Annotated in this window: 44 protein-coding genes and 1 pseudogene; 9 read left to right on the top strand and 36 right to left on the bottom strand. The window is 29.3% G+C overall.

From position 1 onward, the window contains the following. Window positions 1-265 precede the first annotated feature (265 nt). The 8 genes from ACQ3F0_RS24010 to ACQ3F0_RS24045 all read right to left on the bottom strand — a co-directional run bounded on the left by ACQ3F0_RS24010 (window position 266) and on the right by ACQ3F0_RS24045 (window position 9,143). Window positions 266-811, bottom strand: a complete 546-nt coding sequence (locus tag ACQ3F0_RS24010; protein ID WP_428868332.1) for a BMC domain-containing protein — start codon at window positions 809-811, stop codon at window positions 266-268. 1 nt (window position 812) lies between these two features. After that, window positions 813-2,153: a 4Fe-4S dicluster domain-containing protein gene (locus ACQ3F0_RS24015; RefSeq protein WP_428868333.1), complete on the bottom strand. Its 1,341-nt coding sequence runs from the start codon at window positions 2,151-2,153 to the stop codon at window positions 813-815. A 195-nt stretch (window positions 2,154-2,348) separates the two neighbouring features. Beyond that, window positions 2,349-3,473 (bottom strand): cysteine desulfurase family protein, encoded by a 1,125-nt coding sequence (locus ACQ3F0_RS24020; RefSeq protein ID WP_428868334.1) that lies wholly within the window; start codon window positions 3,471-3,473, stop codon window positions 2,349-2,351. A gap of 173 nt (window positions 3,474-3,646) precedes the next feature. Beyond that, window positions 3,647-4,849, bottom strand: coding sequence for an ABC transporter permease (locus tag ACQ3F0_RS24025; RefSeq protein ID WP_428868335.1), 1,203 nt, complete (start codon window positions 4,847-4,849; stop codon window positions 3,647-3,649). Between the two features lie 10 nt (window positions 4,850-4,859). Next, complete coding sequence (locus ACQ3F0_RS24030; RefSeq protein ID WP_428868336.1) at window positions 4,860-5,558, bottom strand: ABC transporter ATP-binding protein; 699 nt, start codon at window positions 5,556-5,558, stop codon at window positions 4,860-4,862. A gap of 1 nt (window position 5,559) precedes the next feature. Continuing rightward, the gene (locus ACQ3F0_RS24035; protein ID WP_428868337.1) at window positions 5,560-6,939 is read right to left on the bottom strand and encodes an efflux RND transporter periplasmic adaptor subunit; all 1,380 of its coding nucleotides are present in this window, start codon (window positions 6,937-6,939) and stop codon (window positions 5,560-5,562) included. 286 nt (window positions 6,940-7,225) lie between these two features. Further along, entirely contained in the window at window positions 7,226-8,140 is a 915-nt protein-coding gene (locus tag ACQ3F0_RS24040; protein WP_428868338.1) for a DUF4846 domain-containing protein, read from the bottom strand. Between the two features lie 190 nt (window positions 8,141-8,330). After that, complete coding sequence (locus tag ACQ3F0_RS24045; protein ID WP_428868339.1) at window positions 8,331-9,143, bottom strand: alpha/beta hydrolase; 813 nt, start codon at window positions 9,141-9,143, stop codon at window positions 8,331-8,333. A 412-nt stretch (window positions 9,144-9,555) separates the two neighbouring features. On the opposite strand from ACQ3F0_RS24045, the gene ACQ3F0_RS24050 reads away from it, so the two are divergent. Beyond that, a complete protein-coding gene (locus ACQ3F0_RS24050; protein ID WP_428868340.1) occupies window positions 9,556-10,728 on the top strand; it encodes a cation:proton antiporter in 1,173 nt (390 codons plus the stop codon). Window positions 10,729-10,741: 13 nt separating this feature from the next. After that, window positions 10,742-11,092 carry a hypothetical protein gene (locus ACQ3F0_RS24055; RefSeq protein WP_428868341.1) on the top strand — a complete coding sequence of 117 codons (351 nt, stop codon included), beginning with the start codon at window positions 10,742-10,744 and terminating at the stop codon, window positions 11,090-11,092. A gap of 162 nt (window positions 11,093-11,254) precedes the next feature. Here ACQ3F0_RS24055 and ACQ3F0_RS24060 read toward each other — a convergent pair whose 3' ends face one another. Both ACQ3F0_RS24060 and ACQ3F0_RS24065 read right to left on the bottom strand, forming a co-directional pair. Continuing rightward, window positions 11,255-12,424 (bottom strand): MFS transporter, encoded by a 1,170-nt coding sequence (locus tag ACQ3F0_RS24060; protein ID WP_428868342.1) that lies wholly within the window; start codon window positions 12,422-12,424, stop codon window positions 11,255-11,257. 128 nt (window positions 12,425-12,552) lie between these two features. After that, window positions 12,553-13,827, bottom strand: coding sequence for an ammonium transporter (locus ACQ3F0_RS24065; protein WP_428868343.1), 1,275 nt, complete (start codon window positions 13,825-13,827; stop codon window positions 12,553-12,555). 419 nt (window positions 13,828-14,246) lie between these two features. Here ACQ3F0_RS24065 and ACQ3F0_RS24070 point away from each other — a divergent pair, with 419 nt between their 5' ends. Both ACQ3F0_RS24070 and ACQ3F0_RS24075 read left to right on the top strand, forming a co-directional pair. Then, complete coding sequence (locus tag ACQ3F0_RS24070; protein ID WP_428868344.1) at window positions 14,247-14,690, top strand: cell wall hydrolase; 444 nt, start codon at window positions 14,247-14,249, stop codon at window positions 14,688-14,690. Window positions 14,691-14,757: 67 nt separating this feature from the next. Continuing rightward, complete coding sequence (locus ACQ3F0_RS24075) at window positions 14,758-15,183, top strand: hypothetical protein (protein WP_428868345.1); 426 nt, start codon at window positions 14,758-14,760, stop codon at window positions 15,181-15,183. Between the two features lie 105 nt (window positions 15,184-15,288). On the opposite strand, the gene ACQ3F0_RS24080 is transcribed toward ACQ3F0_RS24075, so the two are convergent. From ACQ3F0_RS24080 to ACQ3F0_RS24090, 3 genes are all read right to left on the bottom strand, one after another. Continuing rightward, a complete protein-coding gene (locus tag ACQ3F0_RS24080) occupies window positions 15,289-15,834 on the bottom strand; it encodes a hypothetical protein (RefSeq protein ID WP_428868346.1) in 546 nt (181 codons plus the stop codon). Window positions 15,835-15,941: 107 nt separating this feature from the next. Beyond that, window positions 15,942-16,595 carry a GNAT family N-acetyltransferase gene (locus ACQ3F0_RS24085; protein ID WP_428868347.1) on the bottom strand — a complete coding sequence of 218 codons (654 nt, stop codon included), beginning with the start codon at window positions 16,593-16,595 and terminating at the stop codon, window positions 15,942-15,944. Between the two features lie 174 nt (window positions 16,596-16,769). After that, complete coding sequence (locus ACQ3F0_RS24090) at window positions 16,770-17,969, bottom strand: DUF5667 domain-containing protein (RefSeq protein ID WP_428868348.1); 1,200 nt, start codon at window positions 17,967-17,969, stop codon at window positions 16,770-16,772. 237 nt (window positions 17,970-18,206) lie between these two features. On the opposite strand from ACQ3F0_RS24090, the gene sigI reads away from it, so the two are divergent. Continuing rightward, window positions 18,207-18,884, top strand: coding sequence for an RNA polymerase sigma-I factor (gene sigI, locus ACQ3F0_RS24095; protein WP_428868349.1), 678 nt, complete (start codon window positions 18,207-18,209; stop codon window positions 18,882-18,884). Further along, window positions 18,874-19,764 carry an anti-sigma factor domain-containing protein gene (locus tag ACQ3F0_RS24100; protein WP_428868350.1) on the top strand — a complete coding sequence of 297 codons (891 nt, stop codon included), beginning with the start codon at window positions 18,874-18,876 and terminating at the stop codon, window positions 19,762-19,764. The genes sigI and ACQ3F0_RS24100 overlap by 11 nt, the downstream gene beginning before the upstream one ends. Before the next feature lie 519 nt (window positions 19,765-20,283). Here the strand turns inward: ACQ3F0_RS24100 and ACQ3F0_RS24105 are convergent. The 5 genes from ACQ3F0_RS24105 to ACQ3F0_RS24125 all read right to left on the bottom strand — a co-directional run bounded on the left by ACQ3F0_RS24105 (window position 20,284) and on the right by ACQ3F0_RS24125 (window position 26,527). Next, complete coding sequence (locus ACQ3F0_RS24105) at window positions 20,284-21,645, bottom strand: MATE family efflux transporter (RefSeq protein ID WP_428868351.1); 1,362 nt, start codon at window positions 21,643-21,645, stop codon at window positions 20,284-20,286. A 159-nt stretch (window positions 21,646-21,804) separates the two neighbouring features. After that, window positions 21,805-23,193 carry a carbon starvation CstA family protein gene (locus ACQ3F0_RS24110; protein ID WP_428868352.1) on the bottom strand — a complete coding sequence of 463 codons (1,389 nt, stop codon included), beginning with the start codon at window positions 23,191-23,193 and terminating at the stop codon, window positions 21,805-21,807. A gap of 122 nt (window positions 23,194-23,315) precedes the next feature. Further along, on the bottom strand, window positions 23,316-24,047 hold the full coding sequence (locus ACQ3F0_RS24115; RefSeq protein ID WP_428868353.1) for a LytR/AlgR family response regulator transcription factor: 732 nt from the start codon (window positions 24,045-24,047) through the stop codon (window positions 23,316-23,318). Next, a complete protein-coding gene (locus ACQ3F0_RS24120) occupies window positions 24,044-25,723 on the bottom strand; it encodes a LytS/YhcK type 5TM receptor domain-containing protein (RefSeq protein ID WP_428868354.1) in 1,680 nt (559 codons plus the stop codon). Before ACQ3F0_RS24120 ends, ACQ3F0_RS24115 begins: the two co-directional genes overlap by 4 nt. Before the next feature lie 87 nt (window positions 25,724-25,810). Beyond that, on the bottom strand, window positions 25,811-26,527 hold the full coding sequence (locus ACQ3F0_RS24125; RefSeq protein WP_428868355.1) for an EcsC family protein: 717 nt from the start codon (window positions 26,525-26,527) through the stop codon (window positions 25,811-25,813). 208 nt (window positions 26,528-26,735) lie between these two features. Here ACQ3F0_RS24125 and ACQ3F0_RS24130 point away from each other — a divergent pair, with 208 nt between their 5' ends. From ACQ3F0_RS24130 to ACQ3F0_RS24140, 3 genes are all read left to right on the top strand, one after another. Continuing rightward, complete coding sequence (locus ACQ3F0_RS24130; RefSeq protein ID WP_428868356.1) at window positions 26,736-28,775, top strand: sigma-54 interaction domain-containing protein; 2,040 nt, start codon at window positions 26,736-26,738, stop codon at window positions 28,773-28,775. A 222-nt stretch (window positions 28,776-28,997) separates the two neighbouring features. Next, on the top strand, window positions 28,998-30,284 hold the full coding sequence (locus ACQ3F0_RS24135) for a dicarboxylate/amino acid:cation symporter (protein WP_428868357.1): 1,287 nt from the start codon (window positions 28,998-29,000) through the stop codon (window positions 30,282-30,284). A gap of 22 nt (window positions 30,285-30,306) precedes the next feature. After that, window positions 30,307-31,479, top strand: coding sequence for a MalY/PatB family protein (locus tag ACQ3F0_RS24140; RefSeq protein ID WP_428868358.1), 1,173 nt, complete (start codon window positions 30,307-30,309; stop codon window positions 31,477-31,479). A gap of 68 nt (window positions 31,480-31,547) precedes the next feature. On the opposite strand, the gene ACQ3F0_RS24145 is transcribed toward ACQ3F0_RS24140, so the two are convergent. From ACQ3F0_RS24145 to ACQ3F0_RS24230, 18 genes and pseudogenes are all read right to left on the bottom strand, one after another. Beyond that, window positions 31,548-34,313 carry a VWA domain-containing protein gene (locus tag ACQ3F0_RS24145; protein ID WP_428868359.1) on the bottom strand — a complete coding sequence of 922 codons (2,766 nt, stop codon included), beginning with the start codon at window positions 34,311-34,313 and terminating at the stop codon, window positions 31,548-31,550. A gap of 65 nt (window positions 34,314-34,378) precedes the next feature. Beyond that, window positions 34,379-36,181, bottom strand: coding sequence for a vWA domain-containing protein (locus ACQ3F0_RS24150; protein ID WP_428868360.1), 1,803 nt, complete (start codon window positions 36,179-36,181; stop codon window positions 34,379-34,381). Then, window positions 36,178-37,053, bottom strand: coding sequence for a DUF58 domain-containing protein (locus ACQ3F0_RS24155; protein ID WP_428868361.1), 876 nt, complete (start codon window positions 37,051-37,053; stop codon window positions 36,178-36,180). The genes ACQ3F0_RS24150 and ACQ3F0_RS24155 overlap by 4 nt, the downstream gene beginning before the upstream one ends. Before the next feature lie 341 nt (window positions 37,054-37,394). Then, a complete protein-coding gene (locus ACQ3F0_RS24160) occupies window positions 37,395-38,384 on the bottom strand; it encodes an AAA family ATPase (RefSeq protein WP_428868362.1) in 990 nt (329 codons plus the stop codon). A 105-nt stretch (window positions 38,385-38,489) separates the two neighbouring features. Next, window positions 38,490-38,693, bottom strand: a complete 204-nt coding sequence (locus tag ACQ3F0_RS24165; protein WP_428868363.1) for a hypothetical protein — start codon at window positions 38,691-38,693, stop codon at window positions 38,490-38,492. Between the two features lie 89 nt (window positions 38,694-38,782). Then, window positions 38,783-38,908: a hypothetical protein gene (locus ACQ3F0_RS24170; RefSeq protein ID WP_428868364.1), complete on the bottom strand. Its 126-nt coding sequence runs from the start codon at window positions 38,906-38,908 to the stop codon at window positions 38,783-38,785. A 7-nt stretch (window positions 38,909-38,915) separates the two neighbouring features. Next, window positions 38,916-40,064, bottom strand: a complete 1,149-nt coding sequence (locus tag ACQ3F0_RS24175; protein WP_428868365.1) for a hypothetical protein — start codon at window positions 40,062-40,064, stop codon at window positions 38,916-38,918. 182 nt (window positions 40,065-40,246) lie between these two features. Further along, window positions 40,247-41,131, bottom strand: a complete 885-nt coding sequence (locus ACQ3F0_RS24180) for an ABC transporter permease (RefSeq protein ID WP_428868366.1) — start codon at window positions 41,129-41,131, stop codon at window positions 40,247-40,249. After that, entirely contained in the window at window positions 41,131-42,057 is a 927-nt protein-coding gene (locus ACQ3F0_RS24185) for an ABC transporter ATP-binding protein (RefSeq protein ID WP_428868367.1), read from the bottom strand. Before ACQ3F0_RS24185 ends, ACQ3F0_RS24180 begins: the two co-directional genes overlap by 1 nt. Further along, window positions 42,057-44,486, bottom strand: a complete 2,430-nt coding sequence (locus ACQ3F0_RS24190) for a hypothetical protein (protein ID WP_428868368.1) — start codon at window positions 44,484-44,486, stop codon at window positions 42,057-42,059. Before ACQ3F0_RS24190 ends, ACQ3F0_RS24185 begins: the two co-directional genes overlap by 1 nt. Window positions 44,487-44,668: 182 nt before the next feature. Next, entirely contained in the window at window positions 44,669-46,519 is a 1,851-nt protein-coding gene (locus ACQ3F0_RS24195; RefSeq protein WP_428868369.1) for a PAS domain-containing sensor histidine kinase, read from the bottom strand. An 84-nt stretch (window positions 46,520-46,603) separates the two neighbouring features. Beyond that, a complete protein-coding gene (locus ACQ3F0_RS24200; RefSeq protein WP_428868370.1) occupies window positions 46,604-46,738 on the bottom strand; it encodes a cyclic lactone autoinducer peptide in 135 nt (44 codons plus the stop codon). Continuing rightward, entirely contained in the window at window positions 46,728-47,411 is a 684-nt protein-coding gene (locus ACQ3F0_RS24205; RefSeq protein WP_428868371.1) for an accessory gene regulator ArgB-like protein, read from the bottom strand. The genes ACQ3F0_RS24200 and ACQ3F0_RS24205 overlap by 11 nt, the downstream gene beginning before the upstream one ends. After that, complete coding sequence (locus ACQ3F0_RS24210) at window positions 47,402-47,872, bottom strand: hypothetical protein (protein WP_428868372.1); 471 nt, start codon at window positions 47,870-47,872, stop codon at window positions 47,402-47,404. The genes ACQ3F0_RS24205 and ACQ3F0_RS24210 overlap by 10 nt, the downstream gene beginning before the upstream one ends. A gap of 231 nt (window positions 47,873-48,103) precedes the next feature. Then, window positions 48,104-49,216, bottom strand: coding sequence for an ester cyclase (locus ACQ3F0_RS24215; protein ID WP_428868373.1), 1,113 nt, complete (start codon window positions 49,214-49,216; stop codon window positions 48,104-48,106). 202 nt (window positions 49,217-49,418) lie between these two features. Beyond that, window positions 49,419-50,489, bottom strand: a complete 1,071-nt coding sequence (gene buk, locus ACQ3F0_RS24220) for a butyrate kinase (RefSeq protein ID WP_428868374.1) — start codon at window positions 50,487-50,489, stop codon at window positions 49,419-49,421. Window positions 50,490-50,666: 177 nt separating this feature from the next. Further along, window positions 50,667-51,572 carry a phosphate butyryltransferase gene (gene ptb, locus ACQ3F0_RS24225; protein WP_428868375.1) on the bottom strand — a complete coding sequence of 302 codons (906 nt, stop codon included), beginning with the start codon at window positions 51,570-51,572 and terminating at the stop codon, window positions 50,667-50,669. Between the two features lie 186 nt (window positions 51,573-51,758). After that, window positions 51,759-51,885 (bottom strand): annotated as a pseudogene (locus ACQ3F0_RS24230) (pyruvate ferredoxin oxidoreductase); the annotation flags it as partial.

A 51,885-nucleotide genomic window follows, 5' to 3' on the forward strand; every position in this document is an offset into this window, starting at 1 on the left:
TTGTTTAACGTATATTTCCAAACTATTCTTTGTCCATTGTTTGTATATAAATGATGGTTTATTAAGTATACTTTTTTTTCAAAATAATTTTCTCTAAAAAAACTATTGACTTTTTATAACTGGTCTAATCAATAAAAAAAGCTTCTGAGAGAAAATATATTCTCCAGAAGCTTCATTGCTAATCATTGCACGTCATTGTACATTAGTTTATAAAATTTTTACCAGCATCATTATATTATATAAAACAAAATTTGTCAATAATTTATCAAAGTAATTTGTTAAACACTTCTTTTGTAGGGGATGGTATAACTACTTTATTAACTAATAACCCACTATCTGTTCCAACCTTTGCACCTGCATCTACAGCTGCCTTCACAGCGCTTACATCTCCACTAAGAGTAACAAAGGCTTTTCCACCTATACCAACCCCTAATCTAACTTCTATCAACTTTACTTGAGCAGCTTTTGCAGCAGCATCAGCTCCAACTACGGCAGTAGCAATACTGAAATATTCTAATACTCCTATAGCATTAACATTATCAATCTCAGTAGACATGTTTATGGCACCTATCAGTTGAGGATGTACTCTTGGTAATAATAATTTATCAACAATATACTGACCTCCAGCATCTAACCCAACTTCTACAGATGAATTAACTGCACCAACATCCCCTGAAATTAAAACTATGTACTTGCCAGGACAAATTGGCTTTGCCATAATTAATTCTACATCAGCTGCCTTCACCATATAATCAGCTGTTTCAATTCCTTTTGCTATACTATTTAACTCAATCATACCTATTGTATTCATATTATATCACCTCACTATTTTCACTCTCAATAATTATTTCACTACTAACTTCAATAACTTTTCCACTAATACTAGCATGGACATTTGAGCCTAGTGCCCCTTCTTTCATCGTTCCAATCAACTGCCCTTTTTCAACAAAATCGCCTACACTAACTATAGCCTGGGCAGGTGCACCAATATGTTGTTTTAATGGTATATTAACTTTTGATATTTCTATTGCTTTTAATCCATCTACCTTTTGATGTTCATATCTATTTAAATCCAACCTGGAAATAAGTCTTTTAGCAGGTATTTTTCTGTTTTCACGTTGTTCATGTTGACTAGGGTCCTTTTGGTTGTTATCATACTTTATTCCATTTTCTCTTAATATATTTTTTAAATATATATTTACTCTTCTTGGTGATAATCCCATAGGACAAGCATATAATTCACACACTCCACATTCACAACATATTAGTGCTTCCTTGATAATTTCACTTTTTTCAGATAAGGATACTGCTCTCATTATTTTATGCGGCTTCAAAGGATGTCCTATTAAATATCTAGGACACATTTCGGTACAATATGAACATTGGATACAAGCTGACTTTGCTCTATTTAGTATATGCTTGATAGAACTTTTACTTCTATTTATAATATAGTGATCCTTTGGAATTACAATAATTGCGCTATTTGTTTTAGTTATAAACTTGTCATCTAATTCTTCTTTGTCTATTGTTTTTCCCATCATAGGGCCGCCTAAAATAACACTATAATCATTAAGAATTGATCCCCCAGCTTCTTCGATACACTTTATAACTGAAGTTCCAATAGGCACTTTTAGAAGTATCGGATTTCTGACATCACCTAAAACTGCAACATGATGGTCAGTAACAGGATTATCATTCATAGCTTCATAAATATTAACTACCGTGGCAACATTCGATACCACTGCCCCAACCTTTAACGGAATTCCTCCAGGTGGTATTGACCTTCCTGTCACTTCACAAACAAGAATCTGTTCATCCCCTGCAGGATAAAAATTATCCATAAGATGCAATTCAACATTTGAATTTAAATTTTCTATAGACTTCCTTAAACTATCTATTTGCTCTTTATATTTCTTTTTAAGAGCAATAACTGTTCTTTTAACACCTAGTGTTTTTGACATTTCTTCAAGTGCTTTGATTATTTCATCAGCCTTTGTTTTCATGAGATATTGATCTGTTTTTAAAAGTGGTTCACATTCAGACCCATTAACAATCAAGAACTCAACTTTACAATTCAACTTAACATGAGTTGGAAAACCTGCACCTCCAGCTCCAACAACACCTGCATCAAAAATTTTTTGTAGCAAATCCATAACATCCCTCCATAGTATAATGCTAAGTTTTAATTATGTATTAATCAACATATAAAACAGAGCTAGCAATAAAAAAAGCTTGTTAAGGAATAATAGAAATTCCCTAACAAGCTTCATCGCTTTTTATTTAGCACTTCATTGTGCATTTATTTAATTTTATTACTTAATTATATCATAATATTTTTCATAAACCAATTAGAATAAAATAATTTTTTTTAATTTTTCTACAACAGTATCAATTTCATTTTTAGTTGTAAACCTTCCAAGACTAAATCGTATGGCCCCACTTCCTATTTCTTTTGAAACTCCCATAGCATCCAATACTGGAGAAATTGTAGTTAGCCCAGAATGGCATGCAGAGCCAGTTGATACTGCAACATTTTTCAATTCTCTAATTATCTCCAAAGCATTATGTTCTAAAAAACTTATATTCAATGTATTTGGCAACCTTTTTGTTGAGTGTCCATTCAATTTAATTTTTTCACCAAAGTTTTCTATTAAGCTATCATAAAAATATTTAGTTAATTCTTTTATTGCATTATTCTTTCTATTTTTGAAATCATCATTAACTATCTCACAAGCTTTACCGAGACCAACATCAAAAATTATATTTTCTGTGCCAGCTCTTTTTCCAAATTCATGTCCAGCTCCATGAATTAATGGTTCAATATTAAGACCTTCACGTATATATAAAGCTCCAACTCCTTTAGGTGCATATAGCTTATGCCCTGCAATCGTTAGAAAATCCACTCCAATTTTTTTAATATCGATTGGTATCTTGCCTATTGACTGAGAAGCATCCGTATGAAATAATATATTGTTCTTGACACAAATTTCTGCTATTTCTTCAATTGGTTGTATCGTCCCTGTTTCATTATTTGCATGCATTACTGTAATCAAAATTGTTTTGTCAGTTATAGCATTTTTTATATCTGAAACACTAACAATTCCATATTCATCAACAGGTAAATAAGTAACTTCGTATCCATTTTGCTCTAAAAATTTTAGTGGGTTAAGAATAGCAGGATGTTCAGTTCTTGTGGTAATTATATGATTTCCTTTATTCCTAAATGTATATGCAACACCCTTTATAACCATATTATTGGATTCGCTACCACCACTTGTAAATATAATTTCATCAGAAGAACAATTAAATAATGAAGCCACTTTTTTTCTGCTATCTTCAACTACTTTTTTTGTAAACTGTCCTAGCTCATGACTACTAGACGGATTCCCAAAATGTTTTGTCATAATTTCTTGCATAACATCTATTACTCTTTTATCAATAGGTGTAGTCGCATTGTAATCAAGATAAATCATAGCCAACCTCCATTCAATTATTAATGAGTATAATCAATAATTCTTACTGAATCCTCTGTTTGTAAACATCTTATTAAACCAACTTTCATTTATAGTTCCCCCTAACAATTATAGTAATATATTACCATATTTTGTAGGGAAATTCCATATAAACCCTAAGTAAGAATATTGATTTATTCATACCTTAGAGCATCTATAGGTTTAAGTCTAGCCGCTTTTCTAGCAGGATAAATACCAAAGAAAATGCCTATTGCTGAAGAAAATAATATTGTGCCTAAAACAACAGTTATTGAAACTTCTGGGTCCACTCCCATAAATCCGCCTGCAATTTCAGCTCCAATAATTCCGAGTAACATCCCAATTATTCCACCTATTAAAGATATAATAGCTGATTCTGTTAAAAACTGTACCATAATATTAGTTGTTGTTGCTCCTATAGCCTTCCTAATTCCTATTTCTCTTGTTCTTTCAGTTACAGATACAAGCATTATATTCATAACTCCTATACCACCTACTACTAGCGAAATTCCTGCAACTGCACTTATAAATGTAGTAAAAATCCCAAGTACACTGTTTATTTGCTCCAATATATCCCCTATACTCATTGTTGAATATAGATTTTTACCTCTATTATTATGTCTAGCCTCTAAAATTGATACGGTTGCATTTCCAACTTCTTCAGCTTCTTCCTGAGTAGTAGCCACAAATTTTAGTGAACTTATATCATTAGTATCTGGATATAAATATTCAAAAGTAGTAATTGGTACATAAACTTCAGCAGTGACATCCCTAGGAGGTCCCATATTGCTAGATGCTTTTTTAACCCCAATTATTGTAAACTTTTTTTCATTTCCTTCAATTCCAATTTTAAAACTTTGTCCCACTACATCTTCATAGCCAAACATTTCTATAGCAGTTGTCTCGTCTACAACAGCAACATACTTTGCGCTATTAACATCATTATTATTAAAAAACCTACCATAAACTATTTCTATATTATTTATTTCATCATAAAATTCATTTCCAGCATTTATAGTTGCGCTTAAGGTTGTTTTATCTGTTATAGCTTTACCTCGTTGAGTCAAGGTAGGTGATATGTATTTAATATTATTAACTTTTTCATTTATGGCCTCTACATCTTTTAGTGTAATGTAATCACTTGTGCTAGCAGAGCTTGCATCCACAGATACAGTAATAGATGAAGCCCCTATTTTTTCAAACTCACTTGTTATAGAGCTCTGCCCACCTGCACCAAGTGAAACAATAGCAATAACTGAGCTAATTCCAATAATAATACCTAGCATTGTTAAGAAAGAACGCATTTTATTCGAAATTATGCTTCCTACTGCCATTTTTAAATTTTCGAAAATTTTCATATTATCACCTTTATCCAGTTATTCTTAATCTATTTTTTACCTCTTGATCTTTTACAATTTCACCATCTTTAAATGTAACTATTCTTTTAGAGTATTGAGCTACATCTGGCTCATGTGTAACCATTACTACTGTTGCTCCTTCATCATTTAGTTTCTGGAAAATACTTATTATATCATTAGTAGATTTACTATCTAAGTTTCCCGTTGGCTCATCAGCCATAATTACATTTGGCTTATTCACTATTGCTCTAGCAATTGCAACCCTTTGCTTTTGACCACCAGATATCTCATTTGGTTTATGATGTACCCTATCCGAAAGTCCTACTTTATCTAAAGCTAATAATGCCTTTTCTCTTCTTTCTTTTCTAGGAACACCTGCATATACCATAGGTAATTCGACATTTTCAAGAACAGATATTCTAGGTAGCAAATTAAATGATTGAAACACAAATCCAATTTCTTTGTTTCTAATTATCGCAAGTTCATTATCACTTAGAGTAGAAACATTATTTCCATTTAGAATATATTCTCCACTATCTAGTCGATCTAAGCAACCTAGTATATTCATAAGTGTTGATTTACCAGATCCAGAAGGTCCCATTATCGAAGTAAATTCTCCTTCTTCTATTTTAAGAGAAATACTTTTTAATGCTGTAAAATCAATTGATCCAGTTACATACCTTTTTACAATATTCTTTACTTCAATCATTTTATTCTCCTCCTATAGAATCTCCATTCTTATCTACACCAGGACGTTTCCCCATATTTCCGAATAACGATTTTCCTTTTTTTGTATTAGTAAGATCAGTAGTCACCATTGTACCATTTACTATTTCTGTACTTGGATTTAATATTACTTCCTCATCTATTGATAATCCTTCAATTACTTCAGCACTATCATCAGATTGAACACCTATAGTTACATCTTTTTCTACAGCTTTATTATCCACAAGAACAAAGACGTATTCCCTACCTGTCTTATCAGTTTTTATAGCTTCAACAGGAATACTCATCACATCTGTTGCAGTATCTGTTAAAATATCAACATCAGTATCAAAATTAATTTTCAAATTTTCATCTTCATCAGCTATTAGTACTTCTAATTTCAATGTAGATGTTCCTTTTTCTGCACTTGGTGCAATAAATGTAATCTCTCCGTTATATTCTTTATTTCCATTATCAATAATAGCTTTATCACCAATTTCAATAGAACTTGCTTCATATTTATTAACGTAAACAATAGCTTTTAAATCTTTAACGTCCATTATTTCTATTGAAGGTTGCGCAACATTATCCATAGCCCCTTCAAAGGAATTCACCAATGTTATAACTCCATCTTTTTCTGCTACAATAGTGTTTACTCCCTTATCTCTTTGTTCTTTCACATTATCAAGACTGATTTTTGCAAGTTTTATTGAATTATCTGCTTGTTTTATCCTTGAATCTGAAATAAACATTACAGAATCTCTTTGTTTTTCTAATGATTCAATTTGAGTATTTAAAGAATTCATTTGGAAATTTAATTCATTTATCTGAATATTTTTCGAACCATCTTCATTAGTATTATTCAATTCATCCAATTGTGACTGTAAATCTTCTATTTGAGCGTTTAAAGCTTTAATATCACTGTTGATACTATCAACCATTTTTTGAGCCTCTTTATTTTGTTCTAGCAAATCTTGTTTAGAAATCACTGCATTTTCATACTGGATTTGATTTTGTGCAATACTACTACTATAATCTTGAGCTTCATAGGATACTAATATTTGTCCTGCTTTTACCTCATCTCCTACACTAAAAGCTACTTTCTCTACTTTTGCATTTGATGGAGCATAATACTTCTTCACATAATTTGATTGAATGTTAGCAGTTGTAGCAAAATATGATTCAATATCTCCCTTTTGAACTTTACCTGTTTTTACTTGAACAATATCCTTAGTATTACGTTTACCATTAGTTATAAAAAAGAAGGCTCCAACAACAACTATAGTTACCGCTGATAGAATTACAATTTTTCTTCTTTTTTTCTTTTTACGCGCTTCATTAATTAGATCATTATTATTTGATGTTGTAATTTCATTTTTCCCCATTACACAACCTCCTAGATTCTTTTATCCTAAGTTAAACCACCCTATGTATTCCATTGTACATTGTTATTATAAACTCTTTCTCAAGTAAATATTAAAATTCTATAAAAAAATAAAAGAAGCATATAAACTTCTTTCATTCAAACTCACCTTATTCTATTATTTAAAATAATAAACAAATATTAACTATTCTTTTTTATTTAGTTATGTTTTAATCTGTTATTATTAGAATAATTTCGCAATAATTTAGTTCGTTTTTTATTTCTATCGCAAACGATCAAGTGTTCTATTAGAATGATTTCAATTCCTCTTCATCAAATCTCCATTCTGGTGTACTTAATTCCCCGATAAAATCATTACTGTACCAGGGACTAATTTCTTCATTGTTATTGTTCACTAAAATTTGTATTTCTTGTGCTGGCATATAACTCTGTGCCAACATGAAAAGTTTCTCACCTGTATCTTCATTTACTGCCATATCTACTACTATAACTGCATGACCGGGGCTTCCACCTCTTATAAATACATCTCCTATTTTCATATCTTCTTTTTCTACAGAAACTAATTCTTTATCTAAAGACAAAGTACTTGCATATGCAAATACAACATTCAAATAATTTCTAAAAGACTTATAGCTATCATCAGGAGAATATTTTTTTACCCAACTTGTGTTATTGCCTTCTATAGCAACTCTATACCCTTGTTTCCATTTTGAATAGTTACAATTAAATCCATTAACAAAATGAAATTGAATATTATCATACATTTTATTTTGGTACAAGTATTCAGCTCTTAGTCGCATTACTGCATCTGCACATTGTTGTAAATCTCTATCACCTACATCTAAATCTACTACTCCTATATAAACATTATTTCTGTCTTTCTCTCTTCCATCAAAGTAATGTACAACAGATCCATGAGGTTTTAAAGGCAAATCTCTCAAATAATTTTGGAAAGATTTTCTATCTACAGACACTCTCTTAAATCCCTCTGGTACATTAAATCTTTCTTCCACTGTTTTTCCTTCTGGATTAATCAAATCTATTTTTTTATTATATTTTTCAATAATAGTATTGTTTTCTTTATCATTCTTTGTAGATAAACTATTATCTAGTGATTTATTAATACTGCATCCTGCTATTATTAATATCAATGGTACACATAATGCTATTGTAACAATAAATTTCTTTTTGGCTTTAATCAAATCTATCACCCTTTACATTGAATTTATAAACTCATATCTTATATAAATATTCTACATAATGAAGTTATAAATTTTAATATAATAGCTTTATTCTTTACAAAGTATTTACAAGTGGTGACTTTCATATACTACAAAAGGCAAATATAGCTAGAAAGCGGTGGACTTTCCCAGTATATTTGCCTTTTTATTACTACAGTCTATTTTCTATCCATTTGTGGATATCTTCAATTACTATATCCTTTTCTTCTTTTTCATTTAGTATTTCGTGATAACACTCATCATATATTTTAATAGTTTTATCTGAGGAATTAATATTATCATACATCCATTTTGATGATTTATTAGTTACAATTTGATCATTTCCACCGTGTAGAATATAGCATGGATACTCGTATTCTTTCATATTTTGAGTCAACCATGAGCTACCATTAACAAAAACTTCTCCTAAAAGTTTAAGATTTGTTTCTTTCAGTACTAATGGATCTTCTTCATAATCTTTCACTACTTCCTCATCTCTACAAATTAATTTTGACAAAGCATTAGGAGATTTACCTCTAGGGTTACTTTCAAATTCTCTACTTTCCTTTAAATCAGAAAATATAGGAAGGTCAATAATTGCTGCTCCTGAGAGTACTTGTCCCTTTAACTTATTTTTGTACATTACTCCATATGCAGCAGTTATGTATCCCCCCATACTATGGCCTAACATAAAAATAGGTTTATCAGGATTTTCTTTTATTGCTAAATCAACTATTTTATCAGTATCCAGCATAAAATCCTTAAAGTTATCTACATAGCCTCTATCTCCACCTGATTTCCCATGGCCTCTATTATCGAATCGGTATACTCCATAACCATATTCATTAATTTTATTAGTAACGTAATCATATCTACCTAAATGTTCACATAAACCATGAACAACTACTATAACAGCTTTTACGTTTTCTGGTACATCTTTTGTATAGAATAATTCTGTTCTGTCAAAAGATTTAATTGTTGACATAATATTCCCCCCAAAGTATTTATAATTTATATTAATGTTATTCCATAAAAAGTAATTTAGCTGAACTTCGACTATAATATATAGCGTCAGAACGCACCAATCTGCGGTAGATATTGTGGTCGATTTTAGTTCAACTTACTTTTTGTGGTTTAACCACATTAATAATTATATCACATTTCTTTTCCTTTTTATTCTATTTTTGTACTTCTATATACATATAGATTTTTTTCAAATATCATGAAACCGTTTCATAACCTAGCAATTCTTTGGCTGATATCTATTTATACATAATTTCGTTTATATCTTATTATATTTAAGAGAAAATTAGGTGTAATGGTATTTTACTTAATAAAAAAATAAGACTAATATATTATTTAGATTTTAAATTTGTAAAAATAGAGGTGTCAATTTCATGAATTCATTCATTAGTTTAGGTATTGCAATCATTTTAGGGATTATTTTAGGACAAGTTACCAATCATTTTAAAATTCCAGCTGTTGCTGGTTATATAATTACAGGTTTAATTATAGGAATATCAGGATTCAAAATCGTAAATGCTCAAATGATTGAAGAGCTCTCATTTATCAGCGATTTTGCACTTGGTATTATTGCTTTTAACATAGGAAGCGAATTGGAAGTTTCCGTTATAAAAAAATTAGGTAAACCCATTTTTATAATAGCAACTTTTGAAGCACTAGGAGCCTTTTTTCTAGTAACTTTCATAATGTTATTACTCACAAAAGACCTACCAACTTCTTTGATATTAGGAGCAGTTGCTTCTGCTACTGCTCCAGCTGCAACAATTATGGTTCTAAAAGAATGTAATGCCAAAGGACCTTTGACATCTACTCTTTTAGGCGTTGTTGCCGTTGATGATGCGATATGTTTAATGATATACTCAATAGCTTCATCTATTGCAAAAGTATTTTTAAAACACGAACCACTTACTATGTATAAGGTATTGTTTCATCCATTTGCAGAAATTATTCTATCCTTATTTTTAGGCTCCTTTTTAGGTATAGTATTAGTATATCTCTTAGCGAAATCAAAAAAGAGTGGTGAATTACTAACTTTTGTTATTGGAATAATAATAATAAATATTGGAATTTCATTAAGATATAATTTATCTCCTTTGCTATCTTCCATGACAATAGGTGTTATGGTTTCAAATATTTCTTCCTATAGCAGAAAAGCTTTTTCAAATTTAGAAAGTTTTTCTGCTCCAATTATTGCTGCTTTTTTCATATTGGCTGGTTCAAGACTAAACATATCGCTTCTTCCTCAAATCGGATTAATCGGTACTTCCTATTTATTATTTAGAATGTTAGGTAAAGTAATGGGAGCAACATTAGGAGGAATTATTTCAAATGCACCTACAGCTGTCAAAAAATATATTGGATTTGGTTTATTCTCTCAGGTAGGTGTTGCTGTAGGCTTAGCTATCATAGTAAGTAGAGAATTCCAAGGTACAAATTTAGGTTCACTTGTCATTACCATTCTATTAGGAACTACAATAATTACTGAATTAATTGGCCCAATATCAACTAAAAATGCTATAATAAAAGCAAAAGAAGCAAAAATATAAAGGAGTTATGTATATGTACGCAATTTGTTTAATTTTAAATGATGTGAGTAAACTAGATGATATTTTAGAAATTTTCTATGAAAATCACTGCGGTGCAACTACTGTGGATAGTGTTGGTATGGGAAAAATATTAATAAATAATAATGTAGATATTCCTATATTTGCTGGTTTAAGAAGAATTTTAGAAGGTACAAAACCTTATAACAAAACAATTATTAGTGTTATTCGAGAAGAACCTAAACTTAGAAAAGTTATCGACACAATTAATACTGAACTGGATTATAATAATAACCCAGGAGTTGGCTTTTTATTTGTAACACCTGTTCTTGAATGTCATGGTTTGAATTTGGAAAACATAAGCTAAAGACACTAAGTAGTTTATCTATAAACAAACCATAAGTAAGCTTAATCTATACATGTACAAAATCTATACAAGTCATCAATGAGTTAATGACTTGTATAGATTTATAGTTGATTTGTTTTGTCTGTATATATAATATGCCCTATCTCTAATCTGTCATTTAAATCAGCTTCTCTGTATAACTTTCCTTAGAAAATATCCTGAAATCACTGGTGCTAAACCAATAAACCCTAAATAAAATTTTAAAATTTCAAAGTTATCAAATTTCATTAGAAGGACAATCAAAATAATTGAACTAATTATTCTACCTGTATTTAATGCAATATCCTTATTAATTATATATTCTACTCTCATATCCTCTTCGTGGTTTCTATCAATAATATTAAACACGGAAGAATTTTGCTGAATAATAAAAAATGGTAAGAAGAATGCATCCATGACAACATAAAATAATAATGTCCAAATACTAACATTCATAATCAATCCTCCTATAGCTAAAAATGATCCTATAGTTCCTATTAGTATAGCTTTTCTTCTATTAGGAGGTTTTATTATTCTCTGCACCAAAATATATGAGCTAGACGATATTAATGAAGCTAATAATGCTAATTTTCCTAGAGTAAGCTCGTTTTGAGTTGTTTCTATAACTAATATATTGATTATAAATATAATAATAACATCCCTAAATCCCCAGCTTATTATTGATTTTCTAAGTACTCTCCACTGATTGCAGTCAGTAAAAAAAATTCTTCTAAGATTTAATTTTTGACTATAATTTTCACATTTCAATATAGCACTTATGAATATAAGAATTAAAAATAATATTAATGTTATAATAAAAACTATTTTATAACCTAGTGTTCCCTCAAATCTACTAATAATATATGCCGATGTTATAGGAGATATGGCAGCTGCTATTCCAGCTGATGCTCCATTATATCCATAAAAAGTATCTCTATTATATATACTAGTAAAATCAAAACTAAGAACATTGAATGCAAGCCAATAAAAGCCTGCTGCAACACCATATAATAGTCCTAATAAATAAATGTATTTTACTCCATCACTGCCGGCATATAGTAATAGTAAATAAAATAATGCAAATATTAAAAGACCTATTCTTAAAGACAATATACCATTCTTTTTTTTAGCAAAATATGCTGCTAAAATAAAAGCTACTGGTGTTGTTATATAATGCATTAGATTATAAACTGCTATAACAATAAAATCATTTGTCTTATTCCAAAAAAATATGTTAATAAATATATTCGATAATCCCATAGCAAAAGTAAATAAACAACTTACAACCAATAGGATTTTAGCTTCTCTGCACATTAAGTAAACTCCTTTTCTTAGTCCCTTTTTATTATGTACAAAAAATTAAATGGTTATGCTACAAAAAAATAGTTTACAGTAGAGAGTTCTCAGTTAACTGTAAACTAATAATACTTATAGTAAATTTGTTATTTTTCTAAAATCTTTTCTTGAATATTTACTTTCGCTTTAGTATAAAAACAAGGGTAAGCAGAAGTTCCATGTTCTTTAATATCTAAACCAACTTTCTCTTCCATTTCACTTACTCTTAAACCAACAGTAACATCTATAGTCTTGAATAATACAAATGCTGTACCTATTGTCCAAACTCCAACAGCAAATACACCTATAGTTTGCACACCTAATAATCCAGCACCACCACCATACATTATTCCGCCTTCAGTAGCAAATACACCTACTAAAATAGTTCCAAAAGCTCCACACAAACCGTGAACTGCCACAGCACCAACGGGGTCATCTACTTTTAATTTTCTTTCAACAATCTCAGCTCCAAATACTACTACAATTCCTGCACAGAAACCTATGGCTACTGCTCCTGCAGAACTTACAATATCACAACCAGCAGTAATTCCAACTAAACCAGCTAATGCACCATTTAATGTAAATCCAACATCGGGCTTTCCATTCTTAATCCATGTAATGGTCATTGCTACAACAGCACCCATTGAAGCAGCAAGATTTGTTGTTATAAAAATATGTCCTGTAGATATAAAGTCCATTCCTGAAAGAGTTGATCCAGGGTTAAATCCAAACCATCCGAACCATAAAATAAATACTCCTAAAGCGCCTAATGTAATGTTATGAGCTGGAATGGCATTTACTTCTCCATTTTCACCATACTTACCTATTCTAGGTCCGATAATAGCGGCACCTACTAATGCAGCCCAACCTCCAACTGAGTGAACTACAGTTGAACCCGCAAAGTCATGGAACCCAATTTTTCCTAACCATCCACCACCCCAAATCCAGTGACCTATAACAGGATAAATAATTGCACTTAAAAAGAAACTATAAAGCAAATATGATTTAAACTTTGTTCTTTCTGCCATAGCTCCTGAAACTATCGTTGCTGCAGTTGCACAGAAAACAGTTTGAAATATTAGAAATGTTGATACTGGAATACTTAATCCTAAGTGTTCAAAGCTTCCTTTAGAAAACAAACTGCCTGTTCCAATAATTCCGCCTTTATCTACGCCAAACATTATTACAAATCCTAAAACCCAATAAATCAATGACCCTACTGAAAAATCCATTAAATTCTTCATGATAATGTTTGAAGCATTTTTAGCTCTTGTAAAACCTGTCTCAACCATTGTAAAACCAGCTTGCATAAAGAATACCAATGTTGTAGCTATTAGTACCCACGTGTTATCAATTGCGATACTTACATTTGTTAAGTCCATAAATTTATCCCCCTTTTATTTTACAAATTAATAATTATAGAAATATAAAGAATAGCTTTCATCATAACTTAATTATTAATCTGATAATATACATTCTATCGTTTTATCAATTTATTAATTGATTAATATGTTTTATATTATATTATCATTTTATTCATATGTCAATTATCATTTTATCAATGAAAACCTTTAATTGATAATAATTTTATATTTTTTATATTAAATTTCTTAAAATATAAAAATCCAGAAGACTAATTAAACTCTACTGGATTTCATTTAAATTATTAACCTTTATTCCTTTTTTCCAGCCACTTTATTGGAAATTGTGCTAAATGTCTACCGTTCATAAGAATTTTATAACATATTTTTATTTTAGTAATATATTGATATTATAAGTAAAATTAAGGATGTGAAATTAATTGGCTTATAGTGCAAGAGAATTATTAGCCAGAATTATAAAATGTGAGGCCGGTGGTGAAGGCGAAAATGGAATGAAAGCTGTTGCTTCGGTCGTTATGAATAGAGTTAATGTCCCTTATGGTGAATATCAAAGAGTTGGTCAAGGCGATTTAAGAAAGATTATTTATCAAACAGGCCAATTTGACTGTGCAACTTCTGTTTTAAAAGGGATAGCTAACCCTCAGACTATCTGGGCTAGCCCACCAGATGAAATACATTATCAAATTGCAGACTGGGCATTAGCTGGTAATAGACTATATACTACTGGTGATTCATTATGGTATTTTAATCCTTTCAAACCTGTTTGCGTTCAAATTTTTCCCAAAAATGGTGTAGGTAGTTTACAAGTTAGAGTTGGTGAACACTGCTTCTATAATCCTACAGAACTTTATGCGGAAACATAAACTTAATTTTGTTGTTTATTCATATAATTTTTATAAATTATTTCCAAAAAAATCTAGGAGGTTTTTTATGTATACAAAAATGCCTAATACTTTTATGCCATTTCCAATGTTTGTCCCAATGCCTACAAGATGTTTAGAGGAAACTATACCTCAACCTGATGAAAGTTATTTTGATTCGAAAGAACCAACTTTTCCATCAAAAAAAGAGACCTTAGATTTACCAAAGGATGAAAACCGTCAATTAACACCAGTAACGGAAGGTACAGCCTACACTCAAGGTTGGTTAGCTACTAAAATTGGATTATATATTAAAGTTGAATTTTTGATTGGAACTAGTATGTTAATTGATAGAGAAGGTATATTACTTGAAGTAGGAATTAGTTATATTGTCCTTAGAGAATCTGGTTCTAATGATTTGCTAATGTGTGATATTTATTCAATAAAATTCGTAAGAGTTTATGATGATCAAGAAAAATTAAAACTTTGTAAATAATTTGATATTACATCTTTAGGAAACAAGTTTTTTAATGAAATAATTTTCAGGGACAGTAGGTAGTTTTGTTTTTACACAAATCTACCTACTGTCCCTAATCCAAATTTACTTAACACAATCTACCAATGCATCTATTCTTTTTTTTACTACATCATATACATCTTCACATTGTTCATTAATATCATATATTAAATCAATCGTATCTTTTATTTTTGATCTTTTCCTAGGGACTATTGGCGAATTAGTTAAAACACTAACTGAACCCGATAAATTTACAGAAACTCTAGATAATTCATCCAAAACAGTCAATATCGGTAAAATGCTATTGTCTATATATTCTTTTTCGCAAGGATCCAATGGTAATTTGCAAATTTCTTCTTTAATAATATTGATAGATTTTAATTTCGTTGCGGTTTTATCAATTGTAGAATCAATTATACTTTCATCATCATTATTACTTAATGACTCTTTCTTACCTATAGAATCATCTGATAAATACGGTTTACCAATAAATTGTTCAACATTCTCCACTCTATCAGTTTCAGAAAATATAACATCATGACTTTGTTCTTTATTTTTTTTATTATTAATATTATTATTTTTATATTTATTTTTATTTGTTGTGTTTTTTTTCCTCCTATAATTACTCATTAGTCCTCCTATATTTCCGCATTTTACATCCTATAAATTCTTTCTTTATAAATAATATGCTAAAAGTATGAGGTATATAATTAAAGTAAATTAATAGACTGATTTTTTCATATAGTGTAGTAATATATTAAACCATTAAGTTTATCTTTGTCTCCTTCAGTTAAACTTTCATGATAAAACTTTTTGTACAGTTTAAACCCATATTTCTCGTAGAAAGAATAAGAGCAACTTAATTCAGTCCACAAAAATATCCTGTGTAACTCATTTTCTTTACAAAACTCAATATATCGATTCATAAGTTTTATTCCATATCCCTCTCCTCGTAGTTCTGGGCTTACAATAAATAAATTTATTTCACTATCAAATTCTTTAGCATATGCCTCTCCTAATTTATCAATTGAGTTATTATCATTCTTCATATTTAGAGCTACTTCTCTATCTCCGAAGTTTCCTATAATCAAATTAAAAAACGCCCATAAATTAATTTCTAGTGTTCTAATCATGTATTTTACCATTTGTGGGTAAGTTTCATCTTCTATACTCCCGAATAGTAATCCTTTTACATTGTCATTTTCATCTACAATAATATCTAAATGTTCCGAATAGTTTATACATGACTTAAGAAAGTATTGATATATACTATCTACTTTTTTTGGATTTTTAAATCCTTCTTCTAAATCCCATGTTGTTTTTATAAGTTCTGCACAACTTCTGGAATACTTTCTATTATACTTTTTAAACTTTAGTCTTATACCAATCACCCCATCTGTATTCAAATTTTGGTAATTTAGAAATATAAATAATAATCGTATTCTCTAATAATTATCATTATTCTTTAAAATAGGAACAAATGCATATATATTTAAAAAGTCCAATAGAATATGTAAATTCTAATGGACTTTTAGCCTAGTATGCTAATTATATTAATACTTATCTTATTCTCTATTTTTTACTTTCTTCTTCTGATTATCTTTTACTTCTGGTTGCTTCTTTTCTCTTTGATTTTTGATATTTTCTTTTTTACTTTCTTCTATCTTCTTTTGTCCTTTTACTTTACTTTCCTCTTCATCTCTGTCTTCATCTTCATCTTTGTCTTCATCTTCATCTCTGTCTTCATCTTCATCTTTGTCTTCATCTTCATCTCTGTCTTCATCTTTGTCTTCATCTTCATCATCGTTTTCATCTTTATCTTCGACTTCTTCTACTGCATCATCTTCATCACTATCTTCAATTCCTTCTTCAACAACAATATCCTCTTCTTCATTATCGGCTATCTCATCAATATTCTCATTGTCTTCTTCATCTATATCATCATCTATGTCGTTTTCTTTGTCTTCTGCCTCTTTTTTACCTTTACCAGAATAATCTTTTACTACCTTTTTGTGTTGATTTTTTGCTTCTCGTAACTCTTTTTTTGCAGTATTATAATCTTTTAATTTTAATTGATATTCTTCCTCAGCATTTTGTACTGATTCTTCATCACCCTTTAGAGACGCTTTTTTTAATTCTACTTTTGCCTTATTTAGTATTTTCTTTTGTTCGTTGAATTCATGCCTTTTTTCAACCATGTTTGCAACAGCTTCTTTTTTCTCTACTTGCATTTCTAAAACTTTTTCTAATTTTGTTTTAGCTTCATCACTAACTGATTCTTGTAACTGTTCTAGAACTTCAATAGATTTTTCTTGTTGTTCCGTTATAAGTTCCATTAATTCATCAATTTTATCTTCTTGTTCTGTATCTACTACTACTTCTTCAATAACTTCTTTTTCAATATCAATTTCATCTTCTTCTTGAGATTCTTCAATAATTTTTTCTACAACTTCAGTAGCTTCATTCATCTTCTCTTCGTAACCTACAAGTGCTTCTTCAACTAAATCATCTTCCCCTTCTTCAGCCATAACTTCACTTTCCCCAAGTCTTTCTTCTGCAATTTCTGTTAAGGCTTCCACTTTCTTTTCTTCATCAAATGTTAATACTACTGATACTTCATCAATTAGTTTGTCTATAGGGTATAACATACTATCTGGAGTAATTCCTGCTTCTTCCTTAAATGATGTTTCCCCTTCTGCTAAAACCGGTGTAAAAATGTTTAAACTTACAAATAGACCTGCTAATAATATACCTAATTTTTTCATATGTATTTCCTCCCTAAGTAAATTTATCTTTTGACTATATTTACGTTAATGTTTTATAATTTAGGGGGGTAGGTTTAAAATTTATTATACTTTTTAATTTTATTTTTAATTGAGTTAAATTATATCGAATCTTTTAAAGTACCCCCATAAAAAATAAAAATTTTTCGTATATAAATATAGATAATTACTGTAACTCAAGTTTACATATGTTATCTATAAATTATGAGGTGTCCATATATGAACAGTTTAACTAACGACAAAAGAACATTATTTATTGAAGAGAACAAACCTTTTATCTATAGAGTTGCTTTTAGTATTTGTAAAAGGAATTTAGATTGGAATAACGATGATGAACTCAGTATCTCACTTATCGCTTTTAATAAGGCTTGTGATTCCTTTAATGATAAAAAAGGTAATTTTCATACCTATGCATCAGCAGTTATAAGAAATTCTCTTATTGATTATTTTCGAAAAAAGGAGAAAAATATATACCTTCTATACGAATCAAAGGATTCCACTAATTACCTAGACCACAAAAGTTCATTATCTCAATACCAAATACATATTGAAAATCAAGCCAGAGCATCAGAAATAATGTTGCTTACTTCTGAACTAAAAAAATTTAAAATCAAATTTAAAGATTTAGTAGATTCTTCTCCGAAACACAAGGATACTAGAGAGAAACTTTTAAATCTTTCATTAATCTGCATTAATGATGATTCAATCATTGATTATATGAACTCTAAATCTCTTTTACCAGTAAAAAATATACTTCTCTTAACTGGATATAAAAAGAAATTTATCGAGAAATGGAGAAGATATATAATTGCTTTGATACTCATACTTTCAAATGATGAGTACAATTATATAAAATCATATTTATCTATTAAGGTAGGTGATACCAATGAAAACTAAAACAGGAATAGTCATGGATATTAAAAATAATAAAATAACACTTATGACAGATAGCGGAGAGTTTGTTCACGTTAAAAGGAATAAATCCCTTTTAGAAATGGGTAGTATCTATACTGGTGAAATTTATACAAAACTACCTTTGAGAAAACTAATCGCTACTGCTGCTGTTTTTCTCTTCTTTATATTTGGTAGTGTAGAGGCTTACGCTTACTATACCCCAACATCAACATTTGTACTAGGTGGTGTAGCCGAAATAGAAATAAAAACTAATAAATGGGATAAAATTATTTCTGTAAATGGATTAAATAATGAGGGAAAAGCGATTATAAAAGAAACCTCTGTAAAACACAATTCTATTAATAATGGACTTCAAAAGATATTAGAAACTACTAAGAAATCATTTGAAAATGAAGATACTAGTGAAGATTTAACATTAACTATTAAAGATTCAAATAATCATAATAATGAAAAAAATTTGAAGAGCAAAATTGATTCAGCTAATTTACCAATAAATATAGAAATTGTAAATTCCAATATTGAAAAGAATAAACAAAATGAAAACTTAAATAATAATAATAATAATAATAATAATCAAAAATCAGAAAAATTAAATGGGAAACCAAATATACACGATGAAAGTGATAAAAACAACATAAAAAATCCAACAAAAGATACTGATTTTAAAAACAATGCTAAAAACAAGGACTCAAATGAATCAAAAAATAATTCTAAATCACATCCTAATGAAAACTCTAATTATAATAAAAACAAAAATAAAAATGATAATTCTAATAAAAATAATAATGGTAATTCTCATAAAAATAATAATGATATTAAAAATAATACTAATGGTAAAAAATCAGATAAATCAAAAAAATAACTCTGAATCACAGGACTATCTTTATAAATTGCGAAGAAGTTCGAAATTTATAGTGACAAGTTACAAGTGATAAGTGACAAGTTCATGATACCTTTCGTAAACGAAAGCTTTTAATTAAATGAAAGATAAAAAAATTCCTTTTGCGCAGCAAAAGCTCATTGTTTCATCATCGAAGATGGTAAAGGCTTAGTTAAAGATTTTCTGCAAGAGAATTATCCTAAGAGTCGGCTTAAGGATTAGTTCTACTTTTCATTCAAAAATATGCAATCTTCAAGAAAGAATTTTTATTACGAAACTTTATTTATACATGTACAAAATCTCAGGTACTTATGAGTTTTGGACTTGTATAAATAATTAGTTGAATTAAAAACTCTATATGTTTTTTGAATGAAATTAGTAGAAGTTATTCTTCAACGATCTCTTTCATTAACTTGTAACTTATCACTTGTCACTTTTTAAGTTCACAATTTATTTCAATTAAGAACTAGGAATTTACATTATTTAAATAATAACAAATCATCAAACACTAACTTCATCATCATTCTTTATTTTCAATTTAGTCATAAATATTAAAAACAAAGTAACTAAAACAATCCCTTTTACCATGCTACTTATACTTATTGACCACCACACTCCATTTATCCCCAGCTTTTCAAAAGAAGATAAAAATAATGCCAAAGGAATTCTAAGCCCTGTAAAAATCAAACTTACTGTTGCAGGGACGTATGTCTTTCCTATCCCACTAAAACTACCATTACTAACAATCTCAATACACATAAAAACCTGAGACAACCCGATAATTTTAAGATAATTAACTCCCATTTCAACGGCTTCTCTATCCTTGATAAAAACACCAAAAATCTCCTTTGAAAAAATGATTAAAACTGCTGTTGTAAGTAGTCCATATATAAAACTTATACTAAGAGCCTTTCTGTACCCCTCTTTTATCCTAGGTAAACTACCAGCTCCATAGTTTTGTCCAATAAACACCGAGACAGCACCATGTAAACCAGCTATTGTCATGTAGGAGATTGATTCAATCTGTACACCAATCTTTTGTACTGCAATTCCTGTAGGTCCCCATGCAGATATTATCTTCGCTATAACTATTCCTATAGCAATAAAAGTAACTCTTTGTACTGTAAATGGAGCCCCTAATTTTACTGAATCAAATGCTAACTTAAAATCAAATCCCAGCTTTAATACAAAACTTTTGAAACTCTTTTTATAATTGATTAGGAAAATTACCGTTACAATAAATCTACTCACTATTGAAGCTATGGCAGCTCCCCCAACGCCCAATCCTGTGAAATCACTTACTCCAAAAATTAATATTGGGTCTAAAATAACATTGACTATAAATCCTATAGAATTAACTTTAAAAGAGAATTTACTATTCCCCAAACTATTATAAATAGTTGAAAATAATGAATTAAAATACATAAAAACTACACCTAGCATAGAAATAAAAAGATAATTTGATGCCATTTTTTTTATTCCCTCATCAGTAAAGTCAAAAAAACCTATTATTCTATATCTGAAAAAAATAATTGTAACTGAATAAACTATTGATAATATTAATGCCATAAAAAAACCATTAACAATTATCTTCTTTGTTTTTTCATAGTCTTTTGCACCAAAACTTTGTGAAACTCTTATGCTTGTTCCTGTAACAACTAAAGTAAATATAGCAAAAGCCATATTAATAAAGAAACTAGCTGTCCCTACAGCTGCGACTGCATTACTTCCTAGCTTTCCTATCCAAATCATATCTATAAGGCTATACGCAGTCTGAATAAAATTAGTTGCAATTAATGGAATTGCTAATTTTACTAGACTAGACATAGTATTCCCCTTTGTAAGATCTTTAGATCCCACCATCTTATTTTCCTCCTTAGTTACTTCAAAAATTTTGTTATCGACTTCTATTCTACAATAATTTATCTAGTCTTATCAAATATTTTTACTATTACAATAAGAAAGACCACATTGAGCTTTCTTCAATGTGGTCTTTCTTAAAGCTAATTTATTTTATCATAATTAAGCTAATGATTTTCTTGTTTTATTCATAAATACTGCAAAAGCAATTACTGCACAAGCGATTCCTACTGGAATTCCAATATTCTCACCTAAACCAAGACCTTCACCTGCAACTAAAATATATGAAGTAATTACTGCTGTCATAAATGTTGCTGGAATTGTGGCAATCCAATGATTTTTCTTGTTCTTGTATAAATATACTGCTGATGTCCACAATACTATTGTTGCTAAAGTTTGATTTGACCAAGCGAAATATCTCCAAATGATTGTAAAATCTATGAAGCATAAAGAAACACCTATTGCAAATAAAGGAATAGCTATAACAAATCTTGATTTAATCTTATCTTGTTTCATATTAAATGCATCAGCAAGAGCTAGTCTAGCACTTCTGAATGCTGTATCTCCTGATGTAATAGGCGCTGCAACTACTCCTAAAACTGCTAGTACTCCACCAACTGTACCCATAAGAGTAGTAGAAATATCATTTACAACTACTGCTGCAGATCCTGCGCCAGCTAGTCCCTCTGTTCCACCATAGAAACTCATAGCTGCTGCTGCCCAAATAAGTGCAATAATACCTTCTGCTATCATTGAACCATAAAATACTCTTCTACCTTCTTTTTCATTCTTTATACATCTAGCCATAATAGGTGATTGAGTAGCATGGAAACCACTAATAGCACCACATGCTATAGTAATAAATAAGAATGGAAATATAGATTTTTGACTTGGATGTAAGTTAGTTAATGCAATTTCAGGTATAGTATAGCCTTTGATGAAAAGACCTCCCATTATACCAACACCCATTATAAGTAATGCTGCACCAAATATAGGATAAACTTTACCTATTAGTTTATCAACTGGAAGAACTGTTGCCAATAAATAATAAACAATTATGATTCCCAAGAATATAAATTTATTAATGCCAGTCATACTTTGTAAAAGCCCTGCTGGTCCATTAATAAATACAACACCTACAAGTATTAAAAGAACTACAGAAAATATTCTCATTAAGTTTTTAGCGCCAATACCTAAATATCTTCCAACTATTTCAGCTATAGTTTCTCCACCATGTCTTACAGATAACATACCTGCAAAGTAATCATGAACTGCTCCTGCAAATATAGAACCTAAAACAATCCATAAAAATGCAATCGGTCCCCAAAGTGCTCCTGCAATAGCTCCAAATATTGGACCAAGACCTGCAATATTTAGGAATTGAATCAAAAATACTTTTTTCCAATCCATTTCTACATAGTCAACACCATCATTGATTTCTTTTGCTGGTGTAGCTCTATTTTCGTCAGCTCCAAATATTTTTTCAACCATTTTACCATAAATAAAATAACCTAAAACTAATGCTAAAATTGATAATAAAAATGATATCATATAACCAACCTCCCTTTAAGAATGATTAAATTATATCAACTTATAGGAGTTATTATATCGTTTTCAGTTCAACTATCATAAATTCAAACTGAAATGCAATATTCTTATTATAAAATACAATTTTATATCTTCAGTTTTTCTTTAAAAGCTTTAATATTGCTTCTGCTAACGGGAATTTCCTCATTGCTTCCTTCTAGTTTTATAACTAATGTATGATTGAAATATGGACTAACTTCTAATATTTTACTCAAATTCACTAAATATGATCTATGGGTTCTGAAAAATGTTTCTTTTGGCAATTTTTCCTCTAATTTTGATAATGTATCATTGAAAAAATACTTTTCCTTTAAAGTGTGAATACTAACTTCTCTTTCTTCAACTTTACAATACAAAATATCCTCTACATTTACAAAGATAATTTTTTCACCTTTCCAAATAGGAATTTTATTTAATTTTTCCCCACTTACATTAATTTGTCTTTTCACAAAATTCTTATTTCTACTTTTAACTTTCCTCAATGCTCTAAACACTCTATCGTCTTCATAAGGTTTTAGTATATAGTCAACTGCATCTTTATCAAATGCACTCATAGCATACTTATCATACGCAGTTGCAAAAATTATATCTGTTTTTAAATTAAGTTTTATAATTTCTTCAGCAAATTCCATCCCACCTAATTCTGGCATATTAATATCTAAAAAAACTAAATCAGGCTCTTCTATTTTCACGAATTCTATAGCTTCAATTGAATTGGTAAACTTTCCAACAATTTTTGCAAAGCTGGATTTAGAAATAATATACTCTAGTTCTTCTAATGACGGCCTTTCATCATCAACTAATACTACTGATATCATTGTATACCTCCATTAATAGGTATTTGAAATCTAATTGTTGTTCCTAGATTTTTAACACTATCTATAATTAATTCCTCATTATATATGGATTTTAGCCTGCTAATTACATTGCTAAGCCCCACCCCTTCAGATTTTTCAAGCTGAGAAATTTTACTACTTTCCATACCTAAGCCATCATCTTTTACAATAAATTTTATTTTATCACCTTCATTTTTTATCCCAATATAAACTTTTCCTTTTCCTCTTTTATTTCTTATTCCATGTTTAACAGCATTTTCTACTAATGGTTGAAGAATCAAAGATGGTATCATAATATTTATGTTTTCATCAATATCATATTCTATGAATAATTTATCTGGAAATCTTGCTTTTTCAATATTTAAATAAGCTTCAATATTTCTAATTTCCTTATCAATTGAAATAAATGGATCGCTATCTTTGAAACTGCTTCTTAAAAAAATGCTCAATTCCCTCAAAAGTCTTCTTGCTTCTTCTGGATTTGTTCTAGTTATAGAAATAATTGCATTTAGAGAATTAAATAAAAAATGAGGCTTGATTTGAGCTCTAAGAGCTTTTAATTCTGCTTGTTTCCTAAGTTTTTTTTGTTTTTCTATATTACCTAAATCAAGTCCCGTTGAAAATAAAATCCCCAATCCTTTAACCAACTCAATATCGGACTTTGATATAAAGTTTTCTCTATCTTTATATATTTTCAATGCACCAATAACATTTTCATTCATTTTTAGAGGGGCTACAATTACAGATTTTAATGGACATATAGAGTTTCCACATCCTATTTCAGCTTTATTAATAGCATATTGTACCATACCAGTTTCAATAGACTTTTTTGTTATATCAGTCCATATTTCTCCCCCAACTTTATGATGATCAGAACCTAGTCCTACATGTGCTAAAACCTTACTCTTATCTGTAATAGAAACAGCATCATACTTAGTTATCTTTCTTATTATAGAGCAAGCTTTTTCAGCTGATTCTTCATCTAATCCTCTTCTAAATAGAGGTAATGTGTGATTAGCAATTTTCAATGAAACTTGTGCCTTCAATGCCGCTGCATTCTCATTTTCTTCATAAATTTGCTGAATAAACAATAAAAATAATCCTATACCTAATGCATTTAAAAATGTCATTGGTATAAAAATAATTTTAACTAACTTTAATGCTTGGTCATAAGGTTTTGCAATAAGTAATATAATTGCCATTTGAATAATTTCCACAAGCAACCCTACTATTATCCCATATATCCATTTCCTGTTTTTTTTATCTATATAGCTCTTTGCATATCCTCCAATTAATCCACCAATTACTGTAGATATCCCGCATGATATAGCAGTCAAATCTCCACCCTTAGTAAAAAAAGCTCTATGAACTCCAGCTATCAAACCAGAAATAGTACCAACCAAAGGTCCTCCAAGAAGTCCAGACAAAACAACAGGTATTGTCCTTGAGTTTGCAATACCACCTGAAACCGGTGTTCCAAGTAAAGTCATCAAAATACCAAGTACTCCCCAAAGCAAGGCAAAGAAAAGATTTTCTCCAAAAGTGGACTTAACTTTAAGAACATAATTTTTGAAGAAAATAGACTTTGATATAAAGAATGCAAACATAATAATTAGTCCTAATCTTTCAAGTAAATTAATCGATAAAATCCATATCAAAAAATTACCCCCTTTTTATTTGCATTTAATCATAAGTTTATATATACTATTGTTCCTAACAGAATTAAAACAATACTTTTACTCACTTTATAGATCAATTCGCATCCTATACGCATTCATAGCAGTTTCACCTAGTTTTTCTACTAATCTATAGTTTGCATAAGCACCAAATGCGGCTCCAATAACTGGAACCATTTGAAGCATTTTTGCTATATCCATATAATCCCTATATTCCTGCTGAAAACTTCTCCAATCAAAAACATTAATATCTAAAGGAAGGCTTTTAGCATATTTATCCCACTCTAGTACTTTTTTATATACTTCTGATCTTTTTTTCTGACTTGAAAATGCTAATTGAAAGATATGCAAAATAAATAGTCTTTCTCTATAATCTCTTACATCAAAACCGTAAAAACTAGCTGCATCAAATAAAAATTTCATCTTCAAGCTAAGTAGAATAGGAAAATCCGCCATGCCTAACACAATCCCACCTACTCCCGTACCAGCTCCACTTACAGTAGCAGTTTTCTTATAAAAATCCAGCTTTTCTCTTACTAAATCTTCTCGTTTTTTAAATGTCATATTTTTTAATTCAGGAGTTGAAGTAAATTCCGATCCAACTAGCACAGCCTTTACCATATTCTTAATTGCAGCAGTAACTATCTTGTGAATATTTTCAGGAACTAAATTATTAAACTTTTTTTGAGTACCTGTTGTAAAAGTATTTATTATTGAAGGCTTCTTGCTCATTTTTTTCTTCCAAATCATAAGCTCTTTTTTACATTGTTTATTATAATCGTCCACTTGATTTCTCCTTAAGTAATTTAATTCTAATATTAATTATACTATTCACCACACATTTTATCCAACATCTTTATTTAATAATATTTTAATAACCTTTTATCATCACGTGATTTGACTAAATTTTTTATATTGTCATAATAATCTTTGAATTGTATAATTAATTTAGAAATTTCTAAAATTAAAAATTTCATTTATTGAGGAGGAAATTATGAGAAAAAGACTTGGAATTGTTACCTCAAGTAAAGACGTTGGTATTGCCTATAAAAATCAGTTATTTAAAGTATTTGATGATACCATTGATATTTTTACATATTCCTTTGAAACAAATAATGTTCAGAGCATAACAAATGTGGATGCAATTCTTATTAGTACATATTCCCAATATGAAGTATTAAAAAAATACATAGATGATAATGTAGAAGTTATTATTTCAAAATTAACTCTTTCAAAAAAAGGCTTTGATATGCTTAAAGAGAGTAAAATTGATAAAACAGCAATGCTTGTAAATCAAAATTTTGAAATGTGTATAGAAACTATTGCTACCTTATACCAATTAGGCTTCGATGAATATGAACTAATCCCAATGTTTCCAAATATTGATGAGATACCTCCTTTAAAAACAGCTATTACTACTGGTGAAAGCAATTATATCCCAGAAGGGGTCGAAAAAATACTAGATTTAGGTCATAGAGTTATTGATAAAAATACTATTGTAGATATTGCTATAGGCCTTAATCTTGAAGAAGTTCTTACTGAAAAAAGAATGTCAGATTACTTCGAAAGTATTGTTTCATATTATAAAGGTGTTGAATTCCTCATAAGTAGATCAAAAACCCTAAAAAATCAATTCAATACTCTATTATCAATAATGGAAAAAGGTGTAATTGGTGTCAATGAGAATTGTATAATTGAAAGTTTCAATGAAAATGCCAGAAAAATAATAGGCAAAAATACTAGATACGTTGGAACAAATGTTAATAAAGTATTACCTGAACTTGGTTTTGAGGAATTTTTTAAGACTAAAAAGCCTATACTTAATAAACTTGTTGAGATAAATGGAAATAACATAACATTGTCCATTTTCCCAGTATCTGAACTAAGTGCAAATAAAAAGGTAGAAGTAAATGACGGTGCCTATGCAATAATCGAAAGTTTTGAATCTCAAGAAAACACTCAAAATATGTTAAGATTACAACTAGCTAACAAGGGCCATGTTGCAAAATATAGTGTTGATAATATTATGGGGAAAAGTTCTGCCATTGAAGAAGTAAAAAAATTAGTTTATCGAATGGGAAATTCTAAATCTGCAGTACTTATAACAGGAGAAAGCGGAACCGGTAAAGAATTAGTAGCTCAAGCTATTCATAATGCATCACCTATTAGGGATAAGCAATTTGTAGCAATTAACTGCGCTGCAATATCATCAAACTTACTTGAAAGTGAACTATTCGGATATGAAAGCGGTGCTTTTACGGGAGCTTTAAAAGGTGGAAAGATTGGTATATTTGAATTAGCTCATAATGGAACTCTCTTTTTAGATGAAATTGGTGAAATGCCTCTTGAATTACAAGTAAGATTACTTAGGGTTATTCAAGAAAAAGAAGTAATGCGTGTAGGTGGTAACAAAGTAATAAAAGTTAATGTTAGAATTGTTGCTGCTACTAATAGAAATTTATTCGAACAAGTTGAAAAAGGCCTATTTAGAAAAGATTTATACTATAGATTAAATGTTCTTCCTATCAACATCCCTGCTCTTAGAGAAAGAGTTGAAGATATAAGCATACTATTTGAATATTTTAAAAAACAGAATAATTTTGATTTTCAAATTTCAAATGATGTTATGAATTTTTTAGAGAGTTATAACTGGCATGGTAATATTCGCGAACTCCGAAATTGTGTTGAATACTTTGATAATATAGGCACGGATTTAATAACATTAGATCATCTTCCATTTCACATGAAGGAATATTCTAAAGTTAGTAGTCCAAAAAACTTATCTGAAACAATTTCAGACTTAAATAAAAATGAAACTTTTGTTTTGAAGCTTTTCTACGATGCTTTTAAGGATAGAGTCAAACTCGGAAGACGTAGTATATCTAAAAAAGCATTTGATAACAATATGCATTTGAGTGAATATGACGTTAGAAGAATTTTAAATGATCTTAAGAGCTATGGTTATATTAATGTCGAAACTGGTCGTGGTGGAAGTACCATTTCAAAAGAAGGTATAAAACTTATGGAACCATAGCAATAATCATTGGGTTAACGGGAGCACAAATCTCCCGTTAACCCCTTTTTTATCGCCTTTTTAATTATAAGAGTGAAAACGTTTTATGCTTTTGGAAACAAAAATGAGTATTTTAAAAGCTTTACGAGCATTTTTTAAAAGTTGGCATTATTTTTGCTTTATACAATGTCCAGGAGGTTGAAAAGTATAAACAAAACGAAAAATAATTTAGGAGGTATTTTTATGTCAGTTAAAATTTCAAAAAAATCTGTATTGCTATCTTACAAATCATTAATACTTTTATTAACAGGAATTATCGCAGGTTGTATTATAGGATTAGTATTTGGAGAAAAGGCAAGTGTATTAAAGCCATTCGGTCAAATATTTTTAAATCTGATGTTTACAGCAGTTGTACCACTAGTATTTTTTAGTTTAGCAAGCTCAATAGCTAAAATGTCTAACATGAAAAGACTTAGCAAAATTCTTAGTAATACTTTATTAGTTTTCTTTGTAACTGGAATAATAGCATCAATTTTTATTATCACTGTTGTTACCATTGTACCACCTGCTGCAGGTGTAAATATTGAAATGGGGACATATGTACAAGATAGTCAAATGAACCTATTAGACCAAGTTGTCAAAGCTCTTACAGTAAGTGATTTCAACCTAATTTTATCTAAAGGTGCAATGTTACCACTTATTATATTTGCTATAACATTTGGATACTGTGTAAGTTATGTTACTAAAACTAGAGGACTAAAAACGAATCCTTTAGTAGATGTATTAGATATCTGTGCTGAAGCTTTCATGAAGATGATAAATATTATTATGCTATATGCTCCCATCGGTTTAGGTGCATACTTCGCAGCATTAATTGGAACTTATGGGTCTGAATTACTAGGTGCTTATACAAGGGCTGTTGTAATGTTCTTCCCAATTTGTATTGTATACTTCTTAGTTTGTTTTACACTTTATGCATACTATGCAGGCGGAGTTAAAGGAATTAAATTATTCTACCAAAACATTTTCCCTGCACTTATTACTTCTTTAGCTACTCAAAGTTCAGTTGCAACATTACCTACAAACCTAAATGGTACAAAAAAAATGGGAGTACCTGAAGATATTAGTAACATAGTATTACCTCTTGGAGCTACTATACATATGGATGGTACAGCTCTTACTACACTTATGAAAATTGCATTTTTATTTGGAATATTTGACATGAAATTTGTAGGCCTTGGAGTTTGGAGCACTGCTATTGCCATCTCTGTTATGAGTGGTGTTGTTATGAGTGGTATTCCTGGTGGTGGAATGATGGGGTCTTTGATTATAGTAGGATTCTATGGCTTCAATCCTGATGTTATTCCAATAATTGTTACTATCGGTCTATTAACAGACGCAATCGCTACTATGATTAATGCTACTGGTGATGCTGTTGCATCAATGATGGTTTCAAGAAGAGTTGAGGGCAAAGATTGGATAGATAAAGAATATAATGATGAAGTTATTGAGGTAGAAGCTGCTCTTTAAGCAAGCTTCGGATGGAGGACTTATGTATAATTTTGACACTTTAGTAGATAGAAATAACACAAGCTCTGTTAAATACGAAGAGATGGACTTAAAATTTGGAAGTAATGATTTAATACCCTTTTGGGTAGCAGATATGGATTTAAAATGTCCTGATTTTATGATTGATTCTTTAGTTAATAGAGCTAGACATGGTGTATTTGGATACACAAAAAGAATGCCTGAGTTTTATAATTCTATAATAGGATGGTTAAAAAACAGACATGATGTAGATGTAAAAAGAGAAGAAATTGAATATGGACCCGGTGTTGTCTTTTTATTAAATATGATGATCCGTGAATTTACAAAATCAAATGATAAAATCATTATGCAATCTCCTGTTTACTATCCTTTTAAAAGCATTATTGAAGGAAACAAAAGAGTAGTCAGTGACAATACATTAAAATTTGAAGATGGTAAATATCTTATAGACTTCGAAGATTTAGAAAATAAAGCTAAAGATCCTGATTGTACAATGATGATTCTTTGTAGTCCACACAACCCAGTGGGTAGAGTTTGGACTAAGGATGAATTAACTAGGCTTGCTGATATTTGTCTAGACAATAATGTATTACTTGTTTCTGATGAAATCCACTTTGATCTGGTATACAAAGGATATAAGCATTGTTCTATGGCAGATTTAGATGATAAATATAGCGATAATACTATTACTTGTACTGCTCCAAGTAAAACTTTCAATATTGCAGGACTTCATACAGCTTTCTGTATTATAAAAAACAAAAAGTTAATGGATGCATATAAAAGTGCACTAGGTTTAATAGATTTAAATCGTTCAAATGCATTTAGTAGAGAAATAACTCAAACTGTTTATGAAAAAGGCGCTGATTATGTTGATGAGTTAGTGGAATATTTAGAAGGTAATATGAACTATGTTTACGATTTTATAAATGAAAACATAGCTGGAATAATTCCTTATAAAATGGAAGCAACATATTTAATGTGGTTAGACTGCAAAGGCCTTGGTCTTGACTCAAAAGACATAGATAATCTGTTCTTCAAAAAAGCTAAAATTGCACTAGATAGTGGTCATTGGTTTGGAGAGACTGGTACTGGATTTATGAGAATTAATATAGCATGTCCAAGAGCACTATTAGAAGAAGGCTTAAATAGACTTAAAGATGCAGTTGATAGCCTTTAAAGAGTCATTAGAGAATTGAAAATATAAAAAATAATACCACTAATTTACTTGTGGTATTATTTTTATATTTATTTCTTTTTCTTACTATTCAATAAAGCTGAAGTATTCAATAATTCTTTTTTCTCTTCTTTCTTTTTCACTTTACTCTTAGATTCTTTTATTTCTTTAGTTTCTTCCATCTCTTTGCTTTCTTCATTTTTTTTATTTGTAGTCTCAAAGGATTTATTTTTAACTATTTTTTCTTTCTTATTATTTTTAGAAACTTTGTTTTCAGTATTAGCTAGTTTTATAGTATTTAACTTTTCTTGGAGTTTTCCTAAAGGAAGATTTAATCTTCTAAAAGCAATATCTAATATAAACAATAATATTGCTAATATTAATAATATATAAGTTAAATCTCGACGTCCTTGAACTCCTTTTATGTCTCCTTGGAATACTTCTTGTGGGTTATCTATAAAATTCCCATCTACTCCCTGAACCAAGTCCTCTAAAACTTTAGAAGTTTTTGTAATTTTATATTCCGGAGAATATGGTAAATTAACTCCCCCAGTTGCCGCATTTACAATTTCGCCCACATCTTTTTGAATTCCTTTTAGTATGTAGACTCCTGTATTATCTAAATTAAATTCTCCGGTATACTCTCCAGGAGTTGAAGGGTATAATTTAACTTTTTTCTTTTCCATAGAAGGAGTTAGAATTTCAACTTCTGTATCTAATACTTTATCCATTTCTTCTGTTTTGAAGTTAATTTTAGCACTAGTTCCTTCAATATTTACTTCCATTGATACATTACTATCTTCATAATTGTCTATAGTCCAATTAATTATATTTTGCCATAATTTAAGATTATTTTCCCATCCAATATAGTTTGAACTCCACTTCCCATTCATATCAGAATTCCATGCTACAGTTTTTCCCAGTCCATATCTCCACATTGATAGAATAGGATCTTCCTCACTGCTTTTTAGAACTACCTTTGCAGTGTTCTTTGGTGATGCACCAATATATCCCATAAGATTTGGCAGACCGTTATCTGCTGCTCCTGATAAGACAGAATGAAAACTCTCAATTACAGGTGTAAACTCTTCATTATTAAGATATGTTCTTGAAGCCATAAAGGTTTCCTTAGCAAATATTCTAGGTATGTTTCCACCTTCATCTGTGTAATAATATCTTCCCTTACCGGTCTCTGCAATATTTTCAAGAAGTAATATATCAGAATCTCTACCTACAGCTACAGTAGAAATTGTTATACCTTCTTTATTCATTTGATCAATAAGTTCATCATATCCACTTCGTTCAGCTTGACCATCCGTTAAAAGAATTATATGCTTAATCTTAGCATTACTCTTTTTTAACGATTCATACGCTTCTTCAAGAGCTGGTAAAATACTTGTACCTCCACCCTCTCTAATAGTCCCAATATCATTCCTTAAACTTTCTTTATCTTTTATTTTTTGACGTTCCACAACCCAATACTGGCTATCATCAAAAGTCAATACCCCAATTTCATCCTTATCTCTTAATGCATCTAAAGTTCTTGCCGCAGCTTCTTTTGCAAGAGCTAGCTTACTCCCTGACATACTTCCTGATTTATCAATTACTAAGTTAAGAGCCATACTTGGTATTTCTTTTCTTCCTCTTAAGTCCATATATACTGGAAGTATAGTTTCCAGCGGAGTTTTATAGTATCCTCCAAGTGCAAAGGAATTATCACCGCCAATAGCAACAAAACCTCCTCCTAAATCTTTAACATAAGGTTCTAAAAGATTTAAGAATTTATCATTTAAATTTTCCGCAGATACATTACATGTAATTATACTTTTATATTTTGATAAATTTTCTATAGTACTAGGAGCACTACCGCTTTTATGTAAATCGTACTCTATTCCTGAAGCTTTTAACATCTTTATTATCTCATCAGCTTCTCCTTCTTTATCTTGTATAACTAGTATTCTAGGCTTATCATTAACATTAGTAAAAGCTGACACAGAATTATTTTTAACTGTACTATCTGTATCTGGATCTATTCTTACTTCATAACTTTTAAATCCGCTAACACTAGCGCTATCTTTAAATACAAACTTATTTTCTCCTTTATTTAGTTTAATTCTATCAGTTAACTTTTTTTCATTTCCACTAAATAAACTTATATTAGCTTCAGTATTAACAGTGCTATTTATATTAACAACAACATTAAATTCTTGGCCTATACGTAAATTTTGTGGAACATCTATGCCTTCTACTGAAACTTCTTCCCCTAAATTCTTTTCCAATTTCTTAACCTTAAAATCAATTCCTTGTTCTATTAACAGAGGAGCAATATTTTGAACATTTCCCTCGTTTTCTTCTCCATCACTAATAAGAACTATTCTCTTCTTAGTATTTTCCGGTATTATAGATAAGACTGAACTTAAAGCATTCTCAAAATTAGTATTTATCCCTTTTGGCTCTGTTTCAATGTCCGAAAAAGAAATGTTTTTGGAAACGAAGCTATCAACCAAGGCGTTTTCACCAAATGCAATAACTCCTATGCTATCTCCAGAATTTTTATATTTTATTGATTCTCTAATAAAACTGTCAACTTCATTCTTTTCGCTTTTTAAACTATCAGATAAATCAGCTAGAAAAATAGTAGTTGTGTCTCTTGCCCTCCATACGATTCCTACACCACTTAGTGCAAGTATCAAAAATGTAATTATAGTGCCTCTAAGAAAAAGCATTATCCTCTTTCTAAATCTATTAATTTTTAAATCTCTAGCCATAATAAAAATCAAAATTAACCCTAGAGGGATAAATGTTAATATCCATACCCTAGAAAATTCAAACCTCAAAACTATCACTCCCTTTTTTGAGTTGACAGTCACCTGTCAACTAATAGATAAACCTACGCAGTAATTTATCTATTTATATATACCCGCCATTCAATCAGTAAAATAAATAACGCAAGTAAAATTAGTATTGGTTGAATACTTAAACCTATCTTACTTATACTTTTTAAATCAATAGCATTGCTTTTCTTTTTTTCTATCTCAACATTAATATTTGATTCACTTTCACTTGGAAAATTAACTGAAAATAAATTCTCATAATTCTCCTCATCATTACTTTGAATCAAACTATATATTCCAGGTTTAGATGTTGAAGAGAAAGGTTTAATTGGGTATACTGTATCTAAATTTTCTTTCTTTCCTTCAGGTTTATTTATATATAGTTTCTTTATATCTTCAATAGGATTAATTTTCACTTCCTCACCACAATTATAATTAATTCTATCACTAAAAGAGCTTCCTAAAAATTCTTTAACTATATTATTCATAAAAATTGGAAATTCAGCACTTAAGGGAAAATCGCTATTGTGCAAATCAAAAGTCAGTACTCCTATTTTTTTCCCTTTATATTCACCTGCAAAAGCAACTGTATAACCTTTTACACTAAAAATTTCCTGTGCCCAATATGGCAATTTAACATCTTTCATTTTTGAAACAGAAAAGTTTGCTTTATGAATATATTCTGATATTCTATGATCTTTAATTTCAACCTTTCCGCCCTCTAATTCTTTACCAATTTTAAACAATCCAATATCTTTATCTGGATTTATAATTAATAAACTCCCTTGCTCTGGTAATTTTTCTGGAAGCTTACCATCAAAAATATATAAATCATAATTTTCATCGATATTGTTGATATCTGATGTTTTATATAATTCTACATTATTTATTGGCGAAATAGCTTTTTCGATAAACAAATTTTTATCTGTTACAAGTATTACTTTTTTAGTTTCAGGCTGCTCTATCACATAATATATTTTGTTATCCTCGATAAGAGAGTCCTTTTCGGTTATTTCAGCATAGACCCACTTTTTATTTTCATTTTCAATATTGAAAAATATAGTTTTTGTTTCACCTGCTTTTATATCAATAGTATTTATATCTAGTAAAGTATTTTCGCTATCATACAAGGAAACCTCTCTCTCTAAATCAATTTCACTTCTATTTGTCAACCTTACAAGAATTTTAATAATACCTTCATTTACATTAGAAGAAATATGATCAAGACTCACGTTATCACCTTTCGATGATAAACTAATTAATTCTCCATTAATATCTTTCAGTTCTACATCACTATCACTATAAAATACGGCTTTATAATTATCATATTGCTTTGCTATAGATTTTACTAAAGATAAGCTTTCATTTATATTACCTGTAGCATTTTTAGCTTCAATATTATCTACTATTCTTAAAACTTCACTTTTATTAGATGAATTAGATATAAGTATATTGGGCTCAGATTCCATAGATATAACCGAAATGGCACTTCCTTTTGGAGATGATTTTATTAATGATATTGCTTTTTCCTTCGCTTCATCTAGTCTTGTATTATTTTCATATAAAGCACTCATACTACCGCTATTATCTATTACAACAATCAAATTATTCATACCAGTACCATTATAATTTATAAATGGATTTGCTGCTGCAAAAATTAATAATATAATTATCAATATTTGAAGTAACAATAATAAATTTTTCTTCAATTTTTGCCATGGAGTATTTACTTCTACATCCTTAAGAACAATGTCCCAAAGGTATAAACTCGACACTTTTTCTTCATTAAATTTTTGCTTTAAAATATACATTAATACTACAAGTGGAATGAGAAGTAAAAACCAAAGTGTACTACTAGTTAATAAAGTCATCGAATCACATCCAATTTAACCAAGTTTTCAAATACTACTTTTTCTAATTCTTCCTCTGAAGAAATCAATAAATAAGAAGCTCCTACTTTTTTTGAAAACTCTTTTATATTATTTATAAACTTGTTTAAGTGTGCATGATAATTCTTAATTAATTGAGAAGTTATTACTACATCCTTTGCTTCATTTGTTTCAGCATCTATTAACCTAACTTGCCCCTGAAGCTCAGGACTTAACTCTTCTCCAGATAATATATGTATTATAATCACTTCTTGCTTTTTGTATATCAAGTATTTAATTAATTCTTCCAATTTTCCTTTTGTAAAGAAATCTGAGATAACAATTGAAACTCCTCTAGTGTTTAGATTTTTCTTTTTTATTGAAGCTTCAATATTTGTTGCTCCTTTGAAATTTATATTTTCCAAGTATTCAATGCATCTATTAAAAGTATTTCTACCCATATAAGTTGTGGAACTTTGAAGATTAGAATTACTTAAATCATTTATACAAACTCTATCTAAATTATTCAAAGAAAGATAACTTAAAACAGCTGAAATTTTCAATGCCATAGTGCTTTTCTTAGCTTCACCATAATCCATAGATTTACTACTATCAATAAATATATTTACAAAAGCTTCTCTTTCTTCCATAAAAAGTTTAATAAAAAGTTTGTCAAATCTTCCATAAGCATTCCAATCAATCCTTCTAAAATCATCTCCCATAGTATATTCTCTGAAATCCGAGAATTCTACAGAGCTTCCCTTAGCTTTTGATTTTCTTCCTCCAGCTGCTCCCTCTTTCATTAACATTCTTACATTCAATGATATATTTTCGAGCTTCTTAAAAAAATCACTATCAAATATTTTATCCTGCAAATTACACACCCCGATATTTTGATCTTATAATTAGTTATTTATAGTTTTAAATAATACCATTTTAAAAATGAACTTCACACTAGAAATAGATTACTAAGTAGTTGACGATTGACAGTTTTCAGTAAAGTACACCCTTTTTTAGTTGACAGTTCACAGTCACCTTTCGTTGATACGAAAGCTTTTAATTATATAAAAGCTTTAAGTGATTACTTTTGTGTTAGCAAAGCCAACAAAGGTTTAATTAAAGATTTTCTGCAAGAAAATCAACCTTTACTGTAGACTGTCAACTATAAATTGCGAAGCGCCTCTCTTCGCAATTTATAATTACCATGATTAATTAATCAACTAGATTTTGAAACAGATGCTAGTATTTCCGATATTATATCATCTGCACTTACCTTATCTGCCACTGCATCAAAGTTTAAAAAGAATCTATGACGTAGTGCAGGATATGCTACATACTCTATATCTTCAAAAGATACATTATATCTTCCTTCCATTAATGCTCTTACTTTAGCTGTAGAAATTATTGCTTGAGCTCCTCTAGGACTTGCTCCAAAACGTATATATTTTTTAGTTACTTCAGGCGAATCTTCTTTCTCTGGATGAGTAGCTAGTAGAACTTTCAATGCAAATTCTTGAACAGGCTTTGCAATAGGTATTTCTCTTACAAGATTTCTCATCTTCAAAATCTTTTCTCCATCCATTATCTTATTTATTTCGTTATTAATGTTCATTACTGTAAGATTCACTATTTCATTTAATTCTTCAAATTCTGGAAATTTAACGTGAAGTTTAAATAGAAATCTATCTAGTTGTGCTTCTGGTAATGGATATGTACCTTCCATCTCAAGAGGATTTTGGGTAGCTAAAACCATAAATGGTTGTGGTAATTCATAAGTTTCCCTACCTACAGTAACAGTTTGTTCCTGCATAGCCTCAAGTAATGCAGACTGAGTTTTTGGAGTTGCTCTATTTATCTCATCTGCCAATACTAAATTAGCAAATATAGGCCCTTTTTCATATTGAAATTTACTTTCACCCATTTCTCCTTTAACTATTATATTAGTTCCAACTACATCTGCCGGCATCAAGTCAGGAGTAAATTGTATTCTTGAAAATTCTAAATCTAAAACCTTAGACAAAGTTTTTATTAATTGGGTTTTTCCTAATCCAGGAACCCCTTCAAGAAGCATATTCCCTCCAGCTAAAATTCCAATTAAAACTTGCCTTATTATATCCTTTTGACCTATTATTCCTTTACCTATTTCTTCTTCTACTTTTTGTATATCATTTGCAAAATCTAATATATCTTTTTCTTGAATTTCCATTTTACCAACTCCCCTAAAATTGCGAATTAATTTATTATACTCTTATTAAGGAAAACATTTATGTTTTCCATCCTTTAGTTAATAAAGAAAAGTATATATGCTTTTCTATTCCTCTAATGATGAAAAATAACTTTTAACAACATCTTTCATTGACTCTGGTATAACTGAATTTTCCATATTCTCATATGCTTTATTCTTATATTCTCCAACCACCTGGTTATACGGTACAGAGTTACCTTTTATGCCGATCCCTTTTTCAGTGATAATTTGTTCAGAAGCTCCATTATCATTCTTTTGACCGTTCAACATAGATGTTTCACCTTCTCCTCCTAATGTTTTAGGAGTGAATATTTTTTCATAATCATTAACATTTTTACCGCTATTTCCATCTTTCTTACTTAAACCGCTGTTATTACTTTGTGTCCCTTCTGGTGACTGTTCTTGTCCCTTATCAGAACCACTTCCTGCTCCTGTGCCAGCTCCACCAGTTCCTTGTCCTTGGCCTTGTCCTTGGCCTTGCCCATTACCACTTCATCCACCAGTCCCTTGCTTGTTTCCACTATTTGAATTAGTAGCACATTTTTCTGCTGTTTTATCAAGTGATTGTTGTATATCTTCCATAGCTTTTGCAAATTCCTGATTCTCCATAAGCTGAGATAGAGTACTAGACATTTCATTCATAGCTTCTGAAGAAGTTGATATATTCCCTTTTGCTAAATTAGAAGCTAACTCTCCAAAAGCTTTGGCAAGATTAGGGTTATTTTTTAATTCTTGTGCCAATTTACTTAATCCTTTTGATAGTTTTTCTATTTCTTCTGGAGAGGCATTTTTTAAACTTTCAGCAACTTCATCCATTTTCTTTAATAATTCTTCTTTATTTCCATCCTTTATTAGCTTTCCAAGCTCCTTTGTTATTTCATTTTTCATAAAAGTATCCGCTACTTTTTCTAAATCATCATCTAAATATTTCTTTTTCATAAGTTCTAGTTTCTTACTACTTTTTTGAATAGCTTTGTTTATTTCTTCATTATTTTTTGCTTCACTAAGTTCTTTCTTTAACTTTTTTAAGTTGTTATTAGCATCTAATTTCATCCAATCAGAAATTTTTTCATTTTTTTCTATCTTCTTTTGAACCTTTTCTACATCTTTTACTGCATCTTTTTTGACTATCTTTATTTCATGTTTTTTTTGTGCTATTTCTTTCATAGGATTAGGCAAGTAGAATAAACCCGTTAGCAAACATCCTAGAATTAAAAACGATATAATACTCTTTTTATTAGGTACAAAAGATAATTCTTTTTTATAATCCAATTTTTGAAGATAATCTAAAGCATCTTTCTTCTGCAATTGAGCTATAACACTACTATCCCCTTCTAATTCAAGGGAAGTTACAACTCTCTCTTTCAACCCAAGAGCATCAGTTTTTAAAGCTGTTGTTATATCTTTTGGAGTTTTTATCAAAGCCCATATCAAGCTTAACAGTGTACTTATAACTAGAATAATAATAGTGATTTTATAAGGTTTATATATAGGTACAAATCTTGATAATATTTCAATTACCATCCCCATTAACATACCAATTACAAGAAATTTTAATAGATATCTAATCCATTGTACCAGAAATAATCTTTTCTTTATTTTATTGATAATTATTCTAATTTGTTGGTCTATGTTTTTCAAATAAACACCACCTTTTTTGTAAATTGCGAACAAGTTGGAAATTTATAGTGACAAGTTATAAGTGACAAGTTGTGGATACCTTTTGCATAGCAAAAACTCATCGTTTCATCATCGAAGATGATAAAGGCTTAGTTAAAGATTTTCTGCAAGAAAATCAACCTTAACTTGTCACTTGTAACTTATCACATGTCTCTAGTTTGTTTTGTATTTTTTCTAAAATGAATTTTTCTTTTCTTCTTTGTAGGATTGAGTTTCAATGCTGACAAGAACAAAAATATCCCTGCCATAATTAAATTTATTATGCTATTAAGAATCCAAAATGGAATTTTACTATTTGCTGCAGCTACATAAACTCCAGGTATATTAAAAGCATTTTCCATACCAAATTGAGAAGCAAGTAAAGATCCAAAACCTGCTAGTGGATTTAAATACATTAGAGGAAATGTTTCTTGTGAACTCCAAGTCTTTAAGTAAATTCTTACGTAAAACACTGCAAAGAAAATTGTTCCTAAAATAAGAAATGCAGTAAAAGCATATGTCAATACAGTGGCTGGAGTAGTTCTCTTTAAATGAGTTGAAAAGAAAATCCCTATACTTCCAATAGTAATTGTAAGAACTATATAAAATACTAATAATTGAAGTAATTCAATTATAGAAATTCCACCAAACAAAAATATTATTGAAAATACTGGAAGTGACGCTACTATCAACAATAATATCTGATTTATTGAAGTAAATAATTTACCAAGAATAATAGATTTTGTTGATAGTTTTGTACATAAAAGCAAGTCTAAAGTTTGACGTTCTCTCTCTCCCGATATAGAACCAGCTGTTAATGCTGGAACAATAAACGTTATTAACATAAATTGAATAATTGCCAATGTATTATAAATAGCCATAAAGCTTTCTCCTCTAAAGGATGAATAATAGGGATCCATAACTGTATTTAAAAGTATAAACACAACTACTAGAATCAATACACCTACATATGCTGCAATCATTCCTGCTGCTTTCCAATTTCTCATCCTTACTTTTAATTCTTTTTTCATAACTGGATTAATGTTCATTACTCTTCCCCCTTATCTATTACTTTCATAAATATGTCCTCTAAATTTCCATCTATTTGAGAAAAAGTAACTACTGGAACTTCTCTTATTATTAATTCTTTGAGAAGCTTATTCATATCACTATCATTTCCTACAAAATCAGCTTCAATTTTATTTTCACCAGTAATGATATTATTAATATTGGGAAATTCTTTAAGTATTATAACAGCTTTTTCTAATTCTGAACTTACTTTAATTCTTATACTTCTATTTTTGTATATCTTGCTCATAATCTCATCAAAAGTACCTTTAATAACCATTTTACCATTATCAATTATTCCAATAGTACTACAAATTTCTGAGAGTTCAGATAGTATATGCGAACTAACTATTACTGTTTTACCCATATCCTTCAAACTTTTCAAAATCTCTTTCATTTGAAATCTTGCCCTAGGGTCCATTCCTGAAGCTGGTTCATCTAAAACTAAAATTTTAGGATTGTGTACTAGACTTCTTGCAAGACAAAGCCTTTGTTTCATACCTCTTGACAAACTATCAACGTAAGCATCCTTTTTATTAGTCAAATCTACCAATTCTAATAAATCTGAACATATTTTTTTACTTTCCTCTCCAGTTATATCATATATCGAAGCGTAAAAATTCAAATATTCACTTACTTTCAAATTATCATAAACACCAAAGAAATCCGGCATATATCCTATAGCCTCTTTAGCTTTTTTACTATTTTTTATTGCATCTATTCCATCAACAAAAACTTCGCCCTTTGTAGCGCTCAATAATCCACATACAATTTTCATTGTTGTAGTTTTACCAGCTCCATTTGGACCTACGAAACCAAATATTTCTCCTTCTTCAATATCTAAACTCAAATTATCTACAGCATTAAATTTACCATAATTTTTATATAAATTTTTGATCTGAAGCACTATTTCACACTTCCTTTCACTGATATTTTAGGAATTTCACCTGGTGTATCATTTTTTAAAATATTTAGTTTAAATCTCAACTCATTATTATTATCTAGATATTTATCAAAATCTTCTTTCTTAATTTTATAATTTCTAAAGTCTCCTTCTTCCCATTCACCTGTTTTATTATTGTAAATATACTGTTCTGCGGCTTTAGCTCCGCCAGATTGAAAGATTGTCAAAGAATATTTAACATTTATTTCTTCAAGATTTATATCTTTCTCCTCGAGTAGAAAAGATACCTCATAATTACCAGTTTCATAAAATCGTTTTGAATACTCGTCATATCCCATAGCATTATTTCCTGAAGTATCTAATTTAGGAGCAATAAACCCATAGGGATATTCCGCAATACCGTTACTTTTAAATGTAATATTTGCATCTGTAATAAGAATACTCTTTTCAAATTTTCTTATGCTTTTCCCATTAACGATTATCCCTTTATTAAAATCTGTATTTGCCCAAGAAATAAGTTTAGGACTTTCAACATTGTTTGTATCCTCAAAATATGTATTTAAAAAATCAGCCTTTTGTCTTGAAAATTTTATTTTCTTTATCTCTTCAGCGCTCATAAAAGATGAATTAGCATTATTTCTGTTGTTTCTATATACTTTTTCAGTAAACTCACGAATTCCACCTCTATAAGTATTAGCAGCAATTTTCACTTCTTTCGTTTCTCCTGCTTTTATATCACCAATTTTTATATAATTATTGTTAAACAAAATATAGCTATCCGAAACATCAAAATCAAACTTGTTAGTTACTTTACCTGAGTACATTCCATCCGAGAAATTTAACGAGCATGCAATGTTACCTTCTTGTACCATATTTTTAACCTTAACAATATTATTACTAAAAACAGTGTTACTATAAAATTCAATATAATCTTTATTTCCTTCCATTATTTTTGATGTTGGATTTACATCTGACACTTTTAAATTAGTCAAATTATTTGATCTTGAATATCCATAATGGTAATTTTTTATCATAGGTGATAAGACCAAATTTTCATCAGTATCAATTTTTATATCCGATTTTGTAGGAGTCAAAACACTTGCAAAGCTATCTATACTTTTATTTCCCTCTTTATCCACATTAATATAGTTAATTGAATTAATTACAGAAGTACTTACCCTAGTAGAAATTCCAGAAACAAACATTATTACAACAAATATTATAGATAATACAGGCACAACACCCCACATTAGTTCTCTTTTATCTCTTTTCTTTAAGATCAAATAACTAATTGGTGACACCAATAAAATATAAATAATAAAAATAATTATTGTCTTCATAGCTGTTGGCATTGGAAGTTCAGGAATATTAGCTAAAATATTTTGTATCCTATTGAATTTATCATAACCCCTATCTGAATTAGATAATAAATCACCTGAGTACACTTCTTTAATAAGTTTTTTCACAAAACTATGTCTTACTTCCCAGTTTGCCATAGGATTCAACCCTAAATCAAAAGCTAAAACTTCTATAGTTCCTTTTCCTTTATCAATTTTTTGAACTATTGTAGAATTATTATCTTCTAACATACTAACACCTTTATCTAACTGTAGGTCTATTAAGTCTAGCTCCATTACTTCAACATTACCACCTAGACTCATAAATTCATGTAAAGCACTTGTATTAACCCTACTTACTTCACCAATTTTTCCTACTAAATAATCATCATCGCTTTCCATAAATATTCCAAGTGTCTTATTATAAGCTTCCCCTGTTCCAATAATCAATGTGCCCCCATTATTGACCCAAGTTTTCAATGCACTATATTGCTTTTCATTAAACTTTGAAGTATCAAAATCATTTATAATTAAAATATCAAAACTTTCCATTGTATTGTTATTTTCCGGAAAAATATTTTCATCTAATTGAACTCCCTTGCTTAAAACACTATTGTTTGAAAAGTTAAAATTCCCAAGATCTCCGGTATAACTAACATTATCTTGTTTATCACTTAAAATACCTATCAAAACACTATTTTCTCTTATTCCAGGTTTTATCTTGCTAAAATCTTCATAATAAACCTTATTACCTTCTATTAACTTGACGTATACTTTCTTAGAGCTATAATCCATTACAGGTACATCAATAGTAATATCTTTTGTAGAATTCTTTGGTAAATTAATCTCTTTAGCAAATAATGTTGTATCTCCATTATCATTAACAATTCCAAGCTGTAATTCACCATTGATATCCTTTATATTATTAGCTATTTCCACATTTATTGGTGTATAGTTTCCATATTTATAAATTCCATCAAATCCTGTGTTTATTTTGATGCTGACACTTTCTTCAGCTAAAACATTATAATTAATATTCAAAACTACTAATAATGATAATATCAATATTGATATTACCCTTCTAAATTTCTGCATTAAATACCCTCCTCTTAAATCCAACTACCCTTTTAATTGTTAAAACATTACACAAATCCCTTCCATTATAACATGAATCATTAATTTTCTAGTGAAATATTCTATTAACATGTTGTAAAAGAAATATTTGAAATAAAAAACACCCATTCTAAAAGTTAAACTTCTAGTTTGAGCGTTTTTCTTTAATCAGAATATACATCAGAAAATTCAATATTTATTCTTTCTATATTACTATCATATAGAATACTTTCTTCACTAGTGTCTTTGTCCACTAATTTTACTGGAAGATTTACAATAAACTCACTTCCTTCTCCAAACTTACTTTTAATATCAATTTTTCCTCCATGAAGTTCTACAAAAGATTTAACAAGCGACAACCCTATACCTGTTCCTTCATGATTTCGCTTAGATGTTTTATCTACCTGACCAAATCTTTCAAATATCATATCTAGTTTACCTTCAGGTATACCTACACCTGTATCTTTTACCGAAATAAGCACATGATCTATATTATCAATAATATTAACAAATATTTCTCCCCCTACATCAGTAAACTTAACTGCATTTGAAAGTAGATTAAGCACAATTCTTTCAAGTTTATTGGGATCAAAAGCCATTATTTTTTCTTCTACATTGGTATCAAATACTAGACTTATTTTTTTACTTTCTACATAAGAAACAACAGAAAGTACAATATTTTCTACAACACTCACTATATTATTATTTTGAACTTTTAGCGTAATAAAACCAGAATCAGATTTGGTAACATCAAGTAAATTATTAATTAATTTAGTTAGTCTATAACAATTTTGTTTCATCATACTCAAATATTTATTTTTCTTTATAGTATAATCTTTATCTGAATTATCAATTATATTCAACAGCTGTAATGCCGAAAATATTACGTTGAGTGGTGTTTTTAATTCATGAGATATATTTGTGAAAAACTCAGTAACCATTTTATTAAACTCTCGAGACTCATTTAATAATCTCACATTATGTTCTACATCCATTTGTAGCTTTTCTACCTGTTTCTCTGGAGTAATGTCTCGTAAAATACTAAGGATTGTATGCTGCCCTTTATATATTAAATACGTGGAAATATTTTCAACAACTATGGAACTATTATCGCACTTAAGTAAATTTTGTTCAAAGGAATACATATTTTCTATACTACTATATAATTCGGAAAACACCTTATTAACTTTACATTTTTCATCATCAGGAACAAATTCAAAAACTGATTTGTTGGTTATTTGCTCCTCAGAACTAAATCCCAGCATTTTTAAAGCACTTTCATTTGCAAATAATAATCTATCTTTAGAATGAATTATTATAGCATTGCTTGAATTGTTTATAAGTAAATTATAACAATTTTTATTTTTTATCAATATATCTTCAATATATCTCCTTTGCATATCTTTTTTTATCAATTCATTATTCAAACCTTTTAATTTCATATCTTTATTTCTAATATTTTCATTCTCAGTACTTACATAATTTCCTAAAGTATAAGCCGATAAAATAAAAACCCCTGCCAAAATTAAATCATTTTGAAAATATACATTGATTACAACATCAGAAACACATATCAAATCCATTCCTAAAATTATCACTGAAGAAACTAAAGATATAAACATTCCAAATTTCATACCTATTTGTATAGTTGATGTAATTATTATCAACAAATACAATAGTTTATATTGACTTAAATAGGTATTCGATATACTAATAAGTACTGTAATTATTACCACATACAGCAAACTTTCAGTAATTCTAAATAGCTTACTATTCTTACTTTTGTTAGCTTTTAAAACAAAGCACCACCACATGAAGGTTGTCCACATAACCATTAATACTGAACATCCTATAAGCGTTATATCTAGATATCCATTTATAGAATCTGACGAAATATCATATTGTATTAATACTGAATTATAAATAATCAAATCACAAAAAAATAATAAAATTAATTTTACAATGGATGTATTATCATTTATTTTTTTCCTAAGTTTTACTTCTGTATGTTCCATTCTTTTCACTTCCGTATAGTATATTTATAATTAATAAAACAAGTAACAAAAATATAAGGCTTTTGTTACTTGTTTTATTAATTATTAATCTCTTAGACACTCAGGTTCTTTAGGTTGATACATGCTAGCAACACATGCTGAAGCTGATGTTGAAACAGCAAATAAAGTTAATATAGCTGTTCCTAAAGTCACCATTGTCCTTATTACTTTACTCTTCATTTAAATCCTCCTTTAAACTAATTATATTAAATATTCTATTAAAAATTGAATCAAATATAAATATTACTTTATGTCCCTTTGATGTAAGGGTAAAAACTTGCCACAAAGAGCCAATCCATATACATCCTATAAAGTTTAATAAAATAACTATTTTATATTTAAAATAAATAAATAACAGAACATTTGTAAACACTAACAAAATATTTAAAATCCTTATAGAACATCTTTTGAGATACTGTTTTCTCTCAAATTTTACTATTGGCTTTTCTGGACTATCCACAGGAGCTAATTTATAAATAACATAATAAGAAATAATAAAACTTATTATTCCAAGAATTACGGCCACTTCAATACTAATCATCCTAAACAATACTTTTATTATTAATGCTAAAATTACTGTAACAATTGCTCCGATAATAGCACATCCATTAGGAGAACTTGCGTGAACTCCACCTGAATACTTCCTCAACAAACTAGAAGTAAAGAAAATAAAAAGAGCTTCTATCAAAACACCAAAAATTGTTCCAATTACTAAAACTATAAAAATGGCCCATAATTTTTGAAGAAAAATAAATGCTCCATAAGTAACTATTTCTTCATGGTCCTTGTCCAATTTTAAAATAGAGGCAAATTTACTCCCTATTCCATTAGATAGCTTTTCGATTAAAAACATTTTTCACCTTTCCTTTTAATCATAGTATATTTATATAGTAGCAAAGCAAATAGTATATATAAAAACAATGACGGCATTAGATAAACAGTTTTTAAAACAGGATTTACTAATGCAGTTTGTACGTTAATCTTGAAAATATTAACTATAATGAATACATTTACTAATTCACACAAAATCAAAACTAATGCAGCAGACATTATTGAAAATATTGCTTTATTTATTGGTATTTTACTTATAATAACACAAATAGGTATGTACGCAGAGAATATAATTAATGAGTGTACGCCCATATCAATAGGAAGAAGTCTTATTAAATATGTAGCTACAGCAAAAAGTAGACTTGATATTATATATGTTTTTTTCTGTATCTTAGTATTAGATATTAAATAACTTATTAGCACACTTATAAACGATTCTGGTATAGTTCTTAGCAAAAATTCTAGTACGGTTAATTTCAACATATAATACCTCTTTCCCTTTTTTATGATATTTTATTACTAATATAGACATTATATCATTTTATAAAATAAAAGAAAATACTTCCATAGAAATATTTGTTAGAATAACAAAACATTCAGAATAAAATAAAATATAGTTAAAATTCACATTAATTTTTTAACTAAAAGGCAATATGTAACGTATCTACATATTGTCTCATTTATTTCTCTTCATATCTATTTATTTATATATTGCTATTCACAACTAGTATCTTCATCACCCATATAAATCTGACGAAGCACATCTATTCCATCAAATGTCATCCACTCTTCTTTCACCTTATTATCAACTATGTGATAATGGTTCATAATCATAAAGCTAACCCTTTTTCCAGATGGATCCCCAAAATATCCATACCCTTCATGAATACCATTAATTCTCAATCTAACAGCAACATCCCATGCATTTTGATTTCCTCTTTCATTACATGATACTCTTTCCACCAAAATACCTGCATTTGGGAATGAAGCAAATAAGCTCACAAACATTCCTTGAATATCATCATATCCATTTAAATCTATATTGCATACATAATGAAGGCAAGCATTATCATGGTAGAAATCTTTTACTTTATTTATAAGCTTGCGATTCCAAATACTACTAATCATTTCTAAGACCATTTCTCCTACACTATCATCTTTAGCTTTATATAACTCTGGATAAAATTGACCTTCCATTGATTCTCCAATACCAAACTTACTTTGAAGTGCAGGCTCTAGATTCTTACTTTCTTTAGCAAATCTTTTAGCTACTTCATGTGGATCAAAACCTAGTTGTTTTACAATCCAAAGATTATCTCTTACTAACCATTCTTCGAAAATTCTATTTTTATAGGCTGCACAATCAACTACAGTCCTATAATTAATTTTTTTTCCTGTTGCTGGTCCAAAGCTGCAATCCCCTAAACTAGTTGCTGTAGAAACAATTCTATGTGAAGAAAGTAGTCCATCATTATCATACGGAGAAAATATAACATTTTGTCCAATCAACCTTCTATCAGGGAAAGCATGTAAGTTTTGAAGTGTATTACTAATAACGCCTTGAATACCAACAGCGGTTTGAGAACTAAGATGAAGGTGAACATTGTTTGAATATGTATCATAAATAACTCCAATACCTTTTTCTTCCCAAATATCATGAGTTATTTTAATAATAAAGTGAACGAAATCATTATATTTTTCATCATATCCGTCTAATTTTTGTTCTCTTTTACTTTCTAATAGAGCAAAATCATTATAATCTCTCCAAAGCACAGAATTAACTTCACTAATATCTCCGTAAAATATTTTATTTGAGTTATTTTCCATTTTCTTCTCATCCCCTTTCTATATACCTATTTTAACTAACAAATATATTTTTTATTTGATGACTATTGTATTTTTATCATACTTTTTTACATTATATTGTATTTTAATAACGCTGTCAAAACAAAGCATAAGCAATCCAAATAAACAAAACACGTTGATTTTATTTAAATCAACGTGTTTTGTTTATTCTAAAAACTTTTTACTAGCAATATTTTTTAGCTTCTTCTTTACCAGTTAAAACTCTCAAAGCACCTTCTGCTAGAGCTAATAATTCATCTTCACCTGGATATATTGCAACTGGAGATATGAATCCTACATTCTCAACAATTTTATCTGTAATATTTTTCCCGTATGCTATGCCACCTGTTAAAATAATCGAATCTACTTTTCCTTTTAAAACAGTAGCAGCACTTCCGATTTCTTTAGAAACTTGGTAAATAAAAGCATCTAATATTAATTTTGCTTTTTTATCACCATCTGAAGCTTTTTCTTCAACTATTCTTGCATCATTAGTTCCAAGATAAGAAACCATGCCACCTTTACCAGCTATCTTTTTATTAATTTCATCTATAGAATAATCCCCACTAAAACACATTTTAACTAAGTCACCAATTGGTACACTTCCACTTCTCTCAGGTGAAAAAGGACCATCACCATCTATTGCACCGTTTACATCAATAACTTTTCCATTCTTATGGATACCTACAGAAACTCCTCCACCCATATGAGTTACTATTAGATTTAATTCATCATACTTCTTATCATTTTCCTTCGCATATCTCTTAGCAACAGCCTTTTGATTTAAAGCATGGAATATACTTTTCCTATTAATTCCTTCCATACCTGAAACCCTAGCTACTTCTTGCATTTCATCTACAACAACTGGATCCACTATAAAAGCAGGTATATTTATTGGAGTAGCAATTTCATTTGCAATTATGCCACCAAGATTTGATGCATGTTGCCCTTGTACTCCTACTTTTAAATCTTCTAGCATCATTTCATTTACTGAATATGTACCACCACTTATTGGTTTTAGTAAGCCACCTCTTCCAACAACTGCATCTAAAGATTCCACTTCAAAATTTTTCTCTTTCAAAACATCTAAAATAACATTTTTTCTAAACTGGAACTGATCATAAATTTTTTCAAATTTATCAATTTCTTCTGATGAATGTCTTAAAGTTTCCTCAAAAATTTGCTTTTCATCTTCATAAACACCTATTTTTGTTGAAGTTGAACCCGGATTAATTATTAGCATTTTAAAACTCATTTTACGCACCCCTTTAATTTTAGTTGACAGTTAAGGATGATTTTCCTTCAGGAAATCTTTAACTAAACTTTTGTTAGCTTCGCTAACTAGGATATAATACTTTTGCTATGCAAAAGGGAATTAAATTAATTTAAAGCTTTTACGGAGTAAAAGGTTTCTTTACTGTAAACTGGTTTGTTATTTATTATTCGCTACTAGTGCTGCTAAAGCTATAGAATTCATCTTTGTTTGATGACTGTCAGCTCTTGATGTTAGTATAACTGGAGCTGCTGCTCCAACTAAAATTGCTCCACTTACTGAATCTGTTGTAAATGCTAAAGTTTTGTACATTACATTTCCTGCATCTATTGAAGGCATTAAAAGGATATCTGCTTTTCCAGCAACAGGTCCATCTATCTTTTTAGTTTTAGCTGCTTCTACTGAAAGAGCATTATCTGTAGCAAGTGGTCCATCGATTATACATCCTTTAATTTGACCTCTATCATTCATTTTAGATAACATTGCTGCATCGATTGTCGCTTGCATTTTAGGATTTACAACTTCAACAGCACATAATGGTGCTACTTTTGGTACTTCTATACCAACAGACTTTGCTACTAAAACTGAATTCTTTACTATTTTGATTTTATCGTTTAAATCTGGGTACATGTTAAAAGCACAATCTGTTAAAAATAATAATCTATCAATTTTTGGAGTTTGGAATACTGCAACATGTGACATTAAGTTAGTTGTTCTTAATCCAACTTCTTTGTTTAGTACTGCTCTTAAAAAATCTGCAGTTCCAACTAATCCTTTCATAACCATATCTGCTTTACCACTTGATACTAATTCTACAGCTTTTAGAGCTGCCTTGGCAGGATTCTTTTCATCAACAACTTCTATTCCTAATAAATCTATATTTAATTCTTCTGAAATTTTAAATATCTTTTCCTTGTCTCCTACTAGAATCGCGTCAGCAAACCCTTGATCTTTAGCCTCTTTCACTGCTTCAAGTACATGACTATCTTCTGCTGCAGCAACTGCTACTTTTTTAATATCTAAGCTTTTTGCTTTAGTAATAATTTCTTCAAATGTTCTTGCCATATAAAACACTCCTTTTAACTCTATTTAAACCGGTGTAGTTTTAAATTTGAAAACGCAATATTGTAACTGTTTTAGTTCGTCTTTTATTTCAATTGCGTACTTGAATTTTCATCAAGATTATATATTCTAAGCTAAAAAATCAAGTAATTTTTTATAGAAAAGGAGCTAATAAATAGCTCCTGTCAATTATTTTTCACCACATCTAACTAATAGTTCTTCCCATCTTCTGTCAACTTCAGCTTGCATTTCTGCAATTAGATGTTCATTACCTTTTTTGAATAGATGTTTGAATCTTCCTTGTGGTCTTAAGAAA

Source organism: Clostridium sediminicola (assembly GCF_050402865.1).
Taxonomy (GTDB): Bacteria; Bacillota; Clostridia; order Clostridiales; family Clostridiaceae; genus Clostridium_AF; species Clostridium_AF sediminicola.

Bases quoted from the DNA above. Each gene is read 5' to 3' on its own strand.
- ACQ3F0_RS24130 (WP_428868356.1), top strand. From the start codon at position 26,736: ATGAGAAAAAGACTTGGAATTGTTACCTCAAGTAAAGACGTTGGTATT.
- ACQ3F0_RS24030 (WP_428868336.1), bottom strand. From the start codon at position 5,558: ATGATTGAAGTAAAGAATATTGTAAAAAGGTATGTAACTGGATCAATT.
- ACQ3F0_RS24055 (WP_428868341.1), top strand. From the start codon at position 10,742: ATGTACGCAATTTGTTTAATTTTAAATGATGTGAGTAAACTAGATGAT.
- ACQ3F0_RS24050 (WP_428868340.1), top strand. From the start codon at position 9,556: ATGAATTCATTCATTAGTTTAGGTATTGCAATCATTTTAGGGATTATT.
- ACQ3F0_RS24165 (WP_428868363.1), bottom strand. From the start codon at position 38,693: ATGTTGAACGGTCAAAAGAATGATAATGGAGCTTCTGAACAAATTATC.
- ACQ3F0_RS24115 (WP_428868353.1), bottom strand. From the start codon at position 24,047: ATGATATCAGTAGTATTAGTTGATGATGAAAGGCCGTCATTAGAAGAA.
- ACQ3F0_RS24190 (WP_428868368.1), bottom strand. From the start codon at position 44,486: ATGCAGAAATTTAGAAGGGTAATATCAATATTGATATTATCATTATTA.
- ACQ3F0_RS24170 (WP_428868364.1), bottom strand. From the start codon at position 38,908: ATGGGCAAGGCCAAGGACAAGGCCAAGGACAAGGAACTGGTGGAGCTG.
- ACQ3F0_RS24195 (WP_428868369.1), bottom strand. From the start codon at position 46,519: ATGGAACATACAGAAGTAAAACTTAGGAAAAAAATAAATGATAATACA.
- ACQ3F0_RS24025 (WP_428868335.1), bottom strand. From the start codon at position 4,849: ATGAAAATTTTCGAAAATTTAAAAATGGCAGTAGGAAGCATAATTTCG.
- ACQ3F0_RS24060 (WP_428868342.1), bottom strand. From the start codon at position 12,424: ATGTGCAGAGAAGCTAAAATCCTATTGGTTGTAAGTTGTTTATTTACT.
- ACQ3F0_RS24020 (WP_428868334.1), bottom strand. From the start codon at position 3,473: ATGATTTATCTTGATTACAATGCGACTACACCTATTGATAAAAGAGTA.
- ptb (WP_428868375.1), bottom strand. From the start codon at position 51,572: ATGGCAAGAACATTTGAAGAAATTATTACTAAAGCAAAAAGCTTAGAT.
- ACQ3F0_RS24150 (WP_428868360.1), bottom strand. From the start codon at position 36,181: ATGACTTTATTAACTAGTAGTACACTTTGGTTTTTACTTCTCATTCCA.
- ACQ3F0_RS24200 (WP_428868370.1), bottom strand. From the start codon at position 46,738: ATGAAGAGTAAAGTAATAAGGACAATGGTGACTTTAGGAACAGCTATA.
- ACQ3F0_RS24090 (WP_428868348.1), bottom strand. From the start codon at position 17,969: ATGAAAAAATTAGGTATATTATTAGCAGGTCTATTTGTAAGTTTAAAC.
- sigI (WP_428868349.1), top strand. From the start codon at position 18,207: ATGAACAGTTTAACTAACGACAAAAGAACATTATTTATTGAAGAGAAC.
- ACQ3F0_RS24160 (WP_428868362.1), bottom strand. From the start codon at position 38,384: ATGGAAATTCAAGAAAAAGATATATTAGATTTTGCAAATGATATACAA.
- ACQ3F0_RS24140 (WP_428868358.1), top strand. From the start codon at position 30,307: ATGTATAATTTTGACACTTTAGTAGATAGAAATAACACAAGCTCTGTT.
- ACQ3F0_RS24010 (WP_428868332.1), bottom strand. From the start codon at position 811: ATGAATACAATAGGTATGATTGAGTTAAATAGTATAGCAAAAGGAATT.
- ACQ3F0_RS24135 (WP_428868357.1), top strand. From the start codon at position 28,998: ATGTCAGTTAAAATTTCAAAAAAATCTGTATTGCTATCTTACAAATCA.
- ACQ3F0_RS24105 (WP_428868351.1), bottom strand. From the start codon at position 21,645: ATGGTGGGATCTAAAGATCTTACAAAGGGGAATACTATGTCTAGTCTA.
- ACQ3F0_RS24100 (WP_428868350.1), top strand. From the start codon at position 18,874: ATGAAAACTAAAACAGGAATAGTCATGGATATTAAAAATAATAAAATA.
- ACQ3F0_RS24045 (WP_428868339.1), bottom strand. From the start codon at position 9,143: ATGTCAACAATTAAATCTTTTGACAGAACAGAATTATTCTATACAAAA.
- buk (WP_428868374.1), bottom strand. From the start codon at position 50,489: ATGAGTTTTAAAATGCTAATAATTAATCCGGGTTCAACTTCAACAAAA.
- ACQ3F0_RS24035 (WP_428868337.1), bottom strand. From the start codon at position 6,939: ATGGGGAAAAATGAAATTACAACATCAAATAATAATGATCTAATTAAT.
- ACQ3F0_RS24210 (WP_428868372.1), bottom strand. From the start codon at position 47,872: ATGTTGAAATTAACCGTACTAGAATTTTTGCTAAGAACTATACCAGAA.
- ACQ3F0_RS24205 (WP_428868371.1), bottom strand. From the start codon at position 47,411: ATGTTTTTAATCGAAAAGCTATCTAATGGAATAGGGAGTAAATTTGCC.
- ACQ3F0_RS24215 (WP_428868373.1), bottom strand. From the start codon at position 49,216: ATGGAAAATAACTCAAATAAAATATTTTACGGAGATATTAGTGAAGTT.
- ACQ3F0_RS24110 (WP_428868352.1), bottom strand. From the start codon at position 23,193: ATGATATCATTTTTATTATCAATTTTAGCATTAGTTTTAGGTTATTTT.
- ACQ3F0_RS24075 (WP_428868345.1), top strand. From the start codon at position 14,758: ATGTATACAAAAATGCCTAATACTTTTATGCCATTTCCAATGTTTGTC.
- ACQ3F0_RS24065 (WP_428868343.1), bottom strand. From the start codon at position 13,827: ATGGACTTAACAAATGTAAGTATCGCAATTGATAACACGTGGGTACTA.
- ACQ3F0_RS24180 (WP_428868366.1), bottom strand. From the start codon at position 41,131: ATGAACATTAATCCAGTTATGAAAAAAGAATTAAAAGTAAGGATGAGA.
- ACQ3F0_RS24015 (WP_428868333.1), bottom strand. From the start codon at position 2,153: ATGGATTTGCTACAAAAAATTTTTGATGCAGGTGTTGTTGGAGCTGGA.
- ACQ3F0_RS24080 (WP_428868346.1), bottom strand. From the start codon at position 15,834: ATGAGTAATTATAGGAGGAAAAAAAACACAACAAATAAAAATAAATAT.